Below are 52,820 nucleotides of genomic sequence, written 5' to 3'. Positions count from 1 at the left end.
ACAGCGTCAACTGTTGGTTGCTGAGCGCTCACCGATTGCTCAAGCGTATTCGCCTCGCGAGAAGTGAATGATCCTTTGATTGCTGTTATCTGAATCCGCCCATCCACGATCTCGTACTTTGCGACCCGTCGTTCACTCACGGCGTAGTTGATAATCCCGTGACCCAATGGCTGAGCATCACCCGTACTGATGAACCCATCTGATGATACGCCGGGTGTCCTTCCATCTATGTGGCTATGTTCCACCGCCGTTGTTCCTGGCGCAGATTGCTCAGACTTACGCCGTCTTTGGCCGTCGTCTGAATGATTCGTCCACTCACAGGCCGCGCGGTAACATTCGTAGTTCCGATAAGGGCTACAATCTTCTCGGGCTTTTCAGACGTTTCTACCTTGGACCTGTTTGCTATGGCAGCAGAGTCTTGTTGCGGTGTCGATAGAAGATCGCGGGCAGCTCCCGCATCGGAGCGTACCCACTGAGCCCGGCTTTGCCCTGGGCAGTTGTCTCGACCATCCGGGTCAATATTTACGATAGGGTTGTTATTCGCATACGCGCGTAGCGATTGAAGTTGAATAGGTCTCCCGCTGCCGGCGCCGAGGGATCGACGCTCAGAAAGCGTCCTGTCACAGGATCGTAGTGACGCGCCTGCATGTAGACGAACCCAGTCGCAGGGGGCGTTCACGTGCCCTGTGTAACCAGGACCCATTGGGCGCGACGCCCGTCGCAACGCTGCCGTAGGGCGCGTAGTCGTATATTTCGATGATGTTGCCTTGCTCATCGGCTTTGGCCAGCACCGTGCCTTGCGGATCGGTGTAGTAGTAGTGATGCGTGCCCGCGTGCGTGGCGAAGCTACACAGCAACGTCAGCATGCAGCCAAGCCGCCTGCTCCGACGCCAATGACGACTTACCATGTCGATCTCCCCGTTCCCTTTCGTCCCGTCGAGTCGAGCCTACAACAAAACTTGCACGGGGAAACGCTGCGCCGACCGAGCGGGAGTTGTACGGAAAGATGATGTCGCCACGCCGCCAGTGCTTTCGCTGCTCGCGGATCAACTCTAGAGCGTCAAAGCCGGTCAGGTCGAGCAGCGGCACCAGTTGATCATTGCCTTCTTTCTCTCGGGGGTCTTTACGGTCGCGCACGAGCACCACGTACCGCTTCGAGTCCACCTCGCTTGCGCGGATACGGCAGATTTCCTCTTGGCGCATGGCACTCGCAATCGCAAACCGTACGATGCGACCCATCGGAATCCATCCGCGGGGCTGGTTGTCGAAGTGCTCCAACAGACGGTTGAGTTCGTCAGCGGTTGGCCGACGATCGCGTTGGCGCGACTTGCCGATGAGACCGAGGCGCTTGAGCGCCACGCGCGCCAAATCCACTTGCTCGACCTTCACGTTGACGCCGTGAACGGCCGCGGCGTGGGTGAGCACGGTGTTGATGAATCCGATGTCTATGCCGAGCGTCATCGGCCCCGCGCCTTCCCTCGCCCGTTCCTGCCGAACTGAATGAGGCGTTCGCGAGTCAGATCCTTGTGCTTGAGCCTACCGATTGTCTTCTTGAGCCTGTTGAGCGTGAAGCCCTTGGATCGTCCCGGTGCCTTACCGGCCTCGCACATATCCTCCATGTGGAGGTCCACGAGGTCGGCGAACGTCGTTGGATCGACTTTCGCGCGCTTGACTGGTTCTTCGCCCAAATCGATGCGCCGCTCGGTCGCCGTTGCCCACTTCCTCGCATCTTCATGGCGAAGGAACGTTTCGCTGGCATACGATTGCTTGCGTCGGACTTGAACGCGCCAGTTTCCAGACGGAAGTTGGATAATCGTGGCCATTTTCGTGTGCGCCCTGTGTGCACAGAAGGGGCGTAACGGGGCGAAATCGGGCGAATTCCAGTGCACACGAGCGGGGATTCGGTTCCGTCCATGTGATTGAATTTAATGTATAAGATGTTGAAACAAAACGAAAAAATTGTCGCCGTGGCGCCCATGATGGACTGGACGGACCGCCACTGCCGCTACTTCCACCGCCTGCTGTCGCCGCACGCGCGGCTGTACACCGAGATGGTGACCAGCGCGGCGCTGGTGCGCGGGAGGCAGCTGCGCCTGCTCGAGCACAGCCAGCAGGAGCACCCGGTGGCGCTGCAGCTGGGCGGCAGCGAGCCGGAGGAGCTGGCGATCGCGGCGCGCCACGGTGCCGACGCCGGCTACGACGAGATCAACCTCAACGTGGGCTGCCCGTCCGACCGCGTGCAGTCGGGCCGCTTCGGCGCCTGCCTGATGCGCGAGCCGGCGCTGGTCGGCGACTGCGTGCGGGCGATGCGCGAGGCGGTGGACGTGCCGGTGACGGTGAAGTGCCGCATCGGCGTGGACGACCAGGACGAGTACGCCGACCTGCAGCACTTCACCGAGACCATGCTGGAGGCGGGCGTGCGGGTGCTGGTGGTGCACGCGCGCAAGGCCTGGCTCAAGGGCCTCAGCCCCAAGGAGAACCGCGAGATTCCCCCGCTGGACTACGGGCGCGTGTACCGCCTCAAGCGCGAGTTCCCGGAGCTCACCGTGGTGATCAACGGCGGCATCGCCACGGTGGACGAGGTGCGCGCGCACCTGGCGCGGGTCGACGGCGTGATGCTGGGCCGGGCCGCCTACCACGATCCCTACCTGCTGGCGCGGGTCGAGCAGGCGCTGTACGGCGTTCCGCCGCCCTCGCGCGAGGCGGTGCTGGCGCGCCTGCGCCCCTACGCGGAGGCCGAGCTCGCGCGCGGCACCGCGCTCAAGCACATCGCCCGGCACCTGCTCGGCCTGTACCAGGGCGAGCCCGGCGCGCGCGCCTTCCGCCGCCGCCTCAGCGAGGGGGCGCACCTGCCCGGGGCGGACTGGGCGCTGGTCGAGGCCGCTGCGGCGCCGCGGCGGGCGGCGTGACAAGCGGGCCGCCGTCCGGTCAGTATTCAGCCCCGTCACCCTAGGCTGAACGGCCGCATGCGGAACCCCGGCGAAACCCATTCCATGGCCAAACCGCTTTTCCTGCTGTGCCTGCTGGCCTGTGCCGGCGCCGCCGCCGCGGCGCAGCAGGCGCCCGCGCTGAGCCTGGAGCAGGCGGTCTCACGCGTCCAGCACGACACCGGCGGCACGATACTGGCCGCCGACCTGCAGCACCGCGGCAAGCGGGTGGAGTACCGCATCAAGGTGCTCACCCCCGACGGCCACGTGCGCGTGCTGGCGGTGCCGGCCGACGCCGCGCCGGCCGCCGCCGATTCCACCAAGACCCCGCCCGGCAACGGCGCGGGCAACAAGGAGAAACACTGATGCGCATCCTTCTGGTAGAGGACGAGGCCCCGCTGCGCGAGACGCTGGCGGCGCGCCTGAAGCGCGACGGCTTCGCCGTCGACGCCGCGCAGGACGGCGAGGAGGGCATGTACCTCGGCCGCGAGGTGCCGTTCGACCTGGCGATCATCGACCTGGGCCTGCCCAAGATGTCCGGCATGGACCTGGTCAAGGCGCTGCGCGAGGCCGGCCAGCGCTACCCGATCCTGATCCTCACCGCGCGCGGCAGCTGGCAGGACAAGGTGGAGGGCCTCAAGCAGGGCGCCGACGACTACCTGGTCAAGCCGTTCCACGTCGAGGAGCTGCTGGCGCGCATCAACGCGCTGGTGCGCCGTGCCAGCGGCTGGTCCAAGCCGGTGCTGACCTGCGGCCCGGTGAAGCTGGACACCACCGCGCAGACGGTGTCGGTGGACGGCAAGCCGGTGGACCTGACCAGCTACGAGTACAAGGTGCTGGAGTACCTGATGCTGCACGCCGGCGAGCTGGTCTCCAAGGCCGACCTCACCGAGCACATCTACCAGCAGGACTTCGACCGCGACTCCAACGTGCTGGAGGTGTTCATCGGCCGCCTGCGCCGCAAGCTGGACCCGGAAAGCACCCTCAAGCCGATCGAGACGGTCCGTGGACGCGGATACCGCTTTGCCATCCCCCGCAGCGACGGCGACGACGAGTGAGCCCGTGCCGCCGCGCCGGCCGGCCTCGCTGGCCGCGCGCGCGGCGATGGCCACCGGGCTGGTGCTGGCCGGCTTCCTCGGGCTGGTCGGGCTGACGCTGTCGCGCGCCAACCACGAGGCCGCGCTCAAGAGCCTGCACGACCGCCTGCAGAACTACGTGATCGCCTACCTGGCCGGCACCGAGGTGTCGCGCTACGGCAAGGTGTTCCTGCCCGACGCGCCCGATCCCAGCTTCTCGCGGCCGGGCTCGGGGCTGTACGCGGTGGCGCTGGGCGACGACGGCTTCCGCTGGGAGTCCTCCTCCGCGGTGGGGCGCGACTTCAGCTTTCTGCGCCCGCTGCCGCCCGGGCAGAGCGAGTTCGCCGGCCCGATCGACACGCGCATGGGCCGGCTCTACTACTACGCCTACGGCGTGGCCCTCGACAATCCGCCGCGCAAGCCCACCGAGCTCACCTACATGGTGGCGCAGACCGAGGACCAGTTCGAGGGCGAGCGCGCGGTGTACCGGCGCTCGCTGGTGCTGATGCTGTCGGTGCTCGGCGTCACCCTGATCGTGCTGCAGCTGCTGCTGCTGCGCTGGAGCCTCACCCCGCTGCGCAAGGTGGCCAGCGACATGAGCCGGGTCGAGCGCGGCGAGAGCGACCACCTGGACAGCCAGTACCCGCTGGAGCTGACCGCGCTCACCGGGCGCATCAACAGCTTCATCGACACCGAGCGCGAGCAGCGCACCCGCTACCGCAACACCCTGGCCGACCTGGCGCACAGCCTGAAGACCCCGCTGGCGGTGATCCGCTCGCGGCTGGAGGCGGCCGGCGACGAGCCGGGCCTGCGCGCCGACGTGCTGGAGCAGGTGCGCCGCATGGACGAGCTGGTGGCCTACCAGCTGGCCCGCGCCGCCACCTCCGGCCGGCAGACCTTCGCCACCGCGGTGCCGGTCGCCGGCCACGCGGAGGACCTGGTGCAGAGCCTGGAGAAGGTCTACGCGGCGAAGAACGTGCTGTGCGAGTTCGACATCGACGAGGGCGCGGCCTTCTACGGCGAGCAGGGCGACCTGCTGGAGCTGATGGGCAACCTGCTGGAGAACGCCTTCAAGTGGGCGCGCCACCGCGTGCTGCTGGTGGTGCGCATGCAGTCGCAGCCGGGCCGGCAGCGGCCGGGGCTGTGGCTGAGCGTGGAGGACGACGGCCCGGGCATCCCCGAGGACAAGATCGAGAAGGTGCTGCAGCGCGGCGTGCGCGGCGACGAGCGCGTGCAGGGCCACGGCATCGGCCTGTCGATCGTGCAGGACATCGTCAAGGCCTACAGCGGCGAGCTGGTGGTGGACCGTTCGCCGGAGTTCGACGGCGCGCGCTTCAGCGTGAGGCTGCCGCCCTCGTAGGACGGCGCGGGTTTCGCGGGGGAGCTTACTGGATCGAGCCGGGCAGCAGCGACTGCCAGCCCAGGGCGGAGCGGTGCGAGGACTGCGGATGGACCGCGCCGCCGCCGCCGCCCGCGGCGGGCGCGCTGCCGGCGTTGCCGGTGTCGCCGTCGGTGTTGCGCTGGCCGCCGTCGTGGCCGAGGTTCACCACGTCGCCGCCCACGGCGGTGCCGTCGCGCGGGGCGGCGTCGGAGGCCGCGTGGGCGCCGCCGAGATCCTGGTTGTTCACGTCGGTCGCCTGCGCGGCACCGATGCCGCCGAGCGCGAGGACGCATCCGATCATCAACTGCCGGGTATTCATGGCCTGTACCCCGTGATCCCCAACAAGGCAAGTGCCGGATGCTGGCAGAAACGCGGCCCGCCCGCCAGTGCTTGGCCCGGCCGGCTGGCTTAGAATCCCGGCGATGCGCGAATCCCCCCTTCTCCTGCGGCGCCCGGCGGTTCGGCCGCGGGCGACCCGCCCATGAGCACGGCGCGAGAGCTGCTGGCCGCCCTGGCCGGAGGCGAGCCGGTGTCCGGCGCGCAGCTGGCCGAGCGGCTGGGGCTGACCCGCGCGGCGATCTGGAAGCAGGTGGAGGCCCTGCGCGCGCGCGGCCTGCCGGTGGAGTCGCGCGGGGTGGCCGGCTACCGGCTGCCCTGGCCGGTGCAGCCGCTGGACGCCGCCGCCATCCGCGCCGCGCTGCCGGCCGCCCTGCGCCGCGCGCCGGGCGCGCTGGAGGTGCACTGGGAACTCGACTCCACCTCCAGCGAGCTGCTGCGGCGCGGCGCGGCCGCGCCCGACCTCGGCTTCGTGCTGGCCGAGACGCAGAGCGCCGGCCGCGGCCGGCGCGGCCGCGGCTGGCTGTCGCCGCCGGGGCTCAACCTCTATCTGTCCTGCCTGAAGCGCTTCGAGCAGGGTTTCGCCGCGCTGTCCGGGCTGTCGCTGGCGGTCGGCGTGACCGTGCTGCGCGCGCTGGAGCGCCTGGGCATCGCCGGCGCCGGCCTGAAGTGGCCCAACGACGTGCTCGCCGGCGAGGGCAAGCTGGCCGGCGTGCTGGTCGAGCTGAGCGGCGAGTACCAGGGGCCGTGCGCGGCGGTGATCGGCATCGGCCTCAACCTGCGCCTGACCCCGGCGCTGCGCGCCCAGGCCGGCCAGCCCGCCGGCGACCTGGCCGGCCTCGCCGGCGGCGCGCCGCCCGACCGCAACCGCGCCGCCGCGGCGCTCGTCGCGGCGCTGGTCGAGGGCCTGCGCCAGTTCGAGCGCGAGGGCTTCGCGCCGTTCCGCGACGAATACCGGCGCCACGACCTGCTGCACGGCCGGCCGCTGCGCCTGTCAGGTGCGCTGGGCGAGTTCGACGGCACCGGCGCCGGCGTGGACGCGCGCGGCGCGCTGCAGGTGCGCCTGGCCGACGGCAGCCTGCGCGCGATCGACAGCGCCGACGTCACGGTGCGCCGCGCATGAGGCTGCTGCTCGACCTCGGCAACACGCGCCTGAAGTGGGCGCTGCAGGACGGCGCCGGCTGGCTGGCGCACGGCGCGGTCGGCTGGGACGAGGAGGTGGCGGCGGCGCTGGCGCGCGCCTGGGCCGGGCTGCCGGCGCCGGCGGCCGCGTTCGGCGCCTCGGTGGTCGACGCCGAGCGCGAGGCGCGGGTCGCCGGCTGCGCGGCGCGCGCCTTCGGGATCGCGCCGCAGTGGCTGCGCACGCCGGCCGAGGCCTGCGGCGTGCGCAACGCCTACGCCGAGCCCGCGCGGCTGGGCGTGGACCGCTTCCTCGCCATGGTGGCGGCGCGCGCCGATGGCCTGGGCGCCTGCGTGCTGGCCGGCGTGGGCACCGCGCTCACGCTGGACGCGCTGGCCGCCGACGGCCGGCACCTGGGCGGGCTGATCGCGCCCGGCCCGCGGCTGATGCGGCAGGCCCTGCTCGGCGCCACCGCGCAGGTGCGGCCCGCGCAGGACGGCCGGGTGGTCGAGGCGGCCGACAACACCGCCGACGCGGTGGACTCCGGCTGCTGGCTGGCCGCCGCCGCGCTGGTCGAGCGTTTCGTCGCGCGGATGGCGCCGCGGCTCGGCGGCGCGCCGGCGCTCAGCCTCGGCGGCGGCGACGCCGAGGCGCTGGCCGGGCTGCTCGCGCTGCCGGCGCGGCGCAGCGAGGACAGCGTGCTGCGCGGCCTGGCAGTGTGGGCGCAGGCACAGTCCGGCGCCGCGCCGGCCGCCTAGAATGGCGCGCTGATCGCCGAGGGGAAGCGATGTTCCTGCGTCTGCTGTTCGTGCTGCTGGTGGCCCTGAACATCGCCGTGGGCGCCTGGCTGCTGCTGGGGCAGGACGGCGTGTACGCGCGCAGCGTCACCGATCCGGGCGTGCCGATGCTGCACCTGCTGTCCGAGCAGCCGCCGGCCGCGGCGGCGGCGGCCACCGCCCCCGCGCCGCCGGCCAGCGCGGCGGCCGCGGCCCCGGCCGCCTCGGCGCCGCCGCCCGCGCCATCGCCCGCGCCATCGCCGCCGCAGAACAGCGGCCCGCTGCGCGCCAACAGCTACGCCTGCATCGCCATCGGGCCCTTCGCCACGCCGCAGGACCTGCGCAACGCGCGCGCCGCGCTGGCGGCGCAGACGGCGCGGATGCGCTCGCGCCAGGAGCAGACCACGCAGACCCGCGGCTGGTGGGTGTACCTGCCGGCCAGCGCCAGCCGCGCGCAGGCGCTGGCCCTGGCCGGCCGGCTGGAGGCCGCGCACGTGGGCGAGTACTTCGTGGTCGGCTCGGGCGACCAGTCCAACACCATCTCGCTGGGCCTGTTCAAGGACCCGGCCAACGCGCGCAAGCGCCGCGACGAGGTGGTCGCCGCCGGCTTCCCCGCGCAGATGAGCGAGCGCGTGGAGACCGTGCCGGAATACTGGCTGGACGTCGCGGTGGCCGACCCCGGCCGCTTCGACTGGCGCCGCCGCGTGCGCGCCGAGGGCGTCGGCTCGCACAGCACCGGCTGCTTCTGAGCGGCCGCGCCGGCGCGCTGCTAGAATCCTTGGGCCCTGTGCCGGCATAGCTCAGTTGGTAGAGCAACCGCCTTGTAAGCGGTAGGTCGTCCGTTCGAGTCGGACTGTCGGCATGCCCGTCCGCGCGCCGCGACGCCGTTACGTTAGGTCTGGTTCTGCGGCAGCCTGCCGTTGCGCTTGAGCAGCTGCGCCAGTCGGCGTTCCACGGCGCGGATCTGCAGGCCGCCGGAGCCGTGGCGCATCAGCTCCATCCGGAGCAGGGCGTTTTCGAGCTTGAGGCGGTCGCGTTCGGCCTGGGCGGCCGTCAGGCGCAGGAGCAGTTCCGCGGAAGTGCGGTTGGCTGGCATGGAAGAAGCCCCCTTGGATCAGGCTTGTGTGGTCCGCCCCTGCGTTCCGGGGCCAAGCTAGCACAACGGCCGCCGCCGCGGTGCAACGGAAGGCGCCGCATGCGCCGTGTACACTGGGGCCGACCGATGCGTCCGCCGCGCAGGCGGCCCGAAGCCATGACGACGAAGCCTTCCACCGGACGATGCGCCCGCGCGCTGCGGACGCTGTTCCTGCTGCTGCCGGCCCTGTCCGGCGTCCACGCCGGCGACGCGCCGCTCGGCCCGGCGCAGTGGCGCGCGCGGCAGGCCCGGCCCGATGCGCCGCTGCTGCTGGACGTGCGCCATGCCGACGAGTACCGCGACGGCCACATCGCCGGCGCGCTGAACATCCCGCTGGAGCAGCTGGCCGCGCGCCACGGCGCGCTGGGCGTGCCGCGCGGGGGCGAGATCGTGGTGTATTGCGTGTCCGGGCGCCGCGCGGGCAAGGCGCGGGAGCTGCTGGAGTCGCTCGGCTACACCCATGTCCGGCTGCTCGACGGCAGCCTCGAGGCCTGGCGCGCGCAGCATCTGCCGCTGGTGCGCGAGGGCGGCGAACCATCCCATCGTTGACGAGAGTGCAGGAGCTTATGCAGAGACCGGCGGTTTCCCTGATCGGCGTTCCCACCGACATCGGCGCGGGCCACCGCGGCGCCTCGATGGGGCCGGAGGCGCTGCGCGTGGCGCAGATCGACCAGCGGCTGGCGCGGATGGGCCTGGACGTGCGCGACCGCGGCAACCTGCACGGCCCGTTCAACCCGTGGCAGCCGCCGCACGCGGGCTACCGCCACCTGCCGGAGGTGGCGGAGTGGAACCGCGCGGTGCACGAGGCGGTGCACGCCGAGCTGCGGGAGGGCCGGCTGCCGGTCATGCTGGGCGGCGACCACTGCCTGGCGATCGGCTCGATCAGCGCCGCGGCGCGGCACTGCCGCGAGCGGGGGAAGAAGCTGCGCGTGCTGTGGCTGGACGCGCACGCCGACTCCAACACCTCCACCATCACGCCCTCGGGCAACATCCACGGCATGCCGGTGGCCTGCCTGTGCGGCAACGGCCCGGCCGAGCTCACCGGCATCGGCGGCCGCACGCCGGCGGTCGCGCCGGAGGTGTTCCGCCAGATCGGCATCCGCTCGGTGGACGAGGGCGAGAAGCGGCTGGTGCGCGAGGCGGGGCTGGTGATCTACGACATGCGCCACATCGACGAGGTGGGCATGCGCCGCACGATGGAGGAGGCGCTCGACGGCGTGGACGCGGACACCCACCTGCACGTGAGCTTCGACGTGGACTTCCTCGACCCGTCGATCGCGCCCGGCGTGGGCACCACGGTGCGCGGCGGGCCGACCTACCGCGAGTCGCAGCTGTGCATGGAGATGATCGCCGACACCGGCCGGCTGGCCTCGCTGGACATCGTCGAGCTCAACCCCGCCTTCGACAAGCGCAACCAGACCGCGAAGCTGGCGGTGGACCTGGTCGAGTCGCTGTTCGGCAAGTCGACGCTGATCCGCTGAGAGCCTGCTCATGATCTACCCGTACTGCGCGCCGGGGGCCGTCTGCGCGCGGTCCAAGGGAGAACGGAGGTAGGCGGGGAGGCGCCATGGATGGCACCGGCTTTGGAGGAGCGGGGCGAGGGCGTGGGTCCACGACGACGCGGCATGGCCGGAGGGCGATGGTCCGCGCGTCGCGGCCGGAGGCCGCTCCCCCAAGGCTGGCGAGGGCCCCTGGGGGAGCGGCCTCCGGCCGCGATCGACCCGACGCGAGACCGGCCGACGGCCGAGCGCCGCCTCCCCACTCGCCCGCGGTTCATCCATCCGGCTTTCCTGGCCCTCTGGCCCAAGAGGTTTTGAACGGGCGCGGCGGCCGCGGCGGGCCGTCGCCGCGGCGCTTTCGCGCCCGTCTCGATTGCCCCGGCGCGGCATTGCCGTACACTGCCGCTTTTCCCTTGCGCGACGCAGCATGAAGACCCGTGTCCTGACCGGCATCACCACCACCGGCATCCCGCACCTGGGCAACTACGCGGGGGCGATCCGCCCCGCCGTGGCGGCCAGCCGGCGCGACGACGTGGACGCGTTCTACTTCATGGCCGACTACCACGCGCTGATCAAGTGCGACGAGCCGGCGCGGATCGAGCGCTCGCGGCTGGAGATCGCCGCGACCTGGCTGGCCGCCGGGCTCGACCCGGCGCGGGTGACCTTCTACCGGCAGTCGGACATCCCCGAGATTCCCGAGCTGACCTGGCTGCTCACCTGCGTCACCGCCAAGGGCCTGCTCAACCGCGCGCACGCCTACAAGGCGGCGGTGGACAAGAACGTCGAGGCGGGCGAGGACCCGGACGCCGGCGTCACCGCCGGCCTGTACATGTACCCGGTGCTGATGGCCGCCGACATCCTCGCCTTCAACGCGCACAAGGTGCCGGTGGGCCGCGACCAGATCCAGCACCTGGAGATGGCGCGCGACATCGCGCAGCGCTTCAACCACATCTACGGCCGCGAGTTCTTCGTGCTGCCGGAGGTGGTGATCGAGGAGCAGGTGGCCACGCTGCCCGGCCTGGACGGCCGCAAGATGTCCAAGAGCTACGACAACACCATCCCGCTGTTCGCCGGCGGCGCCAGGGCGCTGCGCGAGGCGGTGATGCGCATCGTCACCGACTCGCGCCTGCCGGGCGAGCCGAAGGACCCGGACAGTTCCTCGCTCTACACCATCTTCCGCGCCTTCGCCGGCGAGGCCGAGAGCGCCGCGTTCCGCCGCGCGCTGGAGGAGGGCCTGGGCTGGGGCGAGGCCAAGCAGGTGCTGTTCGAGCGGCTGGAGGCCGAGCTGGCGCCGATGCGCGCGCGCTACGACGAGCTGGTCGCCCGGCCGGCGGAGATCGAGGCGATCCTGCAGGAGGGCGCGCGCAAGGCCCGCGCCACCGCCACGCCGCTGCTGGCCGAGCTGCGCGAGGCGGTGGGGCTGCGCCCGATGGGTGCCCGCTCCGCGCCGTCCGCGCCGGCGGACAAGGCGGCGCGCACGGACAAATTGCCGCGCTTCGCCAGCTTCCGCGACGCCGATGGTAACTTCCGCTTCCGCCTGTTCGCGGGCGACGGCGAGGAACTGCTGCTGTCGCGCCCGTTCGCCGACCCCAAGGCGGCCGGCGCGCTGCAGAAGCGGCTGAAGTCGCTGGGCGCGGCCGCCGCGGTGGTGGCGCTGCAACCGCAGGGTTTCGCGCTGGAGCTGCACGGCGAGGCGATCGCCTTCTCCCCGCCGCACGCCGACGCGGCCGCGCGCGACCAGGCCCTCGCGCGGCTGCGCGAGGCACTCGACCAACTCGCCGCGCAGGATTAGTCCGGCCGGAAGGAGCCCGCCGATGCGCTACCTCGCCCTGCTGCTGCTCGCCCCCTGGCTGCTGGTGCTGGCCTGGGCCTACCTGGCCTATCCGAAGGGCCTGCCGCGCACGGCAGGGCGGCGCCTGTTCGACGCGCTGGCCGTGCTGGCCGCCGCCGCCGGCACGGCGTGGAGCGTGATGCTGGGTTTCGAGGCCGCGGCGGTGCCGGCCGACGGCGCCTTCGGCCGTTCCAGCGGCGCGATCTGGCGGCAGGTGCTGCCGGCGCTGTACGGCTACGGCGTGTTCGTGCTGCTGCTCGGCGTGGCGCTGCCGCTGCGGCAGCTGCTGTTCCGCGCGCGCCGCTGAGGGCGCGCCGCGCGGCTGCGACGCTGCGCCCCATCCCCGCGCCGCGCCGCGGCGGCTAGATTGCGCGGCGTGCAGCCCGGACGGACCGAGGGGATGAGCGAGAGTTACGACGACCTGCAGGCCAGCTATGGGCGCTGCCTGCGCAACGGGCGCTTCATCGAGCGCTTCTACGCGATCTTCATGGGCAGCCATCCGGACATCGTGCCGATGTTCGCCCACACCGACTTCAGCCGGCAGTACATGGCGCTGCGCCGCGGCATCAGCTCGGCCATCGCGCACGCCGCCGGCAGCCGGCTGGCCGAGCGCACGATGACCGAGATGGCGCGGGTGCACGGCCGCGCCGGGCGCGCGCCGGTGCCGCCGGCGCTCTACCCGTACTGGGTCGACAGCCTGCTGCAGGCCGTCGCCGAGCACGACCCGCAGTACACCCCGGCGCTGGGTCGGCGCTGGCGCGAGGCGATGGAGGCCACCACGGCGTTCTTCACCGGCCACTACTGAACGGCGCGCCGCCGCGCCGTCAGTCCCAGCGGTTGAGGTGCGGCCCGAACGCGGCGCGCTGCCGCCGCACCACGCAGAAGCGGTGGCCGCTGGGCGCCTCCATCACCCACCAGCGCCCGCGCACGAAGGCCACGCGCTTCGCGCCGAGCCTTTCCAGGCGCGCGGTTTCCGCGTCCAGGTCGTCGGTCTCGATGTCCAGGTGCACGCGGCTCTCGTGCTCGACCCTCTGCAGCAGGACGATCGGCTCGTCGGCGGCGGTGGCGAGCTCCGCGTAGCGGCCGTCGCCGTCCTGGTCGAGGGTGGCGACCGGCTTGCCCAGCGCGGCGCTCCAGAAGCGCGCCGCCTCGGCGAGATCGTCGGTGCGGCAGTCGATCACCAGGGTGCACAGGCGGCTGTGGTGCATGGCGGCTCTCCGCGGCAGGGAACGCCACGATAGCGGCGCCGTCGTGCCCGCGCCGTCAAGCGCCTGGCCGACGGCGTGCACGGTGCCCTCTTGCCGCCAGTGAGGCGATGCTGTCGGCGCCGGGAGTGCCGGCGGCCGTGCGCGGACGGCGAAATGTTTTCTAGGGACCGGCGGACCGCGCCGGCGCGTCGGGCAGCACGGCGGTGGCGGCGACTTCCAGCAGCGCGTCCTCGCGCACCAGCCGGCGCACCTCGACCAGGGTGCTGACCGGCGGATGGGCGGCGTCGATGTAGCGGTCGCGCACCTCGCGCAGCGCCGGCGCGCCGGCCATGTCGGTGACGTAGAAGTCCAGCTTCGCCACGTCCTCGAACGAGGCGCCGCCCGCTTCCAGCGCGGTCTTCAGGTTGGCGAAGACCTGCTCGGCCTGGGCGCGGAAATCGCTGCCGCCGACCAGGCGGCCCTGGCGGTCCAGCGCCATCCGGCCGGAGACGTACACCGTGCGCCCGGCGGGCGCCACCGCCACGTGCGAGTAGCCGGCGGTGCGGCTCAGCGTGTCGGGGCTGAGGAAGCGCACGCCGTCGCGCGCGGACGGCCCGGCGGCGTGCGCGGCCGTCGCGGCGACGGCCAGGAGGACGCAAAGGAAGGGCTTGCCCATCGTCGTGCTCCCGGTAGGCGGGGGCGCGGCGCCGCGCCTCCGCATGGCGCGCGGTCAGTTCGGCCGCGCGAGGTCGTCCAGCAGCGCCTTGAGGAAACGCGCCGCCTCGCCGCCGGTGGCGGCGCGGTGGTCGAAGGTGAGGCTGATCGGCAGGCGCCGGTGCACCTCGATGCCGCCCATCACCGCCACCACGTCGTGGCTGAGCTTGCCCGCGCCGACGATGGCCACGCACGGCGGCACCACCACCGGGGTGGCGTAGCGGCCGGCGAACATGCCGAAGTTGGACAGGCTGATGGTGTAGCCGGACAGCTCCGAGGCCGGGATCGTGCGGTCCTCCACCTGCGCGCGCAGGCGCTGGATGGCGGTGCGGATGCCGGCGCCGTCGAGCATGTCGGCGTTGCGCAGGGCGGGCACGAACAGGCCGTCGTCGGTATCCACCGCGATGCCGATGTCCACGTGCGGGTGCAGCGTGCGCGAGAGGTTCTTGCCGTCGAACCAGGCGTTGAGCGCGGGCACCGCCTTGCACGCGGCGACGATGGCGCGGATCAGCCGCGCGGTGATGTCCTGCTTGCCGATCCAGGCGTGCAGGTCGGCGTCGTCCACCAGGGTGGTGGGCACCACGCTGGCGTGCGCCTCGGCCATCACGCGGGCCATGTTGCGGCGCACGCCCTTGAGCTGCTCGGGCTGGCCGCTGGCCTGCTGCGACGGCGGCGCGGTGCGCACCGGCTTGCCGGCGAGCGACACCGGCGTGCGCGCCGGCGCCGATGCCGGACCCGGCTCGGCCAGTTCGGGTGCCGGATGGCGGCCGGCCGCGGCCGGCGCGGCGCGGGCGGGCGCGGCGCCGAGCGGCGCGCTGCCGGTCGCGGCGGCGTCCTTGACGTCCTTCAGGGTGACCACGCCGCCGGCGCCGCTGGGGCGCACGCGGGTGATGTCCACCTTGAGCTTCCTGGCCAGCGCGCGCACCGCCGGCACCGCCTTCACGCCGCCGATGCTGGCGGCCTGCTCGACGTGCACGGCATTGCCGCTGACCATCGCGCCGACCACGGTGCCCTCGTCCTCGCGCTCGGCGACCTCGCCGCCCTCGTCGGAGGCGACCACCTTCTTCGCGCTGTCCGGCGCGGGGCTGCCCACGCTCTTCTTCGGGCCGTGGTGGTGGCCGGTGGGCTCGGCCTCGGCGCGCTGCTTGGCGTTGGGGTCGGGCTCGAAGTCGGCCAGCGCCGCGCCGGTCTCGATCACGTCGCCGGCGGCGCCGTGCAGCCTGACCACCTTGCCGGTGTAGGGCGAGGGCACGTCCACCACCGCCTTGGCGGTCTCCATCGACACCAGCGGGGCGTCGAGCTTGACGGTGTCGCCTTCCTTCACGTGCCACTCGACGATGGTGGCGTCGGGCAGGCCCTCGCCGAGGTCGGGCAGGTGGAATGTCTTGGTGTCGGCCATGAGTGAGCTTCCAAGGTTTTGGGGTTTTCTCCCTCTCCCCTTCGGGGAGAGGGTTGGGGTGAGGGGCCGGGGCTTGCCTTGAACTTCATCGAAACCTTCTTTCGATGAGCTTTGCCGCAAGCCTTGTCCCCTCATCCGCCCCTCCGGGGCACCTTCTCCCCGGAGGGGAGAAGGGGTTACGAAGCCGCCAGCGTGCGCTTGGCGGCCTCGACGATGCGCGCCGTGCTCGGCATCTGCTTCATCTCCAGCCGGTACAGCGGGGTGTGCACGTCGTAGCCGGTGACGCGCTCGACCGGGGCGAGCAGGTCGTACAGGCATTCCTCGGCCACGCGCGCGGCGATCTCGGCGCCGAAGCCGGCGGTCTTCGGCGCCTCGTGCACGATCACGCAGCGGCCGGTCTTGTGCACCGACTCGGCGATGGTGTCGAAGTCCAGCGGGGTCAGCGTGGCCACGTCGATCACCTCGGCGCCGATGCCTTCCTCGGCCAGCGCGTCGGCGGCCTCCAGGCATTCCTTCACCTGCGCGCCCCAGGTCACCAGGGTGACGTCGCCGCCGTCGCGCAGCACGAAGCACACGTCCAGCGGCAGCGCCTCGCCGTCGTCGGGCACCTCCTCCTTGTACTGGCGGTAGATGCGCTTGGGCTCGAAGAACACCACCGGGTCGGGGTCGCGGATCGCCGCCAGCAGCAGGCCGTAGGCGCGCGCCGGCGAGGAGGGCAGCACCACGCGCAGGCCGGGGATGTTGGCGAACAGGTGCTCGTTGGCCTCGGAGTGGTGCTCGGGCGCGTGGATGCCGCCGCCCCACGGCGCGCGGAACACCGCCGGCACGGTGATGCGCCCGCGCGTGCGGTTGCGCATGCGCGCGGCGTGGCAGGCGATCTGCTCCATCATCGGGTAGATGAAGCCCTCGAACTGCGCCTCGGCCACCGGCTTCATGCCCTGCGCGGCCAGGCCCACGGTGACGCCGGCGATGGTGGTCTCGTCCAGCGGGGTGTCGAGCACGCGCAGCTCGCCGAACTTCTGCTGCAGGCCCTGGGTGGCGCGGAACACGCCGCCGTTGACGCCGACGTCCTCGCCCAGCACCACGACCGAGTCGTCGTGCGCCATCTCGTAGGCGAGCGCCTGGGTGACCGCTTCGATGAGGGTGATCTGTGCCATGGTCTTCAGTGCGCCTTGTGTTCGAGCGAGAGGGCGAGATCGCGCTGCCGGGCGAGGTCGGCGGGTAGCTCGGCGAAGGTGTAGTCGAACATCGCCGTGACCGGCTGGGTCTTCGTTTCGAGGTAGGCGTTGACCTCGTCGTCCATCCAGTCGTCGCACTCGGCCTTCCAGGCCTCCTCCTTCTGCTCGTCCCACGCGCCCTTGGCCACCAGCCAGTGCTTCAGGCGCTTCATCGGCTCGCGCGCCCAGGCGTCCTTCACTTCCTGCTCGCCGCGGTAGCGGCGCGCGTCGTCGGCGGTGGTGTGGTCGCCCAGGCGGTAGGTGACCAGCTCCAGCACGCTGCCGCCCTGGCCGCTGCGGGCGCGCTCCAGCGCGTCCTCCATCGCCTTGCGCACGGCGATGATGTCGTTGCCGTCCACCTGGATCGAGAACAGCCCGGCGGCGATGCCCTTCTGCGCCAGCGTGGGCGCGCCGGACTGGATCTTGCGCGGCACCGAGATCGCCCACTGGTTGTTGACGATCACCGCCACCAGCGGCAGGTTCTGCGCGCCGGCGATGTTGATGGCGCCGTAGAAGTCGCCCTTGGACGAGCCGCCGTCGCCGATGGTGCACACCGCCACGCGCTTCTCGCCGCGGATCTTGAAGGCGAGCGCGGAGCCGGCCGCGTGCAGGCACTGCGTGGCGATCGGCACGCTCCAGGCGAAGTCGTGGCGCGCCGGCTCCTTCCGGTAGTCGTTGCCGCGCTCGTCGCCGCCCCAGTACATGTACACCTCGCGCGGCTGCACGCCGCGGTAGAGCTGCGCGCCGTACTCGCGGTAGCTCGGCGCCAGCACGTCCTCCGGCCTCATCGCGCTGCCGATGCCCACGTGCGCGGCCTCGTGGCCCAGGCAGCTGGCATAGGTGCCGAGCTTGCCGGTGCGCTGCAGCGCCACCGACTTGGCGTCGAACACGCGGGTGGACATCATCAGCTTGTACAGCTCGACCATGTGGTCGAGGTCCTGCGCGAAGGCAGGCAGGTCGTCGCGGACCTGCTTGCCCTCGGCGTCGAGGTATTGCAGGTACTCGATCTCGAATTTGGCGGCGATGGACACGACTCGCTCCCGGATGGACTGAAGGGGAAGGGAGGCGGCAGCCCATCCAGCGGGGCAAGGCGCGCAAAAATCCCTGAAAAGATCGTATTTGATAGCAGGGCGGCATGTTGCGCCGCAAGGCACGGTGCAGCATGCGAAACCGTACGGTGCGGCCGCGGGGCTACGGTTACCATAGGCGCTTTGCGGTTTGGCGTAAGGGACATGAGCGAGAACCAGCGCGAGCTCGAGGCCGGCATCGAGACCGACCTCGAAGGCCGCCTCACCTACGGCGGCTACCTGCGGCTGGACCGGCTGCTGTCGGCCCAGCACCCGCTGTCCGACCCGCCGCACCACGACGAGATGCTGTTCATCGTGCAGCACCAGGTCAGCGAGCTGTGGCTGAAGCTGATGATCCACGAGCTGCGCGCGGCGATCGGCTTCCTGCGCCGCGACCAGGTGTGGCGCACGCAGAAGGTGCTGGCGCGCTGCAAGGCGGTGCTGCGCCAGCTCACCGAGCAGTGGTCGGTGCTGGAGACGCTGACGCCGTCGGAGTACCTGGAGTTCCGCGACGTGCTGGGGCCGTCCTCCGGCTTCCAGTCGCTGCAGTACCGCATCGTCGAGTTCCTGCTCGGCAACAAGAACGCGGCGATGCTCAAGGTGTTCGCGCACGACCCGCCGGGGCAGGCCGCGCTGCGCGGGACGCTGGAGTCGCCCGGCCTGTACGACGAGTTCCTGCGCTACCTGGCGCGCTTCGGCCACGCGGTGCCCGCGGCGCACCTGGAGCGCGACTGGTCGAGGCCGCACGCGGCCGACCGCGCGCTGCTGCCGGTGTTCGAGCGCATCTACGGCGACACCGAGCGCTACTGGCGCGAGTACGCGCTGTGCGAGGACCTGGTGGACCTGGAGACGCAGTTCCAGCTGTGGCGCTTCCGCCACATGCGCACGGTGCAGCGGATCATCGGCTTCCGCCGCGGCACCGGCGGCTCCTCCGGCGTGGCGTTCCTGAAGAAGGCGCTGGAGCTGGAGTTCTTCCCGGAGCTGTTCGAGGTGCGCACCACGCTGCAGCCCGCCGGCGCGCCGCGCTGAGCCGATTGTGCGGCGGTTCGCGCCTCTGGCAGGATCGCCCGACCGCCACAGGGGCAACGAGCAGAACGCCATGACGACGACCCGCCCATCCGACCCGGCCGCCGCCGCGCCCGACTTCCCGCAACTGCTCGGCCATCCGCGCCCGCTGTGGATGCTGTTCATGACCGAGTTCTGGGAGCGCTTCGCGTTCTACAGCGTGAGCTGGGCGCTGGCGCTGTACATCGTGGCGCAGTTCTACCACGGCGACGCGGCGGGGCAGGGCTGGGCCAGCGCGATCTTCGGCGCGTACACCGCGCTGATCTACGCCACCGGCATCTTCGGCGGCTACGTGGCGGACAAGCTGATCGGCTACCAGCGCTCGATCCTGCTCGGTGCGGCGGTGATGGCGGCGGGCCTGTTCACGCTGGCGGTGCCCGAGCGCGCCATGATGCTGCTGGGCCTGGCGCTGGTGATCGTGGGCGACGGCCTGTTCAAGCCGAACATCTCCTCGATGGTGGGCCAGCTGTACGGCCGCGACGACCCGCGCCGCGACCGCGGCTTCACCCTGTTCTACATGGGCATCAACGCCGGCGCCTTCCTCGCGCCGCTGCTCACCGGCTGGATGGCCGAGACCTTCACCGGCGTGCCGATGCGGCAGAACTTCAAGCTGGTGTTCCTCGCCGCCGGCGTGGGCATGACGCTGAGCCTGCTGTGGTTCTGGTTCGGCCGCCGCGGCCTGAAGGGCGTGGGCCGGCCGGCCGCGGGCGGCGAGAGCCGGCTGCGCGTGCTGTGGGTGCTGGCCGGCGTGGCGGTGGCGGTGCCGCTGGTCTACCTGCTGCTGTCCAAGATCGGCGCCACCGGCCTGCAGTGGCTGCTCGGCCTGCTGTTCGTGGGCGTCGCCGCGATGCTGGTCGGCGAGGCGCTGCGCCACGACCGCGTGCAGCTGCACCGGGTGGTCGCGATGCTGATCATCTTCGCCTTCAACATCCTGTTCTGGATGTTCTATTTCCAGCTCGGCACCTCGTTCAACTTCCTCGCCGAGAACCTGGTGGACCGCGAGATGTTCGGCGGCTGGGTGTTCCCGGTGGGCTGGTTCCAGTCGGTGAGCCCGCTGGCGATCCTGCTGCTGGCGCCGCCGCTGACGCTGGTCTGGGGCTGGCTGGACAAGCGCCGCGCGGAGCCGTCGATCCCGCGCAAGTTCGGCCTGGGCCTGGTCTTCAACGGGCTGGGCTTCCTGGTGCTGATGTACGGCCTGTCGAGGCTGCTCGACGCGCGCGGGCTGATCCCGTTCTGGCCGCTGGCGCTGTGCTACGTGCTGCAGACGGTGGGCGAGCTGTGCCTGTCGCCGATCGGCCTGTCGATGGTGACCAAGCTGGCGCCGCCGCGGCTGGTCGGCGTGGCGATGGGCGGCTGGTTCCTCTCGCTGGCGGTGGGCGGCAACCTGTCCGGCCTGCTGGCCAGCGCGATCAGCGGACAGAGCGGCATGACCGCGGCCTCGGCGCTGTCCGGCTTCACCTTCGGCTTCTGGCTGCTGGCCGGCGCCGGCGCCTTCCTGCTGCTGATCGCGCCGCTGGTGAACCGGCTGATGCATGGAGTGAAGTGAAAGGGCGAGGAGTGGGTGGAGAGAAGTGAGAGAGAATCTCGCTGTCCGGGGCGTCACGGCGTGCCGGCTTCTCTCTCTACTCACTCCTCTCCACTCGCCCCTCGCTCTAAAGCAGCTTGTCCAGGATGCGCGTCAGCCACGCGCGCTCCTCCGCGTCCAGCTTGGCCAGCACCTCGCGCTCGCGCGCGCGGGCCATCGGCGCGACCTGGTCGTGGATCGCCCAGCCGGCCTCGGTGAGGCCGAGCACCGAGCGGCGCTTGTCGCCGTCGTGGGTGGCGCGGCGCACGCGCCCGGCCGCCACCAGCCGCGCCAGCGCGCGGCTCACCGCCACCTTGTCCGTCGCGGTGCGCTCGGCCACCTCGCGCGCGGACAGGCCGTCGAAGCGCGCCAGCACCGCCATCACGCGCCACTCGGTCACGCTGAGGTCGTAGCGGCGCTGGTAGTCGTCGGCGATCGACTGGCTGATCGTGTTGGACAGGATCGACAGCCGGTAGGGCAGGAAGCGCTCCAGCTCCAGCGGGGCGTGGTCGGCGCCGGCGGGCGCGGGCTTGCGGACGGAGGCCATTGCGGCGGTGTTCCTTGCAAATGGTTTCAGTTGAAACTATAAGGGTCTATCCAGCCTAGAGGACAGCCGCCATGAGTGCACAGCCCAATCTCGGCATGCAGGTCACCACCTTCGAGAACCCGATGGGGATCGACGGCTTCGAGTTCGTCGAGTTCGCCGCCCCGCAGGGGCGCGGCCACGAGCTGCACGAACTGTTCCGCAACATGGGCTTCACCGCCGTGCTCAAGCACGGGGCGCGCCCGATCACCGTGTACCGCCAGGGCGACGTGAACCTGCTGGTGAACGAGGACCCGGATTCCTTCGCCGCCGACTTCGCGGCCCGGCACGGCCCGTGCGCGTGCGGCTTCGCCATCCGCTTCAGGAAGCCGGCGCGCGAGGTCTACGACGCGGTGCTGGCCAACGGCGGCGAGGCGGTGGGCGGCAAGGAGGCCACCAGGGCGGTGGCCGCGCCGGTGGTCAAGGGCATCGGCGACTGCATGCTGTACCTGGTGGACCGCTACGGCGACCAGGGCAGCGCCTACGACGGCGACTTCGTGCCGGTGCCCGGCGCCGATCCGCACCCGAAGGGCTTCGGCCTCACCTTCATCGACCATCTCACGCACAACCTCTACTTCGGCAACATGCAGCAGTGGTCGGACTACTACGAGCGGCTGTTCAACTTCCGCGAGATCCGCTACTTCGACATCAAGGGCGCCAAGACCGGCCTGGTCTCCAAGGCGATGACCGCGCCGGACGGCATCGTGCGCATCCCGCTCAACGAGTCCAGCGACCCGAAGAGCCAGATCAACGAGTACCTCGACGCCTACCACGGCGAGGGCATCCAGCACATCGCGCTGTTCACCGACGACATCTACGCGACGGTGGAGGCGATGCGCGCGCGCGGCGTGGAGTTCCTCGACACGCCGGACACCTACTACGAGGTGATCGACCTGCGCATCCCCGAGCACGGCGAGGACGTGCCGCGGCTGGCGAGGAACAAGATCCTGATCGACGCCGACCCGGAGACCAAGAAGCGCAAGCTGCTGCAGATCTTCACCCAGAACTGCATCGGCCCGATCTTCTTCGAGATCATCCAGCGCAAGGGCAACGAGGGCTTCGGCGAGGGTAACTTCCAGGCGCTGTTCGAGTCGATCGAGCGCGACCAGATGAAGCGCGGGGTGCTGTGATTTTTGGGCCCCGCTCCCTCCGGGAGAGGGGTAGGGGGCGAGGGCACGGTCATGCAGGGACGCATCAAGCCGCCGTTGCCGAGCAGGACGCGAGGCCTGGCGCGCGGCTTCCGGCAGGCGGCCACGGACGCGGAACTGCGCCTCCGGCTCCATCCGCGCGCCGGACGGCCGGGCGGATTGAAGTTTCGCCGCCAGCATCCCGTTCCACCCCACGTCGTGGTTTTCTACTGCGAGGCGAAGAAGCTGGTCGTGGAGCTGGATGGTTCGCAGCATGACGAGTCCGCCGGCCGGACCTGCACGGTGTTCCTCGAATCGCTGGGCCTGAAGGTTTTGCGCTACTGGGACAACGACGTCCTGCAACAGACGGAAGCGGTGCTCGAGGCGATCCTCGACGCCGCAGGGAACCGAACCCTCACCCCAATCCCTCTCCCGGAGGGAGAGGGGCTCTAGAAAGCGGAAGGCATGCACATGTCTGTCGGCATCGATTACCAATCCGGCTTCGGCAACGAGTTCGCCAGCGAGGCGCTCCCCGGCGTGCTGCCGGCGGGCCAGAACTCGCCGCAGCGCGTGGCGCACGGCCTGTATGCCGAGCAGCTCTCCGGCACCGCGTTCACCGCGCCGCGCCACGCCAACCGGCGCAGCTGGCTGTACCGCATCCGCCCGGCGGCGGTGCACGCGCCGTTCGCGCCGCTGGCGCACGCGCGCTTGCACAACCGCTTCGACGAGGCGCCGGCCACGCCCAACCAGCTGCGCTGGGACCCGTGGCCGCTGCCCGAGGCGCCCACCGACTTCCTCGACGGCCTGGTCACCCTCGCCGGCAACGGCGGACCGGCCGAGCAGGCCGGCGTGGGCATCCACGTCTACGCGGCCAACCGCTCGATGCAAGGGCGGTTCTTCTACGACGCCGACGGCGAGCTCCTGATCGTGCCGCAGCAGGGCCGCCTGCGCATCGCCACCGAGCTGGGCGTGCTGGCGGTGGCCCCGCTGGAGATCGCGGTGGTGCCGCGCGGCGTGCGCTTCCGCGTGGAGCTGCTGGACGCGCAGGCGCGCGGCTACGTGGCGGAGAACTTCGGCGCGCTGCTGCGCCTGCCGGACCTCGGCCCCGTCGGCGCCAACTCGATGGCGCTGCCGCGCGACTTCCTCGCGCCGGTGGCCGCCTACGAGGACGTCGAGGGCGACTTCGCGCTGGTCGCCAAGTTCCAGGGCGCGCTGTGGCAGGCGAGGATCGGCCACTCGCCGCTGGACGTGGTGGCCTGGCACGGCAACTACGCGCCGTACAAGTACGACCTCACCCGCTACAACACGGTCGGCTCGATCAGCGTGGACCACCCGGACCCGTCGATCTTCACCGTGCTCACCTCGCCCAGCGACACGCCGGGCACGGCCAACATGGACTTCGTGATCTTCCCGCCGCGCTGGCTGGTGGCCGAGCACACCTTCCGCCCGCCGTACTTCCACCGCAACGTGGCCAGCGAGTTCATGGGCCTGGTCGAGGGCCAGTACGACGCCAAGGCCGGCGGCTTCGCGCCGGGCGGCGCCTCGCTGCACAACTGCATGAGCGGCCACGGCCCCGACGCGGCCAGCTTCGAGAAGGCCAGCGCGGCGGACACTTCCGTGCCCGACCACCTCGCCGGCACCATGGCCTTCATGTTCGAGACGCGCAAGGTGATCCGCCCCACGCGGCAGGCGCTGGAGGCGCCGCAGCTGCAGCGGGACTACTACCGCTGCTGGCAGGGCATCGCCCGGCATTTCGACCCGGAGCGGCCGTGATCCGGCGCCTGCCGCTGCTCGCCGCGCTGGCGCTGGCCGGCGGCTGCGGACAAGCGCCGGCGCCGGCGGAGAGCGCGTCGCACGAGTCGCCCCGGGCCGCCGCGTCCGCAGCGACGCCGGCGGCCGTGGCGAGTGCAGCGACGTCGCCGGCCGCCGGCACCGGCCTCGCCCGCTACGACGGCTATGGCGACCTGCGCCTGGGCATGGACGAGGCCGCCTTCCGCGCCGCCTGGCAGGGAGCGCTGGACGGCCGCGTCGATCCGGCCGGCGGCTGCGGCGTGCTGTGGCCCCGCGGGGCGGCGCGGGATGTCGGCTTCATGTTCGAGCAGGGCCGCTTCGTGCGCTACGACGTGGCCACCGCGAAGGTGGCGGCGCCGGGCGGCGGCGCCGTGGGCATGGCGGCGGCGCGCGTCCGCGCGCTGTACGGCCGCGTCGAGGCCGAGCCGCACAAGTACGAGGCGGGCGCCTCCACGCTGCGCGTCGCCGCGCCGGACGGCCGCGGCGCCCTGGTGTTCGAGACGGACGCGCAGGGCAGGATCGCGCGCTGGCGCGTCGGCCTGCCGCCGGCGGTCGATTACGTCGAGGGCTGCGGCTGAGCCGCGGCATACGGAGCATACGAGCAGATGAAACTGGGCAGTCTCAAAGAAGGCGGGCGCGACGGCACCCTGATCGTGGTCAGCCGCGACCTCACCCACGCGGCCAGGGCCACCGGCATCGCGCCGACGCTGCAGGCCGCGCTGGACGACTGGCACAACGCCGCGCCGCGGCTCAACGCGCTGTACGGCGAGGTCAACGCCGGCACCGCGCCGGGCCGCTTCCCGCTGGACCTGGACGCGCTGGCCGCGCCGCTGCCGCGCGCCTACGAGTTCGTCGACGGCTCGGCCTACCTGCCGCACGTGGAGCGCGTGCGCCGCGCGCGCGGCGCCGAGGTGCCGGCCAGCTTCTACACCGACCCGTTGATGTACCAGGCCACCAGCGCCGGCTTCCTGGGTCCGCGCGACGACGTGGTGGTGCCCAGCGAGGACTACGGCATCGACCTGGAGGCCGAGGTGGTGGTGGTCACCGACGACGTGCCGATGGCGGTGACGCCGGCCGGGGCGGCCGCGCACATCCAGCTGGTCGGCCTGGTCAACGACGTCTCGCTGCGCAACCTGATCCCGGCGGAGCTGGCCAAGGGCTTCGGCTTCCTGCAGAGCAAGCCGCGCTCGGCGCTGTCGCCGGTGTTCGTCACGCCCGACGAGCTGGGCGCGGCGTGGCGCGGCGAGAAGCTGCACCTGCCGATGCGCACCTGGCTCAACGGCAAATGGTTCGGCGAGGCCGAGTGCGGCGTGGACATGCAGTTCAGCTTCGCCGAGCTGGTGGCGCACGCGGCCAAGACGCGGCCGTTGACCGCCGGCACCCTGGTCGGCTCCGGCACCATCGCCAACCAGGACACCGCCAAGGGCGCCTCCTGCCTGGCCGAGCAGCGCACGGTGGAGACGCTGCGCGACGGGCAGCCGTCCACGCCGTTCCTGAAGTACGGCGACAGCCTGCGCATCGAGGTCACCGACGAGCGCGGCGCCTCGGTCTTCGGCGCCATCGAGCAGCGCATCGCGCCGCCGGCCCGCTGAGGGCCGGTTCACGCTCTTCGCGCCGCGCGGCGGAACCGCCTGTGGTCCGGCATCGCGGCCGGAGGCCGCTCCCACCGGGCTTGCGAAGTCTCTGTGGGAGCGGCCTGCGGCCGCGATCGACCCGGCGCGGGACCGCCAACGGCCCCGATGCCGGGCCCGCCGGGCGCATGCCCGGCGACGGGTGGCCGAGCGCGGCGTTGCCTGACTGCACGGCAGGCGACGGAAGCACGGCAAGCGCTGCCTGGACACCCGCCGGCGGTCCGCCCAGCCGGCCTTTCCTGGCGCTTTCCCCGGAAGATCTTGAGCAGGCTCTGCGGCGCGCCGTGGCCCGTCCCGGCCGGGGCGGACGGCGACCGCGGCCCGCCTTGACCGGGATCAAGACCGCGCGGCGCGGCGCCGCCCACACTGCGCCGCCATGAACCATGCCATCGCCGTTCCCGAATTCGACCCGGAGCTGATCGCGCGCTACGACACCGCCGGGCCGCGCTACACCAGCTATCCCACCGCGCCGCAGTTCCGCGCCGACTTCGGCGAGGCGCAGCTGCGCGATGCGATCCGCGCCTCCAACGAGGAGCCGATCCCGCGCCCGCTGTCGCTGTACGTGCACGTGCCGTTCTGCCTCAGCCCGTGCTTCTACTGCGGCTGCAACCGCGTGATCACCCGCGACATGGGCAAGGCCGACCGCTACCTGGAGCGGCTGTACCGCGAGATCGAGCTGCTGGCGCCGCTGTTCGACCGCGACCGCCCGGTGCGCCAGCTGCACTTCGGCGGCGGCACGCCGAACTTCCTCGACATCGCGCGCATGGGCGAGCTGATGGAGTCGCTGGCGCGGCACTTCAGCTTCGGCCGCCGCGGCGAGCGCGAGTTCGGCATCGAGATCGACCCGCGCTTCGCCGACGGCGACTACGTGCGCGGGCTGGGCGCGCTGGGCTTCGACCGCGTCTCGGTGGGCATCCAGGACTTCGACCCGGCGGTGCAGGCGGCGGTGAACCGCATCCAGGGCGTGGCCGAGACCCGCGCGGTGATCGAGGGCGCGCGCGCGGCGGGCTTCGCCTCGGTCAGCGTGGACCTGATCTACGGTCTGCCGCGTCAAACGCTGGCGGGCTTCGAGCGCACGCTGGAGGAGGTGCTCGCGCTGGCGCCCGACCGCGTGGCGGTGTACGGCTACGCGCACCTGCCGCAGCTGTTCAAGGCGCAGCGGCAGATCGAGGCGGGCGAGCTGCCCGACCCGGCCACGCGGCTGGCGCTGTTCGGCCGCGCGCTGGAGAAGCTGTGCGGCGCCGGCTACGTGTACGTGGGCATGGACCACTTCGCGCGCGCCGACGACGAGCTGGCGCGCGCGCAGCGCGCGGGCACGCTGCAGCGCAACTTCCAGGGCTACTCCACCCACGGCGACTGCGACATCGTGGGGCTGGGGGTGAGCGCGATCGGCCGCATCGGCGACAGCTACAGCCAGAACGCGCGCGACCTCGCCGGCTACTACGCCGCGCTGGACGCCGGCCGCCTGCCGGTGGCGCGCGGCCTGCTGCTGGACGAGGACGACCTGATCCGCCGCGCGCTGATCGGCGAGCTGATGTGCCACGGCGAGCTGGACACCACCGAGTTCGGCGCGCGCCACCGGCTGGTCTTCGCCGAGTACTTCGCCGCCGAGCTGGCGCGCCTGCGGCCGCTGGCCGACGACGGGCTGGTGGCGCTGGACGGGGCCGCGATCCGGGTGACCCCGCGCGGGCGGCTGCTGCTGCGCAGTATCGCGATGTGCTTCGACGCCTACCTGGGCGACGGGTCGGCACCGGCGCGCTATTCGCGTACGATCTAGGCGCCGCGATCAGCCAAGGCGTTCCTTCACGATGCGTCCCAGGAATCCGGCAGGCCGCCTGCCCGAGCCGCCCAGCCCGATCGCCGACGACGGCGACGAGAGCCATTTCTGCCGCACCTGCGCGTTCGCCGGCGCCTGCCTGGCGGTGGGCTACGGCAAGCCGGAGCTGTCGGCGCTGCACTGCCTGGTCGAGCACGTGGGGCCGTACCGCGCCGGCGAGCACATCTTCCGCACCGGCGACCCGTTCCGCGCGATCTTCGCGGTGCGCGCCGGCACGGTGAAGACCTGCCTGGTCGACAAGGACGGCCGCGAGCAGGTGCTGGGCTTCTACCTGCCCGGCGAGGTGATCGGCCTGAACGCGATCTACCCCGACCACTTCCCCTGCGACGCGGTGGCGCTGGAGACGGCCTACTTCTGCCGCTTCTCGTTCCCCGCGATGAGCGCGCTGGCCGCGCGCATGCCCGCGGTGCAGCAGCACCTGTTCCGCCTGCTCAGCAAGGAGCTGGGCGCGGCCAGCCTGCTGGCCGGCGACCACAGCGCGGACGAGCGCATGGCCGCGTTCCTGGTGGACCTGGGCGAGCGCTACGCCTCGCGCGGCTTCTCCGGCACGCAGTTCCAGCTCAGCATGTCGCGCGGGGACATCGCCAACTACCTGCGCCTGGCCGCCGAGACGGTGAGCCGCGTGCTCGGCCGCTTCCGCGCGCAGGGGCTGATCGAGATCGAGGGCCGCGCGCTCACCCTGCGCGACGCGGCCGGGCTGCGCCGGATCGGCCAGAGCCTGCTGCCCGAGTGAGGCCCGCGCCGCGCTGACCCAGGTCACGGCGCGGCGTCGCCGCCGCGCGGAGCATGCGCGCATCCCGCACCCCGAGGCGCCGCATGCGCGATCCGATCTCCCGTCCCCCGGCCCCGCCGCTGCCGGCCCTGCTGGCCGCGGCGCCGCACCGCCCGCTGTTCCTCGCCGGCGCGCTGGCGGTGCTCACCAGCATGGCCTGGTGGACGGCCGAGCTGGCCGCGCTGCGCTTCGGCTGGCGCGGCTGGCCGCAGCCGCCGGTGCCGCCGGGCTGGGCGCACGCGATGCTGGCGCAGTACGGCATGCTGCCGCCGTTCATGCTCGGCTTCCTGCTCACCGTGTTCCCGCGCTGGCTCGGCCGGCCCGCGCTGCCGCGCGCGCGCTACCTGCCGGTGGCCGGCGCGGTGTTCGGCGGCTACCTGCTGGCGCACGCCGGGCTGCTCGGCTCGATGGCGCTGCTGCGCGCGGGCTTCGCGCTGATGCTGCTGGGCCATCTCGCCGGCCTGGCCACCCTGGGCGGCGTGCTGCGCGCGGCGGGCCGGCGCGACGCGCATGCGCTGTCGTGCCTGGCCGCATTCGCGCTGGGCGCGCTGGGGCTGGCGGCGTTCCTCGCCTTCCTGCTCGGCGCGCCGGCGCGCTGCGGCCTGCTGGCGGTGAAGCTGGGCACCTTCGGCCTGCTGCTGCCGGTGTACTTCACGGTGAGCCACCGCATGATCCCGTTCTTCAGCGGCAACGTGGCGCCCGGCTACCGCGTGTACCGGCCGCGCTGGAGCCTGCCGCTGGCGTGGGCGCTGCTCGCCGCGCACCTGGCGCTGGACCTGGCCGGCGCGCCGCGCCGGCTGTGGCTGGCCGACCTGCCGCTGGCGCTGCTGTTCGGCTGGCACGCGCTGGCCTGGCAGCCGTGGAAGGCGCGCCGGCCCGGCCTGCTGGCGGTGCTGCACCTGGCCTTCGCCTGGCTGCCGGTGGCCTTCGCGCTGTACGCGGCGCAGAGCCTGTGGCTGCTGGCGACGGGCACGCCGGCGCTGGGGCTGGCGCCGCTGCACGTGCTGGCGATCGGCTACTTCGGCTCGATGCTGGTGGCGATGGTGACGCGGGTGACGCACGGGCACTCGGGCCGCCCGCTGCGGATGGGCGCGGTGCCATGGCTGTGCTTCGCGCTGCTGCAGGGCGTGCTGCTGCTGCGCGTGCGCGCGGAGCTGGGCGGCGACGCCTACCTGTGGCTGGTGCTGGCCGGCGCCGGCTGGCTGCTCGCCTTCCTGCCGTGGGTGCTGCGCTCGGCGTGGATCTACCTGACCCCGCGCGCGGACGGCGCGCCGGGCTGAGCGCCTGCATCACGCGCTCGCGTGCTCCGCCGGGGAGCCGTCCGCGCGCGGGCCAGGGAAGCGCGAGGGAGCGGCATGGCCGGAGTGGGGCGAGGGCCGGGGCGATGCGCTCTTCCCAAGAAGACGCCGGACAGGCTCCAGGAGCATGGGCGCGCTCCAAGGTTGACGCGCATATCACGCCGGCCTGTGGCAGCTTGACGCATCGAGCCATTCCCGGCACCGCGGCTGATACAGGTCAAGCGAAGGGGAGCGCCGCCGCCTAGTCTGGCATCGGGAATCACAGGGAGAAGCCCATGTCACGACTCTTGACCACCGTGCTCGCCGCCGCCGGCCTGCTGTCGCTCGCGGCGTGCTCGGGCAAGCCGGAGACGCCGGCGGCCGCGGCCGGCCAGCCCGCCGTGGCGTCCACCTCCGCCATCCCCGGCGACTTCGGCCCGCCGCAGGGCGAGCCGGTCCACGCGGTGCTGACCAGCCCGCCGAACGTGCCGCCGCCGGTCCACCGCGACCACCCGGCCAAGGTCATCGTGGACCTGGAGGTGATCGAGAAGGAGATGCAAATCTCCGAGGGCGTCACCTACACCTACTGGACCTTCGGCGGCACCGTGCCCGGCAGCTTCATCCGCGTGCGCCAGGGCGACACGGTGGAGTTCCACCTGAAGAACGACCCGAACAACAAGATGCCGCACAACATCGACCTGCACGGCGTCACCGGCCCGGGCGGCGGCGCGGCGTCGAGCTTCACCGCGCCCGGCCACGAGTCGCAGTTCACCTTCAAGGCGCTCAACCAGGGCATCTACGTCTACCACTGCGCCACCGCGCCGGTGGGCATGCACATCGCCAACGGCATGTACGGCCTGATCCTGGTCGAGCCGCCGGAGGGGCTGCCCAGGGTCGACCACGAGTACTACGTGATGCAGGGCGACTTCTACACCACCGGCAAGTACCGCGAGAAGGGCCACCAGCCGTTCGACATGGACAAGGCCATCGACGAGAAGCCGACCTACGTGCTGTTCAACGGCCACGAGGGCTCGCTCACCGGCGACAAGGCGCTCGCCGCCAAGGTCGGCGAGACGGTGCGCCTGTTCGTGGGCAACGGCGGCCCCAACCTGGTGTCGAGCTTCCACGTGATCGGCGAGATCTTCGACACCGTGCGGCAGGAAGGCGGCACCGTGGAGCAGCACAACGTGCAGACCACGCTGATCCCGGCCGGCGGCGCGGCGATGGTGGAGTTCCGCACCCAGGTGCCGGGCAGCTACGTGCTGGTGGACCACTCGATCTTCCGCGCCTTCAACAAGGGCGCGATGGCGATCCTCAAGGTGGACGGCCCGGAGAACAAGGCGATCTACTCGGGCAAGGAGGTCGACGCCGCCTACCTGGGCGACCGCGCCGAGCCGAACCTGCACGCGGTGGCCACCGCGGCCAAGGCCAACGCCGCCGGCACGCTGAGCAAGGAGGACCAGATCGCCGCCGGCAAGCAGCTGTTCACCGGCACCTGCTCGGTCTGCCACCAGGCCAGCGGCGAGGGCCTGCCCGGCGTGTTCCCGCCGCTGGCCAAGTCCGACTTCCTGGCCGGGCTGGGCAAGGACGAGCTGATCGGCATCCCGCTGCACGGCCACACCGGGAAAGTCACCGTCAACGGCAAGGAGTACGACTCGGTGATGCCGCCGATGAGCCAGCTCACCGACGACGAGGTGGCCAACATCCTCACCTTCGTGCTCAACAGCTGGGGCAACCCCGGCGGCCAGATCAGCAAGGAAGACGTGGCCAGGGTGCGCGCGCAGCCGGCGCCCGCGCCCGCGGCGGGGCACTGAGATGGCCGCGCGGCGCCTGCCGGCGCTGCTGCTGCTCGGCGCGGCGTTCGCCGCGCCGGCCGCGGCGGCGGACTACGCGGCGCTGCCGGGCGGCACGTTCGCCAGCGTGCTGCCCGCCGACGGCAAGGCCGCGCCGGCGCGGATCGCGCCGTTCCGCCTGCGCACCGAGCCGGTCACCAACGCCGAGTTCCTCGCCTTCGTGAAAAGCCACCCGCAATGGCGGCGCGACCGCGTGCCGGCGGTGTTCGCCGACGCGCGCTACCTCTCGCACTGGGCCGCCGCCGACGCGCTGGGGCCGGACGCGCTGCCCGCCCAGCCGGTGACCCGGGTGAGCTGGTTCGCCGCGCAGGCCTACTGCGAGAGCGAGCACGCGCGCCTGCCGGGCTGGTACGAGTGGGAATACGCCGCGGCGGCGGACGCGCGCCAGGCCGACGCGCGCGCGGACCCGGCCTGGCGCGAGCGCGTGCTGGCGTGGTACGCGCGCCCGTCCAGCACGCCGCTGCCGGCGGTGGGCGGCGCGCCGGACGTGCACGGCGTGCGCGACCTCAACGGCCTGGTGTGGGAATGGGTGGACGACTTCAACGCGCTGCTGGTCGGCAGCGACAGCCGCGACCAGGACGGCGCGGACAAGCTGCGCTTCTGCGGCGCCGGCGCGATCGGCATGCAGCAGAAGGAGAACTACGCCACGCTGATGCGCGTGGCCATGCTGTCCTCGCTGCGGGCCACCGACACCACCAACAACCTGGGCTTCCGCTGCGCGCGGAGCGAATGAGGACCGAGCCATGAAACGACTGCTGCTGGCGCTCTGCCTGCTGCTGCTTGCCGGCCAGCTGCCGGCCGCCACGCCGCTGCCGGGCGACTCGGTCTACCAGCTCGACGCCAGGCTCACCGACCAGGACGGCCATCAGTGGCCGCTCGCCGCGCGGCGCGGCCGGGTGCAGCTGGTGACCATGTTCTACACCTCCTGCACGATGGTCTGCCCGATGATCGTCGACACGCTCAGGCTCACCCGCAAGGCGCTGGACGAGCCGGCGCGCGAGCGCCTCGACGTGCTGGCGGTGAGCTTCGACCCGGCCCGCGACGACCCGGCGGCGCTGCGCCGCTACGCCGGCCAGCGCCAGCTCGACGCGCACTGGACGCTGGCCCGGGCCGAGCCGCAGGACACGCGCCGCCTCGCCGCGCTGCTCGGCCTGCAGTACCGCCAGCTGCCGGACGGCGACTTCAACCACTCCAGCCAGCTGATCCTGCTCGACGCCGACGGCCGCATCCTGGCCCGCACCACGGTGATCGGCCGGCTCGACCCGGCGTTCGTGGACGCGGTGCGCAAGGCGCTGGCCAAGGGGTAGGGGGGCGTCCGGACGTCTTTACCGCCATCCGGCGGAAGGCGCCGCCAGCGATGGCGGCGCTTTTTTTGCGCCGGCGCGGCGCGTTGTCACAGCGGGAACCATTGCTGCCTTCGCCTGATCCGGATCAGGCGCGCGGCGCGCGCGACTGCGGAGACTGCCTCCGGAATCCACGGGAGCAGACCGATGAAACTCGCACGCAAGACCCTTTCGATCGCCTGCGCGCTCGCCGCGCTGGCCGGCCCGGCCTGGGCGGACGGCGCGACTGACGCGCCGCTGCGGCTGCAGTGGGACATGCGCCTGCGCCACGAGCAGGTGGACGACGACGCCTACGCCCGCGACGCGCGCGCCGACACGCTGCGCCTTCGGCTGGGCCTGCTGGCGCACTTCGGCCATGGCTGGAGCGGCTTCGTCGAGGGCGCCGGCACGGCCAGCGCCGGCGAGCACTACGACAGCGGCGCGAACGGCCAGACACGGTACCCCGGCATCACCGACCCGCACGGCGGCGAGCTCGACCAGGCCTGGCTGGCCTGGCGGGGCGGCGGCTTCGACGCCACCCTGGGCCGGCAGCGCCTGCAGCTGGACAACCAGCGCTGGATCGGCAACAGCGGCTGGCGCCAGTTCGAGCAGACCTTCGACGCGCTGTCGCTGCAATGGCGGCCCGCCGCGGACTGGACGCTGCGCTACGCCTGGCTCGACCGCGTGCACCGCGTGGCCGGCCCCGACGCGCTCAGCCCGCAGGCGCGCGAGCGCCGGCTCGACACCCACCTGTTCAACGCCGCCTGGACGCGCGGCGCGCAGCAGTGGACCGGCTACGCCTACCTGCACGAGGACCGCGACGTCGCCAGCGCCTCCAGCGCCACCTACGGCCTGCGCTGGACCGGCAGGCCCTCGCCGCGGGGCGGCCTCGGCTGGACGCTGGAGGCCGCGCGCCAGTACGACCACGCCGGCAACCCGCAGCACTTCGCGCACGGCTACTGGCTGCTGGAGCCCGCGTGGACGCAGTCCGGCGTCACCGCCAGGCTGGGCTGGGAGCACCTGGGCGGCGACGGCCGCACCGCGCTGCAGACGCCGCTGGCCACGCTGCATGCGTTCAACGGCTGGGACGACCAGTTCAACGCGACGCCCGCCGACGGCCTGGACGACCGCTACGTCGCGCTCGACGGCGCCTTCGGCCGCGGCCCGCTCGGCTGGCTCGTCGGCTGGCACGACTACCGCGCCGACCGCGGCGGCGCGCGCTACGGCCGCGAGTGGAACGCCTCGCTCGCGCTGCCGCTGGCCAGCGGCCTGAGCGGCCTGCTGAAGCTGGCCGACTACCGCGCCGACCGCTACGGCCACGACGACGCCAAGCTGTGGCTGCAACTGGAATGGCACGGCCAGACCGCGCTCGCGCGCTGAGCTTCCGCTCCCCTCCCGCTCCCCTCCGGGGAGAGGGCCGGGGTGAGGGGCCGCTCTTGCGACCCGCCCCGACATGCCCGCCTACCGCAAGCCGCACTTTCGCCAGGCACGCCGCCACCGCGCGAATACCCGATCCCCGTTGACCTGGATCAGCGCATCCATCCCGCGCCTGCGCTGAGATCGCACCATGCCCACCGGAACCTGCCATTCCTGCCGCTGCCACGACGCGGCCGCCGGTCCCGCCCCGCTCGACCTGCGCCGCCTGCCCGCGCCCGAGCCGCTGCAACGCGCGCTGGCCGCCGCCGACGCGCTGCTGCCGGGGCAGTCGCTGCGCGTGCTCACGCCCCTGCTGCCGGCGCCGCTGCTGGACGCGCTGGCGCAGCGCGGCCTGCACGCGCGGGCGGAACCGCTCGCGGAAGGCGGCGCGCAGGTGACCATCCGCCGCGACGCCGCGCATGGCCCGGCTGGCGCTTGAGCAGGCGCCGGCGGCCGCGCTGCCGCGCCGCTTCCTGCTCACCATGCCGATGTGGGGCGTGGCCGCCGCGGCGCTGCTGCTGGCCGCGGGCGCGGCGCCGCTGCGCTCGCGCTGGCATCCGGCGACGCTCGCGCTGGTGCACGCCTACACGCTGGGCGTGCTGGGCAACGCGCTGCTCGGCAGCCTGCTGCAGTTCCTGCCCGCGGCGGCCGGCGTGCGGCTGCGCGGCGCGCGGCTGGGGCCGTGGCTGCACGGCCTGTTCAACCTCGGCGCGCTGCTGCTGCCGGCCGCCTTCGCGCTGTTCGGCGCGATGGCCCTGCCGGGGCTGGCGACGCAGGTGCCTGACCCGGATCAGGGCGCGGCATCCCGCGACGAGGCGACGATGGCGGCCATGCCCGCGCCCGCCCATGCCGCCCGCCTGTTGCGCCTGCTGCCGCCGCCGCGCCGGCTGGCCCCGTTGCTGCAACTGGCGCCCGCGCGCTGGCAGGGCCGCCTGCTCGAGGCCGCGCTGGCCGGCGTGCTGGCCGCGCCGTTGCGCGCAGGCGCGCTCGACTTCATGCGGGGCCGCCGGCTGGGCATCGAGGTGAGCGACCTGCGCCTGCGCTGGGTGCTGGAGCTGCGCGGAGCGCGGCTGCGCGTGGTCGACGGCGAGGCCGAGGCCAGCGTGCGCGGCGGCGCCGCCGACCTGCTGTTGCTGGCCGGCCGGCTGGAGGACGCCGACACGCTGTTCTTCCAGCGCGCGCTGGTGCTCACCGGCGACACCGAGCTGGGCCTCACCGCGCGCAACCTGCTGGAGCGGCTGCCATGGGAGCGGCTGCCGCTGGGCCTGCGCATCGCGCTCGACCGCGGCGCCCGCCTCGCCCGCGCGGCGCGCGCCGCGCACCGCGGCGAGGCGGCCTGACGCCGATGCGGCGCATGCGCGCCGGCCGGGACAACGCCGCGTGCTCGCGGTAGCCGGCATCGGGCGCGCGACCGCCGACGCCTTGCCCGGCGGCCGTGCGCTGACGCTGCACCTGCAAGGCTGCCCGTGGCGCTGCGTGCACTGCCCCGATCCGCGCTGGCGCCCGCCGCGCGGCGTGGCCGGCGTGCCGTGGGAAGCGGTGCGCGCGCTGCTGCAGCGCCGGCGGGGACGCCTCGACGGCGTGGCGTTCGCCGGCGGCGAGCCCACCGCGCAGGCCGCGCTGGGCGAGGCGGTGGAGGAGGCGCGCGCGCTGGGCTACCGCGTCGCGCTGCACACCGCGGGCATCCATCCCGAACGGCTGCGGCCGCTGCTGCCGCGCCTGGACTGGGTGGCGCTGGAGGTCAAGGCGCCGTGGCGCCGCTACGACGCCGTCACCGGCGTGCGCGGCAGCGGCCATCGCGCGGCCGCCGCGCTGTGCGCGCTGCTGGCCGGCAGCGCGCCGCTGGAATGCCGCACCGCCTGGCATCCGGCGCTGTTCCCGCCCGACGAGCTGTACCGGCTCGCCGACGACCTGGCCGCGCTGGGCGTGCGGCGCTGGACGCTGCGCGCCTGCCGCGCCGGCGGCCGCCCGCTGCCGGGCTGGCGGACGCCGGACCTCGCGCGGCTGCGCGCCAGCTTCGCCGCGTTCGCCTTCCGCCGCTGAGCGCCGCTTGACCGGCGTCAGGGCGGCCGCCGCCGGCGCGCCGCAGACTCGCCGCATCCCAGCCCGGAACGATCGCATGTCCCGACCTTCCTCGTTCGACCGCGAGCAGCTGCTCGCCTGCGCCCGCGGCGAGCTGTTCGGCCCCGGCAACGCGCGGCTGCCGTCGCCGCCGATGCTGATGTTCGACCGCATCACCCGCGTCGCCGAGCACGGCGGCGCGTTCGGCAAGGGCGAGCTGCACGCGGAGCTGGACGTGCATCCGCGGCTGTGGTTCTTCGGCTGCCACTTCGACGGCGACCCGGTGATGCCCGGCTGCCTGGGGCTGGACGCGCTGTGGCAGCTGTCCGGCTTCTTCCTGCCCTGGCTGGGCGAGCCGGGCCGCGGCCGCGCGCTGGGCGTGGGGCAGGTGAAGTTCACCGGCCAGGTGCTGCCGAGCGCGCGGCTGGTGCGCTACGAGGTGGACGTGCGCCGCGTGCTGCGCGGCCGGCTGGCGCTGGTGGTCGCCGACGGGCGCACCTTCGTCGACGGGCGGCCGATCTACGTGGCCACCGACATGCGCGTGGGCCTGTTCCGCTCCACGGAGAACTTCTGATGCGCCGCGTGGTGGTGACCGGAATGGGCATCGTCTCCTGCCTCGGCAACGTGGCCGACACGGTGACGCGCGCGCTGCGCGAGCTGCGCGGCGGCATCCGCGCGGTGCCCGAGTACGCCGAGCGCGGCCTGCGCAGCCAGGTGGCCGGCGTGCCGCAGGTGGACCTGGACGCGGCGGTCGACCGCCGGCTCCGGCGCTTCATGGGCGACGCGGCGGCCTACGCCTACGTGGCGATGCGCGCGGCGATCGCCGACGCCGGCCTCGTGCCCGAGCAGGTCAGCCATCCGCGCACCGGCGTGATCGCCGGCTCCGGCGGCGGCTCGGCGCAGTGGCAGATCGAGACGGCCGAGCTGCTGCGCGCGAAGGGCGTGCGCCGGATCGGGCCGTACATGGTGCCGCGCACGATGTGTTCCACCGTGTCGGCGGCGCTGGCCACCGCCTTCGGCATCCTCGGCCTCAGCTATTCGATCGCCGCCGCCTGCGCCACCTCGGCGCACTGCATCGGCGCGGCGGCCGAGCTGATCCGCCACGGCGCGCAGGACGTGGTGTTCGCCGGCGGCGGCGAGGAGCTGCACTGGGGCATGGCCGCGCAGTTCGACGCGATGGGCGCGCTGTCCACCGGCTACAACGACGCGCCGCGCGCCGCCTCGCGCCCCTACGACGCCGGCCGCGACGGCTTCGTGATCGGCGGCGGGGGCGGCATGCTGGTGCTGGAGGACTACGCGCACGCGAAGGCGCGCGGCGCGCACATCCGCGCCGAGCTGGTCGGCTACGGCGTCACCTCCGATGGCGCCGACATGGTGGCGCCCTCCGGCGAGGGCGCGGTGCGCTGCATGCGCATGGCGCTGGCCGGCGCCGGCGTGCCGGTCGGCTACCTCAACACCCACGGCACCGCCACGCCGCTGGGCGACCTCGTGGAGCTGCAGGCGGCGCGCGAGGCGTTCGGCGCGGCGCTGCCGCCGCTGTCCTCGACCAAGGCGCTGACCGGCCACGCGCTCGGCGCGGCCGGCGTGCACGAGGCGATCTACAGCCTGCTGATGCTCGAGGGCGGCTTCGTCGCCGGCTCGGCGAACATCGACGCGCTGGACCCGCGGGCCGCCGGCTACCCGATCCTGCGCGAGACGCGCGAGGCGCGGCTGCGCGCGGTGATGTCCAACAGCTTCGGCTTCGGCGGCACCAACGCGAGCCTGGTGTTCGCGGGGGTGTAGCTGCGGCGGTCCGGTGCTCCGAGGCGACGGCGCGCGGATGCGCGCTTCCGGGAACGGCGAGCGGGAGCGCACGCGACCGGCAAGCGGCGGGAGCCGCCGCTTGCCGCCATCAGGATGCGGCGTCGACCCGCATCCCCGGCCCGCCGTGCCAGTAGCCGTTGCGCGCGCCGATGCGCGGCGGCGGCTGCGGCGAGCGGCGGGCGAGGTGGAAATGCGCCACCGCCTCGGCCATGCCCTCGGCCTGCGGGTACAGCCGCAGCACGTCCACGCCCAGCGCGCGCAGCGCCGGCAGCTCGGGGCCGAGGTCGGTGACCTCCTCGCCCTGGACCTGGACGCCGTTGATGCGCAGGAACGGCCGCCCCTCGCGCGTGGCCAGCGGCAGGCCGTCGGGATGGTCGATGCAGCGGAAGCCGCACTGGTCCTTCGCCACGTCCAGCGCGCGCGCGGTGAAGCAGCGCGCCGAGTAGGCCAGCGGCAGGCGGCCGAAGGCGATCACCTCCAGTTCCGGCATCGCGCCGCCGCCGGCCAGCATCGCCGCGCGCAGCTCGCGCAGCAGCGCCTCGCCCTGCTCCACGCCGGGCACCCAGCGGCGCAGGCCGTCCTCCATCAGCAGCGCCAGCGCGCGGTGGTTGTACACGTTGAGCGAGGGGCCGCCGACGAAGGGCACGCCGCGCAGGCGGCACAGCTGCACGGCGGACAGGTCGTTGGCCTCGATCCAGCCGCCGCCTGCCTCGACCAGCCGCCCGAGCGCGCCCAGCTCCGACTCGGCCTCGACCAGCGCCAGCGAGGACAGCACCACCTGCTTGCCGCTCTCGGCCAGCTCCGCGGCCAGCGCGGTCCAGTCGCGCGCGGCCAGCTCGCGGCGCTTGCTGCACACCGTCTCGCCGAGGTAGACGATGTCCACCGGCCAGCGCGCCGCCTCGCGGTAGAACGCCAGCGTGCGCTCGCGCGGCCAGAAGTACTGCAGTGGTCCCAGGCTCAGCTTCATCGGTTCAGTGCCAGCGGCGGTGGTAGGGACCGAGCGTGGTCTGGCGGCCCTCGGCGTGGCGGGCCAGCGCGGACTGCCAGCCGGGCCGCGGCCGCCACTGCGCGGGCGCGGCGCGGTAGCGGTCCAGCGCCTCGCGCCAGGTGCGCGTGACCGAGGCGACGTAGGCCGCGCCGCGCTGGCGACCCTCGATCTTCAGCGCCGCCACGCCGGCCCGCGCCAGCCGCGGCAGCAGCTCCAGCGTGTTGAGGCTGGCCGGCTCCTCCAGCGCGTGGAAGGTCTCGCCGCCCACCGCGTAGCGGCCCTTGCACACGGTGGGATAGCCGGCCGGCTCGGCCGGCTCGAAGCGGTCGATCAGCACGCGGTTGAGGCGCACGCTGCGGCGGCCGTCGGCGTGCTCCTCCCAGCGCACGAAGCCGGCCGGCGAGCACACGCCGTGGCGGTTGGGCGAGGCGCCGGTGACGTAGCTGGAGAGCTGGCAGCGCCCCTCCACCATGATGCACAGGCTGCCGAAGGCGAACACCTCCAGCGGCACCGGCGCGCTCTCGCACAGGCGCTCCACCTGCTGGATCGACAGCACGCGCGGCAGCACCGCACGGGCGATGCCGAAGCGCTCGTGCATGTAGCGCAGCGCCGGCGCGGTGGTGGCCGAGCCCTGCACCGACAGGTGCCGCGGCAGCGCCGGATGCGCGCGCGCGGCGTAGTCGAGCACCGCCATCTCGGCCACGATGACGGCGTCGCAGCCGAGGCCGGCGGCCTTGTCCACCGCCGCCTGCCACTGCGCCAGCCGCGCGCTGTCGGGATAGGTGTTGAGCGCGAGGTACACCCGCGCGCCGCGCGCGTGCGCGTAGGCGATGCCCTGGCGCAGCTCCTCGTCGCCGAAGTTGAGGCCGGGGAAGGCGCGCGCGTTGGTCTGGTCGCGCAGGCCCGCGTAGACCGCGTCGGCGCCGGCGTCGACCGCCGCCTGCAGGGCCGGCAGGTTGCCGGCGGGACAGACCAGTTGCATGACGCCTCTCCGGTGCGACGGGACGCCGCATCCTGCGCGCCGGCGCGGGCCGCCGTCGTTGACCTGGATCAGCCGGCGCCGCGGGGGCGCGGACTAGGCTGCGTCCATCCGCGGCGCCCGCGCCGCACGAGGAGTACGCCATGAAGACCGCCACGCTTCCCGTCCTGCTGCTCGGCTTGCTCGCCTTCGGCCCGCTGCAGGCCGCACCGCAGCACGACCACGCCGCGCACGCGGCCTACGACGGCCAGCCGGTCCCGCTGCCGGCGCCGCGCTGGAGCGCCGGCGCGACGCTGCGCGAGGGCATGGGCCGCATCCACGCCGCGCTGGAGGAACTGCGCCACTACGAGATGGGCCACATGGACGCGACCATGGCGCTCGCCCGCGTCGGCCTGATCGAGGCGGCGGTGTCCGACCTGTTCGCGCACTGCCGGCTGGGGCCGGAGCAGGACGCGGTGGTCCACCGCATGCTGGTGCCGCTGCTCGACGACGCGCGCCGGCTCCGGGTCGACCCGCGCGACATGGCAGAGGTGGCGGCGATGCGCCGCGACGTGGCCGACTACCCGCGCTACTTCGACGATCCTGGCTGGTCCGCGGACGCCGCGCCGATGCCGGCGATGGCGCACGGGCACTGAAGGCGCGGGCGGCGCGGCGATGGCCGAGTACGTCCAGGCCTGGCAGTGCATCGGCTGTGGCAGGATCGAGGCGCCGCAGCCGTGCATCGGCGTGTGCCGCGACAGGAAGATCCTGATGGTCGGCAAGGACGAGCACGAACGCGCGCTGGCCGCGGCCGCGGCGCTGCGCGCGCGGCTGGCCACGGCGCAGGCGATGCTGCGGCGCTTCGGCCTGGCGAAGCCGCACCCGGGGCAGTGGGAACGCTCGTGGCTGGCGCTGCAGGCCGAGCTGCGCGAGGCGCTGGCGGTGCTGGACCCGGACGGGGCGGCGTCCGCGCCGCCTTGAGGGGAGCGCAGGGAAGAGCGTCGGTGGCGTCGCTCTCGCGCGGACGGGAAGCCGGGTGGACGCGCGGGCGGCGCAGGATGGGTTCCCGCTCGCGCGGGAATGACGGCCGTCAAGGCGGCGGTTCGAGGCGGCCCCGGTGCGCCGTCAGCGCGCCGCCTGCAACTGCGACCACAGCGCCTCCACGCGCCGCTCCACCGCCGGGTCGGGCTCGATCGGCAGGCCCCAGGCGCGCGCGGTCTCGCCCGGCCACTTGCAGGTGGCGTCCAGGCCCAGCTTGGAGCCGAGGCCGGCGACGGGGCTGGCGAAGTCGAGGTAGTCGATCGGCGTGCGCTCCACCAGCAGCGCGTCGCGCGCGGGATCGACGCGGGTGGCGACCGCCCAGATCACCTGCGGCCAGTCGCGCACGTCGATGTCGGCGTCGGTGACGATCACGAACTTGGTGTAGGTGAACTGGCGCAGGTACGACCACAGGCCCATCATCACGCGCCGCGCGTGGCCGGCGTACTGCTTGCGGATGGCGACCACCGCCACGCGGTAGGAGCACGCCTCCGGCGGCAGGTGGAAGTCCACGATCTCCGGGAACGCCTTCTGCAGGATCGGCACGAATACCTCGTTCAGCGCCATCGCCAGCACCGAGGGCTCGTCGTGCGGCGCGCGGCCCATGTAGCTGCCGTGGTAGACCGCGTCGCGGCGCAGGCGCAGCCGCTCGACGGTGAGCACGGGGAAGCGCTCCTGCGCGTTGTAGTAGCCGGTGTGGTCGCCGAACGGGCCCTCCAGCGCGGCGTCGCCGGGGCGGATGAAGCCTTCCAGCAGGATCTCCGCGCCGGCCGGCGCGTCCAGCCCGGTGAGCGCGCTGCGCCACAGCCGCGTGCGCTGGCCGCGCAGCAGGCCGGCGAACTCGTATTCGGACAGGCTGTCGGGCACCGGCGCCACCGCGGCCAGCATCGTCGCCGGGTCGGCGCCGATCGCCACCAGCACGGGGAAGGGCCGGTCCGGATGCGCCGCCTGCCAGTCGGCGTGGTCCAGCGCGCCGCCGCGGTGCGGCAGCCAGCGCATGATCACGCGGTTGCGGCCGAGCAGCTGCTGGCGGTAGATCGCCACGTTCTGCCGCGCCTGCCGCGTGCCGCGCGTCACCACCAGGCCGAAGGTGATCAGCCGGCCGGCGTCGCGCGGCCAGCAGTGCTGCACGGGCAGGCGCGCCAGGTCGACGTCGCCGCCTTCCACCGTCTCGTGCTCGAAGGCCGCCTCCGCCACGCGGCGCGGCGTCACGTGGGCGAGCTGGGCCAGCTCCGGCCAGGTCGCCAGCGCCTGGCGCAGGCTGGACGGCCAGCGCGGCTCCTTCAGCGCGGCGAGCAGCGCGCCCAGCTCGCGCAGGCTGGCCAGCGGGCGGCCGGCCAGCGCCGCCTCGATGCGCCGGCGGTGGCCGAACAGGTTGCCGAGCAGCGCGTGCGGCGAGCCGAGCGGCCGCTCCATCAGCAGCGCCGGGCCGCCCTCGCGCAGCGCGCGCAGGCTGAGCGCGGTGGATTCCAGGTGCGGGTCGACCGGCGCGCGCACGCGCAGCAGCTGGCGCTCGCGCTCGAGCTGGCCGAGGAAGCCGCGCAGGTCGTGGTGGCTCATGGCGGATCGGCGCCGGGAATGGACAGCGCCGCGCCCTCGTCCGCCTGCAGGCGCTGGTGGATCGCGGCGAGGTGGTCGAGCAGCGAGGCGCGCGCCTCGCCGGCGTAGGGGTTCTCGCGCTGGATCGCGGCGAACAGGTGGCCGGCGTCGCCGCGCACCGCGGCGAGCATGTGGGCCAGGCCGAGGAAGGAGGGCGGCGCCAGCGAGAGGTCCTCGCCCACGCCCATCTCCACCAGCGCCTTGGCGATGAAGAAGGCCAGCGCGTGCGTCTGCGCCATCGCGCGGTCGTGCGCGGCCGGCTCGCGCTCGACCACCTCGCAGCCGAGCGCGGCGAACAGCGCGCGCGTGCGCGCGGCGGCGTCCGGGTGCCGCGCGCTGGGGCACAGCACCACGCGCAGCGGGCGCTCGCCGCGCGCGAGGCTGAGCGGGCCGAACAGCGGGTGCGTGCCGGCGTGCGGGATCGCCGCGCCGAGCACCCCGTCCAGCAGCGCGCACGGGCCCTGCTTGACGCTGCCCACGTCGATCACCGTCTGGCGCGGGTCGAGCAGCGGGCGCAGCCCGCGCAGCGCCTCGGCCATGCGCGGCACCGGCATCGCCAGCACGATCCATTCGGCGCCCGCGAGCGCCGCGGCGGGCGTGGCGGCCGCCAGCGCGGCGGGCACGTCGGCGTGCGGGTCGAACACGCGCAGCGCGTGCCCGGCCCGCTGCAGCAGGTCGGCGAAGGCGCGGCCGAAGCGGCCGTAGCCGAACAGGGCGAAGGACATGGCAGGCTCCATCGAGGGGTGCCGCCACCTTACCCCGCGCCGGCCGGCACCGGCGGGCGGCCGTCGCGCAGGCTGGCGCGCAGCGCCGCGTCCCAGGGCGCCAGGTCGATGCCGCGCGCGGCCAGCCAGGCCGGGTCGAACAGCGTCTGCGCGTAGCGCTCGCCGCGGTCGCACAGCAGGCTGACGATGCTGCCGCGCTCGCCGCGCGCGCGCATGGTGGCGGCCAGCTGCAGGCAGGCGACCAGGTTGGTGCCGGACGAGCCGCCGTAGCGGCGGCCGAGCAGCTCCTCCAGCAGCCAGGCGGCGGCGATCGAGGCGCTGTCGGGCACCTCGACCACGCGGTCCACCACGTCGAACAGGAAGCCCGGCTCGACCTGCGGCCGGCCGATGCCCTCGATCAGCGTGGGCTGGCCGGCCCGCGCGCCGGCGTCGCGGCTGCGCCAGCCGCGCGCGAACGCGCCGCCGGCCGGCTCGGCCACGCACAGCTGGGTGGCCAGGCGGCGGTAGCGCAGGTAGCGGCCGATGGTGGCCGAGGTGCCGCCGGTGCCGGCGCCGCAGACGATCCAGGTCGGCTCGGGCTCGGCCTCCAGCGCCATCTGGCCGACGATCGACTCGGCGATGTTGTTGTTGCCGCGCCAGTCGGTGGCGCGCTCGGCCAGGCCGAACTGGTCCAGGTGGCAGGCGCCGCGCGCGGCGTGCGCGGCGGCGCGCGCGTACACCTGCGCGGGGTCGTCCACCAGCTCGCACTCGCCGCCCAGCGCCTGCACGCCTTGGATCTTGCCCGGCGCGGTGCAGGCCGGCATCACCGCCACGAACGGCAGGCCGAGCAGGCGCGCGAACCACGCCTCGGAGATCGCGGTGCTGCCGGAGGAGGCGTCCACCACGCTCTGGCCGTCGCGCAGGCGGCCGTTGCACAGCGCGTACAGGAACAGCGAGCGCGCCAGCCGGTGCTTGAGGCTGCCGCTGGGGTGCGCCGACTCGTCCTTGAAGTAGAAGCCGATGCCGCGGAAGCCGGGGAACTCCAGCTTGAGCAGGTGCGTGTCGGCCGAGCGCGCGGCCTCCTGTCCCAGCCGGGCCACCGCCAGGTGCACCCAGCGGCGCTCGGCCTCGCGCTGCGGGTTGACCAGACGCAGTGCGCTGTCCATCACGATCTCCATGGGCCGTGTCCCGGGTTCATGCCGGCCAGCCGTGCAGCCAGCCGAGCGGATGGTGCATGTAGGCGATGCCCACGATGTTGACGTAGGCCAACAACGCGGCGGCGTAGCACAGGCGCCGCGCCCGCGGCGTGCGCGCGCGCCCGAGCGCCAGCGTGCCCAGCGCGACGTAGGCGGCCACCAGCGCGAGCTTGGCGGCGAGCCAGCCGTTGGCGAACATCGCGTGCGGCAGCAGGGTCAGCAGCATCAGCGCGGCGGTGAGCAGGGCGGTGTCGACCGCGTGGCCCAGCCAGCGCAGCGGTGCCCACTGCGCGACGCGCCCGTGGCCGAGCTGCACCAGCAGGCCGCGCAGCGCGAACAGCGCGCCGCTGGCCAGCACGCAGGCGACGTGCGCCCACCTGATCTGCGGATAGAACTCGAGCATCGGCGTTCCCGGGAGGAAGGGAGGGCGCCGCGGCGGGCGCCCTCCGCGCGCTTCAGGCGCTGTCGCGCGCCGCCTGCGGCAGCGCCGCCGGCCGCCGCGCCAGCCACAGCGAGGCGACGAAGGCCGAGACCAGCAGCGCGCCCGCCGCGAACAGGCTGTCGCCCGGCACGCGCAGCCACACCAAGAGGTGCACCAGCGGCGTGTCCATCACCTCGGCGGAGCGGGCGTACCAGTAGCCGTGGGTCAGCGCCGCATGCAGCTGCAGCAGGCCCAGCGGCAGCAGGGTGCACAGCGCCATCATCGACAGGCCGATGTTGAGGCACCAGAACGCGCCGCGCAGCCAGCCCTCGCGCCACTCGGCCTGCGGCCTGATCCCGCGCAGGCAGAACAGCATCAGGCCCAGGCCCAGCATGCCGTACACGCCGAACAGCGCGGTGTGCCCGTGCAGCGGGGTGAGGTTGAGGCCCTGCATGTAGTACAGCGCGATCGGCGTGTTGACCAGGAAGCCGAACAGGCCGGCGCCCACCAGGTTCCAGAAGCTCACCGCCACGAAGAACACGATCGGCCAGCGGTAGCGCGCCATCCACGGCGCGGCGCGCCGGCTGCGCCAGGTCTCGCAGGCCTCCAGGCCGATCAGCGCCAGCGGCACCACCTCCAGCGCCGAGAAGCTGGCCCCCAGCGCGATCACCGCGGTGGTGGTGCCGGTGAAATACAGGTGGTGCAGCGTGCCCAGCACGCCGCCGGCCATGAACACGATGGTGGCGAACAGCACGCTGGCGGTGGCGCTGCGCGCGCGCAGCAGGCCCAGGCGCACGAACAGGTAGCTGATCACCGCGGTGGCGAACACCTCGAAGAAGCCCTCCACCCACAGGTGCACCACCCACCAGCGCCAGTACTCGACCATGGCGATGTGGGTGTGCTCGCCCCACATCAGGCCGGCGCCGTACAGCAGGCCGATCGCCACGGTGGAGAGGAACAGCAGGCCCACGATCGAGGAGGTCTCGTCGCGGCGGCGGATCGCCGGCCACAGCGCGCGGCCGACCAGGAACAGCCACAGCATCAGCCCGACGAACAGGAACAGCTGCCAGAAGCGGCCCAGGTCCACGTATTCCCAGCCCTGGTGGCCGAACCAGAAGTTGCGCGACAGGCCCAGCTTGTCCATCACCGCCAGCCACTGGCCGGCGAACGCGCCGACCACGATCACCAGCAGGCACGCCCACAGGAAGTTCACGCCCAGCCGCTGGAACCTCGGCTCCGCGCCGCCGATCGCCGGCGCCATGTACAGGCCGGTGGCCAGCCACGCGGTGGCGATCCACAGCACCGCCAGCTCGGTGTGCCAGGTGCGGGTGAGGCTGTAGGGCAGGTAGTTGGCCAGCGCGAAGCCGTAGGCCTGCTGGCCCTCCACCTGGTAGTGCGCAGTGGTGGCGCCGAGCAGGATCTGCGCGAGGAACAGCGCCAGCACCGTCCAGAAGTACTTGGCGGTGGCCTTCATCGACGGCGTGGGCCTGAGGTCCGCCAGCGGGTCGCGCGCGGGCGGCGCGGCCGGGCCTTCCCTGTGGCTCTGCACGGCGTGGTGCCAGGCGAGCAGGCCGATGCCGCAGATCAGGAACAGCACGCTGAACACCGACCACATGAAGCTGGTGGCGGTGGGCGTGTTGCCGACCAGCGGGTCGTAGGGCCAGTTCTGCGTGTAGCTCATGCTCTCGCCGGGGCGCTGCGCGGCGGCGGCCCAGGCGGTCCACCAGAAGAAGGCGGTCACCGCGCGGCGGTGCTCCGTCTCGCCCACGGTGTCGTCGCGCATCGCGTAGGCCTTGCGCAGCTTCGCGGTGGCCGGGTCGCTGGAGAACAGGCTCTCGTAGTGCGCCGCCACCGCCGCCATCGCCTGCGCGCGCAGCGGCGACACGGCGATGGTGTCGCTGGCCGGGTCGTAGGTGTTGGTGCGCAGCTCCGGCAGGATGCGCGCCTTCAGCGCGGCCTGGTGCTCGGCGTCCAGCGCGTCGAAGGAGGCCGCGCCGTCGTCGCGCGCCAGCAGCTCCAGCATCGCGCCGGCCTCGCGGTGCAGCCAGTCGGCGCTCCAGTCCGGCGCCACCAGCGCGCCGTGGCCCCAGATCGAGCCGAGCTGCTGGCCGCCGATGCTCTGCCAGACCTCGCGGCCCAGCTCCATGTCGGCGCGGGTGTACAGCGTGCGGCCGTCGGTGGTGACGACCGCGGCCGGCAGCGGCGGCGCCTGCTGGTGCACCTTCTCGCCGACCCACAGCAGGGCGGCGAAGGAGGCCAGCAGCAGCGCCGCCAGTCCCAGCCAGAGTTTTCGGGTGGTGCTCATGGTGCGCGTCTCCCTGGGGAATGCGCGCATGTTCGGGGCCGTCCGGCGGCGCGGCCTTGATGCAGGTCAGGCGGGAACGCGGGCGCGCGGCGCGGGTCGCGGCGGCGGAGGGCGCATTGATGCAGGTCATGGCCCGCGCGGGGCCGCGGCGGGAAGCTGCGCGGCGTCGTGTGACGAGGCTTCGCCCATGTCGGCCTGGTATCCGTGGATCGTGCTGCTGCACCTGTCCTGCGCCATCGTGTTCGTCGGCGCGGCGGCGTTCGAGGTGCTGGTGCTGGAATCGCTGCACCGCCACTTCGACGCCGCCGCGATGCGGCGCATCGAGGACGCGGTGATGGCGCGGGTGCGCCGCTTCATGCCGGCGGTGGTGCTGCTGCTGTTCCTCAGCGGCGGGCTGCTGTTCCGCCTGCGCTGCGGCGGCCTGGCCTGCCTGGGCACGCGCTTCGGCCAGCTGCTGCTGCTCAAGGTGCTGCTGGCCTTCGGCGTGCTGGGGGTGTTCCTCAGTGCGATGCGGGCGATGCGCCGCGGGCGCATGAACCTGTGCCGCTTCCGCCACACCCACCGCGTGGTGCTGGCGCTGATGGCGGGCATCGTGTTCCTGGCCAAGACCATGTTCTACTTGTAGGTCTTTCCACCCGCAGAGGTATTTCCCATGTCGCAGATCACTTTCAAGGGCCAGCCGGTGCAGGTCGACGGCCGCTTCCCGGCCGCCGGCGAGCAGGCGCCCGCGTTCACCCTGGTCGGCAGGGACCTGGCCGACGTGCCGCTGTCCGCCTTCGCGGGCAAGCGCAAGGTGCTCAACATCTTCCCCAGCATCGACACCGGCGTGTGCGCCGCCTCGGTGCGCCGCTTCAACGAGCTGGCGGCGAAGCTGGAGGACGCCGTGGTGCTGTGCATCTCGGCCGACCTGCCGTTCGCGCAGGCGCGCTTCTGCGGCGCCGAGGGGCTGGACCGCGTGGTCACGCTGTCGACCATGCGCGGCGCGCACTTCCTGCGCGACTACGGCGTGGCGATCGCCAGCGGCCCGCTGGCCGGCCTGGCCGCGCGCGCGGTGGTGGTGCTGGACGGCCACGACAAGGTGCTGCACGCCGAGCTGGTGGGCGAGATCGCGCACGAGCCGGACTACGACGCGGCGCTGAAGGCGCTGGGCTGAGCGCCGCCCTTTTTCCTCACCCGCCGGAGGAACTTCGCTCCCGCTCCCGCTCCCCTCCGGGGAGAGGGCCGGGGTGAGGGGCCACCCTTGCGGCACGACCCGCTGCCGCCATCGATGAGCGTCACCGCAAGCCTTGCCCCCTCACCTCATTCCTCTCCCCGGAGGGGAGAGGAGGCGCACGGCCGGACCTCATGGCCAGCCCCGAGGCGTACCGGATGCTTCAGAACCCGGTGCGTATCGCCCCGGGCACGGGCATCCCGGACCGCTCCGACAGCCCCAGCCCCATGCGCAGGCTGCGGCCGATGCGCTCGGCGTACTCGATCATCTGCGCCGCCGGCGCCTCGTCCAGCAGCTCGCGGCAGGTCGCGCGCCACAGCCCCAGCCAGTGCTCGAAGTGGCCGGCGTCGATCGGCAGCGAGCGGTGCGCGGCCATCGGGTTGCCGCGGTAGCTGTTGGCGCGCAGCGCCACCGAGCACCAGAACGAGACGAGCAGGCGCTTGTGCGCGGGCCAGTCGTGCACCACCGGGTCGAACACCGGGCCGAGCACGGGATCGGCCTGCACCTGGTCGTAGAAGCGGTCGACCAGGCGGGCGATGGCGGATTCGTCGAGCGAGGGAATGCGCATGGGGGATCGCAAGGGGCGGCGGCGGACCGGGCGCGCCGCGGCGCGCCCGGCGCGGGAGCGCTCACTGGCCCAGCGTGAGCGTGCCCTTCATCAGCGCCGCGTGGCCGGGGAAGGAGCAGAAGAACGCATAGCTCTCGCCGGCCTTGAGCTTGCCCGCCGGCACCGTGGCGGTGTCGCTCTCGCCGCCGCCGATGATCCTGGTGTGCGCGATCACCCGCGCGTCGCCGGGCTTGAGGTAGTCGGCGTCGAGGCCGGCCTTGGCGCCGTCGGCGATCACCGCCTGCTCGTCGGCGGCGGCGGTGAGCACCCAGTTGTGGCCCATCGCGTTCTTCGGCAGCTTGCCGGTGTGCTTCAGGGTGACGCTGAACTGCTTGCAGGTCCTGGGCACCGCGATGGCCTTGGTGTTGAACTGCATCGCGTCGTTGGCTTCCACGGTGGCGGAGCAGGCGGCGCTGGCGGCCCAGGCCGGCGCGGCGGCGAGGGCGAGCAGGGCGAGGGCGAAGCATTGGCGTTTCATGGTCGATCCACTCCAGGCGGGGACGGGGAAGGAGGTGCCGAGTCTGCCGCGGCCGGCGCGGCGGGGTCTTGATCCGGATCATCCAGCAGCGGCAGCACGGCCGGGCTGTCCAGGTCGTCGAACTGCTGGTGGTTCACCGCCCAGAAGAACAGCGCCACCGCCACCAGCACCACCAGCAGGGTGACCGGAATCAGCGCCAGCAGGATGTTCATGCGCGTCGCCCCCGCCGCGGCGCGGCCGGCCCGCGGCCCACGCGCAGCGCGTTGAGCACCACCAGCAGCGAGCTCAGCGACATGCCGATGCCGGCCAGCCACGGCGGCACCAGGCCGAACGCGGCGAACGGCACCGCGCACAGGTTGTAGGCCAGCGCCCAGCGCCGCCCCTGCGCGGCGATCCGCCGCGCCTGCCGCGCGACCGCGCGCGCGTGCGCGAGGCCGTCCAGGCGGCCGTCCATCAGCAGCACGTCCGCGTGCGCCTGCGCCAGGTCGGTGCCGGAGGCGAGCGCGGCGGCGACGTCGGCGCCGGCCAGCACCGGCGCGTCGTTGCTGCCGTCGCCCACCGCCAGCGTGGTGCGGCCGGCGGCGCGCGCCGCCTGCAGCAGCGCCAGCTTGTCGGCGGGCGCCTGCCGCGCGTGCCATTCGCCGGTGCCCACGCGGCGCGCCAGCGCGGCGACGCGGGCCGGATCGTCGCCGCTGGCGATCACCGGCACGATGCCGTCGTCGCGCCAGGCCGCCAGCAGCTCGGCGGTGCCCTCGCGCAGCGGTTCCTCGAAGCGGAACAGCGCCAGCGCGCCCTCGGCGTCGGCCAGCACCAGCGCGCCTTCCATCGCCGGCGTCGGCGCCTGCCCGGCGGGTGCCAGCGCGAAGCGGGCCTGGCCCAGCCGCAGCGGCCGGCCCTCCACCTCGCCGGCGATGCCGGCGCCGGCGGCGACCTGCACCGCTGTCGCGCGCGGCACGAAGCCCAGCCGGCCCGCCGCGGCGGCCAGCGCGCGTGCCAGCGGGTGCGCGCTCTCCTGCGCCAGCGCGCCGGCCAGGCGCAGCGCCTGCGCCGGGCTGCAGCCGCGCAGCGCGACCGTGCCGGTGGCCTGCAGCTGCGGCACGGTGAGCGTGCCGGTCTTGTCGAACAGGGCGTAGTCGGCCCGCGCCAGCGCGTCCAGCGCGTGCTCGTCGGCGAGCAGCACGCCGCGCTGCGCCAGCGCGCCGAAGGCGCGCGCCTGCACTGCCGGGCGGGTCAGCGCGAAGGCGCAGGGGCAGGCCACCACCAGCACCGCCAGCGAGGCCTCGAAGGCGCGCGCCGGGTCGACCAGCAGCCAGCCCGCGGCGGTGAGCGCGACCAGCAGCAGCACGCGCGCGACGAAGCGGCCGATCTCGCGTCCCTCGGCGGGCGTGGGCGTCGGCCGCGCCTGGCGCGCGCGTTGCGCCAGCGCGCCCAGCCGCGCCGCGGTGCCGTCCCGGCCGGCCTGCTCCACGCGCAGCTCGGCCGGGCCGGACAGCAGCACGCTGCCGGCGACCAGCCGCTCGCCGCGGCGGCGCGTCAGCGGGCGCGACTCGCCGGACAGCAGCGCCTCGTCCACCTGCACGGCCGCGCTCTCCAGCACGCCGTCGGCGGGCACGGTGGCGCCCTCGGCCACGTGCACCGCGTCGCCCGGCAGCAGCGCGAGCGCCGGTACCGTCTCCAGCGCACCGTCCGCGCCGCGGCGCTCGGCCAGCAGCGGCGCGGCGTCGGTGGCCGCCTCGCCCAGCGCGCCGCTGCGCAGGCGCGCCTGCAGCGCCACGTGGCGCGCGGCCAGCAGCAGGAACACGAACATCGCCACCGAGTCGAAGTAGATCTCGCCGCGGCCCTGCACGGTGTGCAGCGCGCTGGCCAGGAACACCAGCGCCACCGCCAGCGCCACCGGCAGGTCGATGCCCAGGCGGCGCGCGCGCAGCTCGCGCAGCGCGCCGGCGAAGAACGGCCGCGCCGAGTAGAACACCACCGGGATCGTGGTGAGCATGCCCAGCCAGCGGAACAGCCCGCGCGTGCTCACGTCCACCCAGTCCACCGCGCCGATGTACAGCACGAAGGCGTAGGTCATCACCTGCATCGCGCACATGCCGGCCACCAGCAGGCGCTTGAGCAGGTCGTGCGCGGCCTCGCGCGGGGCGTCGTCGGCGCAGCCGCGGTGCAGCGGCTGCGCGCTGCCGGCCGCGCCCGCGGCGGCGGCGAGCAGCTGCGGCAGGGCGGCGCGGCGCGGGTCCCACACCACGCGCACGCGGCGGGCGGCGCGATCGATCGCCACCCGCTGCACGCCGGGCAGCGCGTGCAGCGCCTGCTCCAGGCGCAGCACGCGACGCGGGTCGTCCAGCGGCGCCACGCGCAGCGTCACCTCGGCGCGGCCGTCGCGGCGCGGGCGCAGCACCTGCGCGGCGAGCTGCGGATGGGCCCAGGCGGCGTGCGCGATCATCGCCGCGGCTCCGGCCGCGCGGCCGGCGGCGCGGGGCGCGCCGGCGCACGCGCCGGCACGCCGAGCACGGCGTGCGGGGTGGCGGTGTCCACCGGCGCGTCGGCGTGGCGCGCGCCGAGCACGATCAGCCACACGCAGCCGGCCAGCGAGGCGGCGAAGATCGCCGCGCCCAGCCACAGCACCGGCTGGCGGTACCAGGCCGCCGCGGCGGCGGCCGGCGCGGGCTCACTGCGGCGTGGCATCGCCGCGGTGGCCGAGGTGGTAGACGTAGGCGGCCAGCACGCGCACCTGGTCGTCGGTGAGGCGCGGGCTCCACGCCGGCATGTGGCCCTGGCGGCCGCCGCGGATGGTGGCCTCGATGTCGGCCACGCTGCCGCCGTGCAGCCACACGCGGTCGGTGAGGTTGGGCGCGCCCAATGCGGGGTTGCCCTTGCCGTCGGGGCCGTGGCAGGCCGCGCAGGTGGCGAACAGCGGCTTGGCCGCCGCGGCCCTGGCCGCGTCGTGCGGCGCGCCGGAGAGGCCGAGCACGTACTGCGCGAGGTTCTTCACGTTGTCCTCGCCCAGGCTCGCCCATGGCGGCATCACGCCGCTGCGGCCGTCGTGGATCGAGGCGTAGATGGCCTGGCCGTCGCCGCCGTACAGCCAGTCGCGGTCGGTGAGGTCGGGCGCGCCGAGCCTGGCGTTGCCCTTGGCCTCGCGGCCGTGGCAGGCCGCGCAGTTGTCCTCGAACAGGCGCCAGCCCAACTGCTCGGCGGCCGGGTCGCCGGCGAGCTGCTCGATCGGGTACTTGGCGAAGCGCTGCATCAGCTCGTCGAGCTTGGCCGCGTTGGCCTCCTGGTCGCGCGCCAGCTCGGCGTGCGAGGTCCAGTGCAGCAGGCCGGGCCAGCGGCCGAAGCCGGGGAACAGCGCCAGGTAGCCGAAGCCGACCGCGAACATCAGCCCGGACAGCAGGAGCCACCAGCGCGGCAGCCGGCGCACGCCTTCGCGCAGCACGCCGTGCGCCCACACGTGGCCGCTGGTGCCGTCGGGCTGCACCGGCACCTTGGCGCGCGGCGCCCACAGGAACAGGAAGAACGTGATGCCGAGGTTGAGCACCACCAGGAACA

General features: G+C 73.4%; 60 protein-coding genes and 1 tRNA gene (1 of these 61 cut by a window edge). 36 read left to right on the top strand and 25 right to left on the bottom strand.

Annotated elements, in window-relative coordinates; genetic code table 11:
• Positions 1–522: 522 nt before the first annotated feature.
• Genes C7456_RS17745 through C7456_RS17345 form a run of 4 tightly spaced genes read right to left on the bottom strand, consistent with a single transcriptional unit; the run spans position 523 to position 1,823 of the window.
• Positions 523–648: an RHS repeat-associated core domain-containing protein gene (locus C7456_RS17745; RefSeq protein WP_139942993.1), complete on the bottom strand. Its 126-nt coding sequence runs from the start codon at positions 646–648 to the stop codon at positions 523–525.
• Positions 621–866 (bottom strand): hypothetical protein, encoded by a 246-nt coding sequence (locus C7456_RS16850; protein WP_139942994.1) that lies wholly within the window; start codon positions 864–866, stop codon positions 621–623. Before C7456_RS16850 ends, C7456_RS17745 begins: the two co-directional genes overlap by 28 nt.
• Positions 847–1,461 carry a tyrosine-type recombinase/integrase gene (locus C7456_RS17350; protein ID WP_211306317.1) on the bottom strand — a complete coding sequence of 205 codons (615 nt, stop codon included), beginning with the start codon at positions 1,459–1,461 and terminating at the stop codon, positions 847–849. Before C7456_RS17350 ends, C7456_RS16850 begins: the two co-directional genes overlap by 20 nt.
• Entirely contained in the window at positions 1,458–1,823 is a 366-nt protein-coding gene (locus C7456_RS17345) for a hypothetical protein (RefSeq protein WP_211306316.1), read from the bottom strand. The genes C7456_RS17350 and C7456_RS17345 overlap by 4 nt, the downstream gene beginning before the upstream one ends.
• Before the next feature lie 114 nt (positions 1,824–1,937).
• Between C7456_RS17345 and dusA the strand changes: the two genes are divergently transcribed.
• The 4 genes from dusA to C7456_RS11685 all read left to right on the top strand — a co-directional run bounded on the left by dusA (position 1,938) and on the right by C7456_RS11685 (position 5,363).
• Positions 1,938–2,909 carry a tRNA dihydrouridine(20/20a) synthase DusA gene (gene dusA / locus C7456_RS11700; protein ID WP_281268521.1) on the top strand — a complete coding sequence of 324 codons (972 nt, stop codon included), beginning with the start codon at positions 1,938–1,940 and terminating at the stop codon, positions 2,907–2,909.
• An 84-nt stretch (positions 2,910–2,993) separates the two neighbouring features.
• Positions 2,994–3,293 (top strand): PepSY domain-containing protein, encoded by a 300-nt coding sequence (locus C7456_RS11695; protein WP_245889848.1) that lies wholly within the window; start codon positions 2,994–2,996, stop codon positions 3,291–3,293.
• Positions 3,293–3,985, top strand: a complete 693-nt coding sequence (locus C7456_RS11690) for a response regulator transcription factor (RefSeq protein WP_109723939.1) — start codon at positions 3,293–3,295, stop codon at positions 3,983–3,985. Before C7456_RS11695 ends, C7456_RS11690 begins: the two co-directional genes overlap by 1 nt.
• Positions 3,951–5,363 (top strand): ATP-binding protein, encoded by a 1,413-nt coding sequence (locus tag C7456_RS11685; RefSeq protein ID WP_109723938.1) that lies wholly within the window; start codon positions 3,951–3,953, stop codon positions 5,361–5,363. The genes C7456_RS11690 and C7456_RS11685 overlap by 35 nt, the downstream gene beginning before the upstream one ends.
• Before the next feature lie 25 nt (positions 5,364–5,388).
• Here the strand turns inward: C7456_RS11685 and C7456_RS11680 are convergent, their stop codons facing one another.
• Positions 5,389–5,685 (bottom strand): hypothetical protein, encoded by a 297-nt coding sequence (locus C7456_RS11680; protein WP_109723937.1) that lies wholly within the window; start codon positions 5,683–5,685, stop codon positions 5,389–5,391.
• Positions 5,686–5,865: 180 nt separating this feature from the next.
• On the opposite strand from C7456_RS11680, the gene C7456_RS11675 reads away from it, so the two are divergent.
• The 4 genes from C7456_RS11675 (at position 5,866) to C7456_RS11660 (ending at position 8,478) form a co-directional block, all read left to right on the top strand.
• A complete protein-coding gene (locus C7456_RS11675) occupies positions 5,866–6,843 on the top strand; it encodes a biotin--[acetyl-CoA-carboxylase] ligase (protein WP_109723936.1) in 978 nt (325 codons plus the stop codon).
• Positions 6,840–7,598 (top strand): type III pantothenate kinase, encoded by a 759-nt coding sequence (locus C7456_RS11670; protein ID WP_109723935.1) that lies wholly within the window; start codon positions 6,840–6,842, stop codon positions 7,596–7,598. Before C7456_RS11675 ends, C7456_RS11670 begins: the two co-directional genes overlap by 4 nt.
• 29 nt (positions 7,599–7,627) lie before the next feature.
• Positions 7,628–8,365, top strand: coding sequence for an SPOR domain-containing protein (locus tag C7456_RS11665; protein WP_109723934.1), 738 nt, complete (start codon positions 7,628–7,630; stop codon positions 8,363–8,365).
• A gap of 40 nt (positions 8,366–8,405) precedes the next feature.
• Positions 8,406–8,478, top strand: a tRNA-Thr gene (locus C7456_RS11660).
• Between the two features lie 30 nt (positions 8,479–8,508).
• Here the strand turns inward: C7456_RS11660 and C7456_RS11655 are convergent.
• Complete coding sequence (locus C7456_RS11655; RefSeq protein ID WP_109723933.1) at positions 8,509–8,712, bottom strand: hypothetical protein; 204 nt, start codon at positions 8,710–8,712, stop codon at positions 8,509–8,511.
• Positions 8,713–8,868: 156 nt separating this feature from the next.
• Here C7456_RS11655 and C7456_RS11650 point away from each other — a divergent pair, with 156 nt between their 5' ends.
• The 5 genes from C7456_RS11650 to C7456_RS11630 all read left to right on the top strand — a co-directional run bounded on the left by C7456_RS11650 (position 8,869) and on the right by C7456_RS11630 (position 12,886).
• On the top strand, positions 8,869–9,300 hold the full coding sequence (locus C7456_RS11650; RefSeq protein ID WP_109723932.1) for a rhodanese-like domain-containing protein: 432 nt from the start codon (positions 8,869–8,871) through the stop codon (positions 9,298–9,300).
• 17 nt (positions 9,301–9,317) lie between these two features.
• Positions 9,318–10,232 carry an arginase gene (gene rocF, locus C7456_RS11645; protein ID WP_109723931.1) on the top strand — a complete coding sequence of 305 codons (915 nt, stop codon included), beginning with the start codon at positions 9,318–9,320 and terminating at the stop codon, positions 10,230–10,232.
• Positions 10,233–10,677: 445 nt separating this feature from the next.
• Positions 10,678–12,042 carry a tryptophan--tRNA ligase gene (locus tag C7456_RS11640; protein WP_109723930.1) on the top strand — a complete coding sequence of 455 codons (1,365 nt, stop codon included), beginning with the start codon at positions 10,678–10,680 and terminating at the stop codon, positions 12,040–12,042.
• A 22-nt stretch (positions 12,043–12,064) separates the two neighbouring features.
• Positions 12,065–12,388, top strand: a complete 324-nt coding sequence (locus C7456_RS11635) for a hypothetical protein (protein ID WP_109723929.1) — start codon at positions 12,065–12,067, stop codon at positions 12,386–12,388.
• Between the two features lie 93 nt (positions 12,389–12,481).
• Positions 12,482–12,886: a globin gene (locus C7456_RS11630; protein WP_109723928.1), complete on the top strand. Its 405-nt coding sequence runs from the start codon at positions 12,482–12,484 to the stop codon at positions 12,884–12,886.
• 19 nt (positions 12,887–12,905) lie between these two features.
• Here C7456_RS11630 and C7456_RS11625 read toward each other — a convergent pair whose 3' ends face one another.
• The 5 genes from C7456_RS11625 to pdhA form a co-directional block, all read right to left on the bottom strand.
• The gene (locus C7456_RS11625; RefSeq protein WP_109723927.1) at positions 12,906–13,289 is read right to left on the bottom strand and encodes a VOC family protein; all 384 of its coding nucleotides are present in this window, start codon (positions 13,287–13,289) and stop codon (positions 12,906–12,908) included.
• A 160-nt stretch (positions 13,290–13,449) separates the two neighbouring features.
• Positions 13,450–13,944 carry a RidA family protein gene (locus C7456_RS11620; protein WP_109723926.1) on the bottom strand — a complete coding sequence of 165 codons (495 nt, stop codon included), beginning with the start codon at positions 13,942–13,944 and terminating at the stop codon, positions 13,450–13,452.
• Between the two features lie 54 nt (positions 13,945–13,998).
• Complete coding sequence (locus C7456_RS11615) at positions 13,999–15,381, bottom strand: dihydrolipoamide acetyltransferase family protein (RefSeq protein WP_109723925.1); 1,383 nt, start codon at positions 15,379–15,381, stop codon at positions 13,999–14,001.
• A gap of 176 nt (positions 15,382–15,557) precedes the next feature.
• Positions 15,558–16,538, bottom strand: coding sequence for an alpha-ketoacid dehydrogenase subunit beta (locus C7456_RS11610; protein WP_109723924.1), 981 nt, complete (start codon positions 16,536–16,538; stop codon positions 15,558–15,560).
• 5 nt (positions 16,539–16,543) lie between these two features.
• Complete coding sequence (gene pdhA / locus C7456_RS11605; RefSeq protein WP_109723923.1) at positions 16,544–17,629, bottom strand: pyruvate dehydrogenase (acetyl-transferring) E1 component subunit alpha; 1,086 nt, start codon at positions 17,627–17,629, stop codon at positions 16,544–16,546.
• A gap of 201 nt (positions 17,630–17,830) precedes the next feature.
• On the opposite strand from pdhA, the gene C7456_RS11600 reads away from it, so the two are divergent.
• Together C7456_RS11600 and C7456_RS11595 are read left to right on the top strand one after the other, a co-directional pair.
• Positions 17,831–18,694 carry a tryptophan 2,3-dioxygenase gene (locus C7456_RS11600; protein ID WP_109723922.1) on the top strand — a complete coding sequence of 288 codons (864 nt, stop codon included), beginning with the start codon at positions 17,831–17,833 and terminating at the stop codon, positions 18,692–18,694.
• A 70-nt stretch (positions 18,695–18,764) separates the two neighbouring features.
• Entirely contained in the window at positions 18,765–20,276 is a 1,512-nt protein-coding gene (locus tag C7456_RS11595) for a peptide MFS transporter (RefSeq protein ID WP_109723921.1), read from the top strand.
• Between the two features lie 106 nt (positions 20,277–20,382).
• On the opposite strand, the gene C7456_RS11590 is transcribed toward C7456_RS11595, so the two are convergent.
• On the bottom strand, positions 20,383–20,841 hold the full coding sequence (locus tag C7456_RS11590; RefSeq protein WP_109723920.1) for a MarR family winged helix-turn-helix transcriptional regulator: 459 nt from the start codon (positions 20,839–20,841) through the stop codon (positions 20,383–20,385).
• Positions 20,842–20,912: 71 nt separating this feature from the next.
• On the opposite strand from C7456_RS11590, the gene hppD reads away from it, so the two are divergent.
• The 17 genes from hppD to fabB all read left to right on the top strand — a co-directional run bounded on the left by hppD (position 20,913) and on the right by fabB (position 37,746).
• A complete protein-coding gene (gene hppD, locus C7456_RS11585) occupies positions 20,913–22,007 on the top strand; it encodes a 4-hydroxyphenylpyruvate dioxygenase (RefSeq protein ID WP_109723919.1) in 1,095 nt (364 codons plus the stop codon).
• Positions 22,008–22,058: 51 nt separating this feature from the next.
• Positions 22,059–22,457 carry an endonuclease domain-containing protein gene (locus C7456_RS11580; RefSeq protein ID WP_109723918.1) on the top strand — a complete coding sequence of 133 codons (399 nt, stop codon included), beginning with the start codon at positions 22,059–22,061 and terminating at the stop codon, positions 22,455–22,457.
• 12 nt (positions 22,458–22,469) lie between these two features.
• Positions 22,470–23,777, top strand: a complete 1,308-nt coding sequence (gene hmgA, locus C7456_RS11575; RefSeq protein WP_425454633.1) for a homogentisate 1,2-dioxygenase — start codon at positions 22,470–22,472, stop codon at positions 23,775–23,777.
• The gene (locus C7456_RS11570; RefSeq protein ID WP_425454636.1) at positions 23,777–24,373 is read left to right on the top strand and encodes a lectin; all 597 of its coding nucleotides are present in this window, start codon (positions 23,777–23,779) and stop codon (positions 24,371–24,373) included. The genes hmgA and C7456_RS11570 overlap by 1 nt, the downstream gene beginning before the upstream one ends.
• Positions 24,374–24,400: 27 nt before the next feature.
• Positions 24,401–25,387, top strand: coding sequence for a fumarylacetoacetate hydrolase family protein (locus C7456_RS11565; protein ID WP_109723915.1), 987 nt, complete (start codon positions 24,401–24,403; stop codon positions 25,385–25,387).
• 415 nt (positions 25,388–25,802) lie between these two features.
• Positions 25,803–27,203: an oxygen-independent coproporphyrinogen III oxidase gene (gene hemN, locus C7456_RS11560; RefSeq protein ID WP_109723914.1), complete on the top strand. Its 1,401-nt coding sequence runs from the start codon at positions 25,803–25,805 to the stop codon at positions 27,201–27,203.
• Between the two features lie 31 nt (positions 27,204–27,234).
• Positions 27,235–27,996, top strand: a complete 762-nt coding sequence (locus C7456_RS11555) for a helix-turn-helix domain-containing protein (protein ID WP_109723913.1) — start codon at positions 27,235–27,237, stop codon at positions 27,994–27,996.
• Between the two features lie 83 nt (positions 27,997–28,079).
• Positions 28,080–29,315, top strand: a complete 1,236-nt coding sequence (locus C7456_RS11550) for an NnrS family protein (RefSeq protein WP_109723912.1) — start codon at positions 28,080–28,082, stop codon at positions 29,313–29,315.
• Between the two features lie 293 nt (positions 29,316–29,608).
• Positions 29,609–31,126: a copper-containing nitrite reductase gene (gene nirK / locus C7456_RS11545; protein ID WP_109723911.1), complete on the top strand. Its 1,518-nt coding sequence runs from the start codon at positions 29,609–29,611 to the stop codon at positions 31,124–31,126.
• A gap of 1 nt (position 31,127) precedes the next feature.
• Positions 31,128–31,898, top strand: a complete 771-nt coding sequence (locus C7456_RS11540; RefSeq protein WP_109723910.1) for a formylglycine-generating enzyme family protein — start codon at positions 31,128–31,130, stop codon at positions 31,896–31,898.
• A gap of 10 nt (positions 31,899–31,908) precedes the next feature.
• On the top strand, positions 31,909–32,472 hold the full coding sequence (locus C7456_RS11535) for an SCO family protein (RefSeq protein ID WP_109723909.1): 564 nt from the start codon (positions 31,909–31,911) through the stop codon (positions 32,470–32,472).
• Between the two features lie 183 nt (positions 32,473–32,655).
• Positions 32,656–33,867, top strand: coding sequence for an alginate export family protein (locus tag C7456_RS11530; protein ID WP_109723908.1), 1,212 nt, complete (start codon positions 32,656–32,658; stop codon positions 33,865–33,867).
• 187 nt (positions 33,868–34,054) lie between these two features.
• The gene (locus C7456_RS11525; RefSeq protein WP_109723907.1) at positions 34,055–34,342 is read left to right on the top strand and encodes a DUF2249 domain-containing protein; all 288 of its coding nucleotides are present in this window, start codon (positions 34,055–34,057) and stop codon (positions 34,340–34,342) included.
• Positions 34,323–35,243, top strand: coding sequence for a ubiquinone anaerobic biosynthesis accessory factor UbiT (gene ubiT / locus C7456_RS17530; RefSeq protein WP_245889847.1), 921 nt, complete (start codon positions 34,323–34,325; stop codon positions 35,241–35,243). Before C7456_RS11525 ends, ubiT begins: the two co-directional genes overlap by 20 nt.
• Before the next feature lie 40 nt (positions 35,244–35,283).
• Complete coding sequence (locus C7456_RS11510; RefSeq protein WP_109723906.1) at positions 35,284–35,946, top strand: radical SAM protein; 663 nt, start codon at positions 35,284–35,286, stop codon at positions 35,944–35,946.
• Between the two features lie 76 nt (positions 35,947–36,022).
• Entirely contained in the window at positions 36,023–36,538 is a 516-nt protein-coding gene (fabA, locus tag C7456_RS11505) for a 3-hydroxyacyl-[acyl-carrier-protein] dehydratase FabA (protein WP_109723905.1), read from the top strand.
• Positions 36,538–37,746, top strand: a complete 1,209-nt coding sequence (gene fabB, locus C7456_RS11500) for a beta-ketoacyl-ACP synthase I (RefSeq protein WP_109723904.1) — start codon at positions 36,538–36,540, stop codon at positions 37,744–37,746. The genes fabA and fabB overlap by 1 nt, the downstream gene beginning before the upstream one ends.
• Positions 37,747–37,855: 109 nt before the next feature.
• On the opposite strand, the gene C7456_RS11495 is transcribed toward fabB, so the two are convergent.
• Both C7456_RS11495 and ubiU read right to left on the bottom strand, forming a co-directional pair.
• A complete protein-coding gene (locus C7456_RS11495) occupies positions 37,856–38,734 on the bottom strand; it encodes a U32 family peptidase (protein ID WP_109723903.1) in 879 nt (292 codons plus the stop codon).
• 4 nt (positions 38,735–38,738) lie between these two features.
• Positions 38,739–39,737: a ubiquinone anaerobic biosynthesis protein UbiU gene (gene ubiU, locus C7456_RS11490; RefSeq protein WP_109723902.1), complete on the bottom strand. Its 999-nt coding sequence runs from the start codon at positions 39,735–39,737 to the stop codon at positions 38,739–38,741.
• Positions 39,738–39,877: 140 nt separating this feature from the next.
• On the opposite strand from ubiU, the gene C7456_RS11485 reads away from it, so the two are divergent.
• Together C7456_RS11485 and C7456_RS11480 are read left to right on the top strand one after the other, a co-directional pair.
• A complete protein-coding gene (locus C7456_RS11485) occupies positions 39,878–40,369 on the top strand; it encodes a DnrO protein (protein ID WP_109723901.1) in 492 nt (163 codons plus the stop codon).
• Positions 40,370–40,388: 19 nt separating this feature from the next.
• Positions 40,389–40,694 carry a hypothetical protein gene (locus C7456_RS11480; RefSeq protein WP_109723900.1) on the top strand — a complete coding sequence of 102 codons (306 nt, stop codon included), beginning with the start codon at positions 40,389–40,391 and terminating at the stop codon, positions 40,692–40,694.
• A gap of 144 nt (positions 40,695–40,838) precedes the next feature.
• Here C7456_RS11480 and C7456_RS11475 read toward each other — a convergent pair whose 3' ends face one another.
• Genes C7456_RS11475 through C7456_RS11455 form a run of 5 tightly spaced genes read right to left on the bottom strand, consistent with a single transcriptional unit; the run spans position 40,839 to position 46,976 of the window.
• Positions 40,839–42,311: a UbiD family decarboxylase gene (locus C7456_RS11475; protein ID WP_109723899.1), complete on the bottom strand. Its 1,473-nt coding sequence runs from the start codon at positions 42,309–42,311 to the stop codon at positions 40,839–40,841.
• Entirely contained in the window at positions 42,308–43,075 is a 768-nt protein-coding gene (locus C7456_RS11470; protein WP_109723898.1) for a prephenate dehydrogenase/arogenate dehydrogenase family protein, read from the bottom strand. Before C7456_RS11470 ends, C7456_RS11475 begins: the two co-directional genes overlap by 4 nt.
• 29 nt (positions 43,076–43,104) lie before the next feature.
• On the bottom strand, positions 43,105–44,220 hold the full coding sequence (locus C7456_RS11465; RefSeq protein ID WP_109724071.1) for a PLP-dependent cysteine synthase family protein: 1,116 nt from the start codon (positions 44,218–44,220) through the stop codon (positions 43,105–43,107).
• Between the two features lie 28 nt (positions 44,221–44,248).
• On the bottom strand, positions 44,249–44,653 hold the full coding sequence (locus C7456_RS11460) for a SirB2 family protein (protein ID WP_109723897.1): 405 nt from the start codon (positions 44,651–44,653) through the stop codon (positions 44,249–44,251).
• A gap of 52 nt (positions 44,654–44,705) precedes the next feature.
• Positions 44,706–46,976 carry a nitric-oxide reductase large subunit gene (locus C7456_RS11455; protein WP_109723896.1) on the bottom strand — a complete coding sequence of 757 codons (2,271 nt, stop codon included), beginning with the start codon at positions 46,974–46,976 and terminating at the stop codon, positions 44,706–44,708.
• Positions 46,977–47,163: 187 nt separating this feature from the next.
• Here C7456_RS11455 and C7456_RS11450 point away from each other — a divergent pair, with 187 nt between their 5' ends.
• Together C7456_RS11450 and tpx are read left to right on the top strand one after the other, a co-directional pair.
• On the top strand, positions 47,164–47,601 hold the full coding sequence (locus tag C7456_RS11450; RefSeq protein WP_109723895.1) for a hypothetical protein: 438 nt from the start codon (positions 47,164–47,166) through the stop codon (positions 47,599–47,601).
• A 27-nt stretch (positions 47,602–47,628) separates the two neighbouring features.
• Positions 47,629–48,129 (top strand): thiol peroxidase, encoded by a 501-nt coding sequence (gene tpx, locus C7456_RS11445; protein WP_109723894.1) that lies wholly within the window; start codon positions 47,629–47,631, stop codon positions 48,127–48,129.
• Positions 48,130–48,349: 220 nt separating this feature from the next.
• Here tpx and C7456_RS11440 read toward each other — a convergent pair whose 3' ends face one another.
• The 6 genes from C7456_RS11440 to ccoP all read right to left on the bottom strand — a co-directional run.
• Positions 48,350–48,754, bottom strand: a complete 405-nt coding sequence (locus C7456_RS11440; RefSeq protein ID WP_109723893.1) for a group III truncated hemoglobin — start codon at positions 48,752–48,754, stop codon at positions 48,350–48,352.
• Between the two features lie 61 nt (positions 48,755–48,815).
• On the bottom strand, positions 48,816–49,271 hold the full coding sequence (azu, locus tag C7456_RS11435; RefSeq protein WP_109723892.1) for an azurin: 456 nt from the start codon (positions 49,269–49,271) through the stop codon (positions 48,816–48,818).
• A complete protein-coding gene (gene ccoS, locus C7456_RS11430) occupies positions 49,268–49,483 on the bottom strand; it encodes a cbb3-type cytochrome oxidase assembly protein CcoS (protein ID WP_109723891.1) in 216 nt (71 codons plus the stop codon). The genes azu and ccoS overlap by 4 nt, the downstream gene beginning before the upstream one ends.
• Positions 49,480–51,714, bottom strand: a complete 2,235-nt coding sequence (locus tag C7456_RS11425; protein WP_109723890.1) for a heavy metal translocating P-type ATPase — start codon at positions 51,712–51,714, stop codon at positions 49,480–49,482. The genes ccoS and C7456_RS11425 overlap by 4 nt, the downstream gene beginning before the upstream one ends.
• Positions 51,711–51,956, bottom strand: coding sequence for a hypothetical protein (locus C7456_RS11420; protein ID WP_109723889.1), 246 nt, complete (start codon positions 51,954–51,956; stop codon positions 51,711–51,713). Before C7456_RS11420 ends, C7456_RS11425 begins: the two co-directional genes overlap by 4 nt.
• On the bottom strand, positions 51,940–52,820 hold the 3' portion of the coding sequence (ccoP, locus tag C7456_RS11415; protein ID WP_109723888.1) for a cytochrome-c oxidase, cbb3-type subunit III. Its footprint extends 28 nt past the window's final position; 881 of the gene's 909 nt are visible here — the last part of the coding sequence; the start codon falls outside the window, past its right edge; its stop codon occupies positions 51,940–51,942. Before ccoP ends, C7456_RS11420 begins: the two co-directional genes overlap by 17 nt.

The sequence above is a fragment of the Fulvimonas soli genome, assembly GCF_003148905.1.
GTDB classification, from domain to species: Bacteria; Pseudomonadota; Gammaproteobacteria; order Xanthomonadales; family Rhodanobacteraceae; genus Fulvimonas; species Fulvimonas soli.
Note: the sequence above shows the minus strand (reverse complement) of the source record. Positions and strands in the feature narration are given on the sequence as shown.

Excerpts from the sequence above, each read along its gene's own strand:
- C7456_RS17745 (WP_139942993.1), bottom strand. The coding sequence starts at position 648 with ATGCAGGCGCGTCACTACGATCCTGTGACAGGACGCTTTCTGAGCGTC.
- C7456_RS16850 (WP_139942994.1), bottom strand. The coding sequence starts at position 866 with ATGCTGACGTTGCTGTGTAGCTTCGCCACGCACGCGGGCACGCATCAC.
- C7456_RS17350 (WP_211306317.1), bottom strand. The coding sequence starts at position 1,461 with ATGACGCTCGGCATAGACATCGGATTCATCAACACCGTGCTCACCCAC.
- C7456_RS17345 (WP_211306316.1), bottom strand. The coding sequence starts at position 1,823 with ATGGCCACGATTATCCAACTTCCGTCTGGAAACTGGCGCGTTCAAGTC.
- dusA (WP_281268521.1), top strand. The coding sequence starts at position 1,938 with ATGTTGAAACAAAACGAAAAAATTGTCGCCGTGGCGCCCATGATGGAC.
- C7456_RS11695 (WP_245889848.1), top strand. The coding sequence starts at position 2,994 with ATGGCCAAACCGCTTTTCCTGCTGTGCCTGCTGGCCTGTGCCGGCGCC.
- C7456_RS11690 (WP_109723939.1), top strand. The coding sequence starts at position 3,293 with ATGCGCATCCTTCTGGTAGAGGACGAGGCCCCGCTGCGCGAGACGCTG.
- C7456_RS11680 (WP_109723937.1), bottom strand. The coding sequence starts at position 5,685 with ATGATCGGATGCGTCCTCGCGCTCGGCGGCATCGGTGCCGCGCAGGCG.
- C7456_RS11675 (WP_109723936.1), top strand. The coding sequence starts at position 5,866 with ATGAGCACGGCGCGAGAGCTGCTGGCCGCCCTGGCCGGAGGCGAGCCG.
- C7456_RS11670 (WP_109723935.1), top strand. The coding sequence starts at position 6,840 with ATGAGGCTGCTGCTCGACCTCGGCAACACGCGCCTGAAGTGGGCGCTG.
- C7456_RS11665 (WP_109723934.1), top strand. The coding sequence starts at position 7,628 with ATGTTCCTGCGTCTGCTGTTCGTGCTGCTGGTGGCCCTGAACATCGCC.
- C7456_RS11655 (WP_109723933.1), bottom strand. The coding sequence starts at position 8,712 with ATGCCAGCCAACCGCACTTCCGCGGAACTGCTCCTGCGCCTGACGGCC.
- C7456_RS11650 (WP_109723932.1), top strand. The coding sequence starts at position 8,869 with ATGACGACGAAGCCTTCCACCGGACGATGCGCCCGCGCGCTGCGGACG.
- rocF (WP_109723931.1), top strand. The coding sequence starts at position 9,318 with ATGCAGAGACCGGCGGTTTCCCTGATCGGCGTTCCCACCGACATCGGC.
- C7456_RS11640 (WP_109723930.1), top strand. The coding sequence starts at position 10,678 with ATGAAGACCCGTGTCCTGACCGGCATCACCACCACCGGCATCCCGCAC.
- C7456_RS11635 (WP_109723929.1), top strand. The coding sequence starts at position 12,065 with ATGCGCTACCTCGCCCTGCTGCTGCTCGCCCCCTGGCTGCTGGTGCTG.
- C7456_RS11630 (WP_109723928.1), top strand. The coding sequence starts at position 12,482 with ATGAGCGAGAGTTACGACGACCTGCAGGCCAGCTATGGGCGCTGCCTG.
- C7456_RS11625 (WP_109723927.1), bottom strand. The coding sequence starts at position 13,289 with ATGCACCACAGCCGCCTGTGCACCCTGGTGATCGACTGCCGCACCGAC.
- C7456_RS11620 (WP_109723926.1), bottom strand. The coding sequence starts at position 13,944 with ATGGGCAAGCCCTTCCTTTGCGTCCTCCTGGCCGTCGCCGCGACGGCC.
- C7456_RS11615 (WP_109723925.1), bottom strand. The coding sequence starts at position 15,381 with ATGGCCGACACCAAGACATTCCACCTGCCCGACCTCGGCGAGGGCCTG.
- C7456_RS11610 (WP_109723924.1), bottom strand. The coding sequence starts at position 16,538 with ATGGCACAGATCACCCTCATCGAAGCGGTCACCCAGGCGCTCGCCTAC.
- C7456_RS11600 (WP_109723922.1), top strand. The coding sequence starts at position 17,831 with ATGAGCGAGAACCAGCGCGAGCTCGAGGCCGGCATCGAGACCGACCTC.
- C7456_RS11595 (WP_109723921.1), top strand. The coding sequence starts at position 18,765 with ATGACGACGACCCGCCCATCCGACCCGGCCGCCGCCGCGCCCGACTTC.
- C7456_RS11590 (WP_109723920.1), bottom strand. The coding sequence starts at position 20,841 with ATGGCCTCCGTCCGCAAGCCCGCGCCCGCCGGCGCCGACCACGCCCCG.
- hppD (WP_109723919.1), top strand. The coding sequence starts at position 20,913 with ATGAGTGCACAGCCCAATCTCGGCATGCAGGTCACCACCTTCGAGAAC.
- C7456_RS11580 (WP_109723918.1), top strand. The coding sequence starts at position 22,059 with ATGCAGGGACGCATCAAGCCGCCGTTGCCGAGCAGGACGCGAGGCCTG.
- hmgA (WP_425454633.1), top strand. The coding sequence starts at position 22,470 with ATGCACATGTCTGTCGGCATCGATTACCAATCCGGCTTCGGCAACGAG.
- C7456_RS11565 (WP_109723915.1), top strand. The coding sequence starts at position 24,401 with ATGAAACTGGGCAGTCTCAAAGAAGGCGGGCGCGACGGCACCCTGATC.
- hemN (WP_109723914.1), top strand. The coding sequence starts at position 25,803 with ATGAACCATGCCATCGCCGTTCCCGAATTCGACCCGGAGCTGATCGCG.
- C7456_RS11555 (WP_109723913.1), top strand. The coding sequence starts at position 27,235 with ATGCGTCCCAGGAATCCGGCAGGCCGCCTGCCCGAGCCGCCCAGCCCG.
- C7456_RS11550 (WP_109723912.1), top strand. The coding sequence starts at position 28,080 with ATGCGCGATCCGATCTCCCGTCCCCCGGCCCCGCCGCTGCCGGCCCTG.
- nirK (WP_109723911.1), top strand. The coding sequence starts at position 29,609 with ATGTCACGACTCTTGACCACCGTGCTCGCCGCCGCCGGCCTGCTGTCG.
- C7456_RS11540 (WP_109723910.1), top strand. The coding sequence starts at position 31,128 with ATGGCCGCGCGGCGCCTGCCGGCGCTGCTGCTGCTCGGCGCGGCGTTC.
- C7456_RS11535 (WP_109723909.1), top strand. The coding sequence starts at position 31,909 with ATGAAACGACTGCTGCTGGCGCTCTGCCTGCTGCTGCTTGCCGGCCAG.
- C7456_RS11530 (WP_109723908.1), top strand. The coding sequence starts at position 32,656 with ATGAAACTCGCACGCAAGACCCTTTCGATCGCCTGCGCGCTCGCCGCG.
- C7456_RS11525 (WP_109723907.1), top strand. The coding sequence starts at position 34,055 with ATGCCCACCGGAACCTGCCATTCCTGCCGCTGCCACGACGCGGCCGCC.
- ubiT (WP_245889847.1), top strand. The coding sequence starts at position 34,323 with ATGGCCCGGCTGGCGCTTGAGCAGGCGCCGGCGGCCGCGCTGCCGCGC.
- fabA (WP_109723905.1), top strand. The coding sequence starts at position 36,023 with ATGTCCCGACCTTCCTCGTTCGACCGCGAGCAGCTGCTCGCCTGCGCC.
- fabB (WP_109723904.1), top strand. The coding sequence starts at position 36,538 with ATGCGCCGCGTGGTGGTGACCGGAATGGGCATCGTCTCCTGCCTCGGC.
- C7456_RS11495 (WP_109723903.1), bottom strand. The coding sequence starts at position 38,734 with ATGAAGCTGAGCCTGGGACCACTGCAGTACTTCTGGCCGCGCGAGCGC.
- ubiU (WP_109723902.1), bottom strand. The coding sequence starts at position 39,737 with ATGCAACTGGTCTGTCCCGCCGGCAACCTGCCGGCCCTGCAGGCGGCG.
- C7456_RS11485 (WP_109723901.1), top strand. The coding sequence starts at position 39,878 with ATGAAGACCGCCACGCTTCCCGTCCTGCTGCTCGGCTTGCTCGCCTTC.
- C7456_RS11480 (WP_109723900.1), top strand. The coding sequence starts at position 40,389 with ATGGCCGAGTACGTCCAGGCCTGGCAGTGCATCGGCTGTGGCAGGATC.
- C7456_RS11475 (WP_109723899.1), bottom strand. The coding sequence starts at position 42,311 with ATGAGCCACCACGACCTGCGCGGCTTCCTCGGCCAGCTCGAGCGCGAG.
- C7456_RS11470 (WP_109723898.1), bottom strand. The coding sequence starts at position 43,075 with ATGTCCTTCGCCCTGTTCGGCTACGGCCGCTTCGGCCGCGCCTTCGCC.
- C7456_RS11465 (WP_109724071.1), bottom strand. The coding sequence starts at position 44,220 with ATGGACAGCGCACTGCGTCTGGTCAACCCGCAGCGCGAGGCCGAGCGC.
- C7456_RS11460 (WP_109723897.1), bottom strand. The coding sequence starts at position 44,653 with ATGCTCGAGTTCTATCCGCAGATCAGGTGGGCGCACGTCGCCTGCGTG.
- C7456_RS11455 (WP_109723896.1), bottom strand. The coding sequence starts at position 46,976 with ATGAGCACCACCCGAAAACTCTGGCTGGGACTGGCGGCGCTGCTGCTG.
- C7456_RS11450 (WP_109723895.1), top strand. The coding sequence starts at position 47,164 with ATGTCGGCCTGGTATCCGTGGATCGTGCTGCTGCACCTGTCCTGCGCC.
- tpx (WP_109723894.1), top strand. The coding sequence starts at position 47,629 with ATGTCGCAGATCACTTTCAAGGGCCAGCCGGTGCAGGTCGACGGCCGC.
- C7456_RS11440 (WP_109723893.1), bottom strand. The coding sequence starts at position 48,754 with ATGCGCATTCCCTCGCTCGACGAATCCGCCATCGCCCGCCTGGTCGAC.
- azu (WP_109723892.1), bottom strand. The coding sequence starts at position 49,271 with ATGAAACGCCAATGCTTCGCCCTCGCCCTGCTCGCCCTCGCCGCCGCG.
- ccoS (WP_109723891.1), bottom strand. The coding sequence starts at position 49,483 with ATGAACATCCTGCTGGCGCTGATTCCGGTCACCCTGCTGGTGGTGCTG.
- C7456_RS11425 (WP_109723890.1), bottom strand. The coding sequence starts at position 51,714 with ATGATCGCGCACGCCGCCTGGGCCCATCCGCAGCTCGCCGCGCAGGTG.
- C7456_RS11420 (WP_109723889.1), bottom strand. The coding sequence starts at position 51,956 with ATGCCACGCCGCAGTGAGCCCGCGCCGGCCGCCGCCGCGGCGGCCTGG.